This window comes from Devosia sp. (assembly GCF_035944845.1).
In the GTDB taxonomy this organism is placed as follows: Bacteria; Pseudomonadota; Alphaproteobacteria; order Rhizobiales; family Devosiaceae; genus Devosia_A.
On the sequence record NZ_DASZAW010000045.1, the window covers coordinates 56664 to 112452 of the forward strand.

Below are 55789 nucleotides of genomic sequence, written 5' to 3' on the forward strand. Positions count from 1 at the left end.
GATGAAGCCGGTGCCGATGCGGCCATGCGCGCGCGCCACCGTCTCCTTGAAGTAGCCCTTGGCCGCCTCGTAGTGCTCGGGCGGGATCAGGTCCCACAAAAAGCCCAGCGCATATGAGGTCTGGTCGTTGTAGCCGATCCGGCCGGCAGCGGTCATGAACTCGCGCTGGAAGGCCTTTTTCACTTCGGCGGCGCGGTCGTTGAGGCGCTTCGCCTGTGCCTGGTCGCCGACCACCTCGGCAGCTTTGGCGGCGAGGTGCGACGAGATGTAGAGATAGATCGTCGCCGCGGCGTCGTCGCCGATGGTCGGGTAGGGCTTGGCAAAATCGCCCTGCGGCTGCAGCCAATCGCCGAAGGTGAAGCCGCGCCCGCCCCAACCGGCCGGCGGGCGAACGATCGGGCCATCGCTGATCGACCACACGAAGTCGTTCCACTTGACCATCGCCGGCAGCGCTTCCTCGAGGATCGCGCGGTCGCCATAATGGGTGTAGAGCGTCCACGGGATGACAGCGATCGCATCGCCCCAGCCGGTCGAGCCGTAAAAGCCCGGCACCACGTCCTCATGGTTGCGCGTCGGATCGGGCACCACATGCGGGATCGCGCCATCCGGCCGCTGGTCGGCGATCAGGTCGCGGACATACTTCACCAGCATGCCGTGGCTCTCGTGCAGGTAGCAGGCGGTGGGCGCAAAGACCTGCGCGTCGCCGGTCCAGCCCAGCCGCTCGTCGCGCTGCGGGCAGTCGGTCGGCACCTCGATGAAGTTGGAGCGCTGCGACCAGACGGTGTTCTCGACCAGCCGGTTGACCAGCGGGTTGGCCGAGCTGAAGTTCGCGGTCCGGGTGGTGGCCGAGCTGATCGGGATCATTTCGATTTTGGTGATCGTCGCTTTGCCTTCGATGGCGACGCGGGCGAAGCGGAAGCCGAAGAAGCTGAAGGTCGGCCGGTAACTTTCCGGGGCGCCGCCCTTCAGCACATATTCGACACGGGCTTCGGCCGAGCGCATGCTCTCGCGATCGAACTCGCCGAGGTGGTTGGTGAGTTCGGCATGCTCGATGGTAACCTTCGCGCCGGCCTCGCCCTCGACCGTGAAGGCGACGTAGCCACCGGCGTTCTGGCCGAAATCGTAGACTGTGCGTCCCTGAGCATCGGCGAAGGAGTTGACCACCGGCAGGGCGGGGAGTTCGTGCACGCCAGCGGTCTCCGCCGGCAGCAGCGTCGATTTGTCGAAGCCGCCGAGCACTGTAGCGCCGCCGCTCGCCGGGGCGTTCTCGGCCCGGGCGTCATAGTTCTCGCCATAATAGATACCCGACTTCATCACCGGCGCGAGGCCGCTCTGCCAGGTGCCGTCGGTACCGATGATCAGCTCGCCATTGGCGCCGCGCAGCTCGGCGATGGCGCCGATCTTGTCGCCCCAGGTGTTGAACAGCTGGTTGCGCGGCCACATCATCCGCGAGCGGTACCAGCCGTCACCGAGCCAGATGTCGATGGTGTTGTCGCCATCCTTGAGCAGCGCGCTGACGTCATAGGTCTGGAAGCTCAGCCGGTCCCAGTAGCTGGTCCAGCCGGGCGTCAGCAGATCCTTGCCGACGCGCTCGCCGTTGATGAAGGCACGGTAGAGACCGAGAGCGCTGATCCTGAGCGTCCCGGCCCCACCGCGGGAGGAGAGGTTGAAGGTCTTGCGCAGGAACGACGACTGCGTGCCGACGCCCTGATCGACACTGGGGTGAATCATCTCGGCGACCCAGGCACCATGGCTGGATACGGCTTCACCTGCCCGGATGAGCATCGTCTCGTTCACTTTTGCATCCTCCCAGGGACCTGTTGCGGTCCATTCGGCGCCTGCGGCGACCGTCGTCGTGTGACGTTCTACGTATACCGTTCTACAAAACGATTTCAAGCAGGATTCGCGCAAGAACAACCAAATCGGCGCACGGTCAGCCAAATGCCCTCAAGAACCGCCAAAATCGCTCACGTTGTGTTGTGGAAAGCGGGTTGCTAGAAGGAGGGCGGTTCGAGGGGAACTGTGGCGCCAGCAACTAAAATCAGCCGGGTGACGATCAAGACGGTAGCGGCCGACGCGGGAGTGTCGGTGGCGGCGGTCTCGAAGGTGCTGCGCGACGCCTATGGCGTCAGCGATGCGCTGCGCGCCCGGGTGCAGGCCTCGATGGAAAGGCTGAACTACCGGCCACATGCAGGGGCGCGGGCCATGCGCGGCCGCACCTATACGCTCGGCATCCTGTTGCCCGACATGCGCAATCCGTTCTTCGCCGACATCCTCGCTGGGGTGAACGAAGCGCTCGAGCGGACCCAGTACCAGACGATGATTGGGGTGAGCCGCTCGGCCGAGACCATCGAGATGTCGCTGATCGACTCGATGATCGACCGGCAAATGGATGGCCTGTTGATGATCGGTCCGCGCATGCCGCCGGAAACGGCGGAGTCGGTTTCGATCCGCATCCCGACGGCGATTGTCGGCTATCACGTCCCCGAACTGGCGACGCTGGATACTGCCAACAACGACGACGTCGCTGGCGCCGCCCAGGTGGTGCGCCACCTTGCGGCCAACGGCTATCGCCGCATCACCATGGTCACGCTGGCCGTCCCCACCAAGAACGTCGTGGTCACGGTACAGCGCGAGCGCGGCTATCGCGAAGCCATGAAAGAGCGGGGGTTGGGGCAGCACGTCAACATCGTGCCGGCCGATCAGACGGCGCGCGAGGTGCAGACCGTGGTCCGGCATCTGCTCGAATCTCGTCATCGCCCCGAGGCACTGTTCTGCTGGACCGATATGGTGGCGCTGCATGCGCTGAGCGTCGCCAAGGATCTCGGGCTGTCGGTGCCCGGCGACCTCGCCATCGTCGGCTACGACAACACCATCTATTGCGACCTGGCGCAGAACAGCCTCACCAGCGTCGATCAGTCCGGCCAGGTCCTGGGGCTGCAGGCGGCGCGCCTGTTGATCGAGCGGATCGACGGCCGCCAGCTGGGCGACCACTTCGTCGTGTCGCCGCGGCTGGTGGTGCGTGGCAGTTCGCGTCCACGCCCTTCGTAGTGCTTTTCATCGGCTACCATTCCAGTCAAACATTGCGCGCCAACCGGATCAGATAGAGATCATGCCCTTTTTCGACCTACCGCAGTCCCAGCTCGACAGCTACCGCTCGAGCGCCGTCGCTCCCGCCGACTTCGACAGCTTCTGGGCCGAGACGCTCGAGCAATCCCGCGCCAAGCCGCTGGAGGCGGAGTTTGAGCCGGTCGATACCGGCCTGAAACTGTTCGATGTGGCCGACGTCACCTTCTCCGGCTTCGGCGGCGACAAGGTGCGTGGCTGGTACATCAAGCCGGCAGGCGTGGCGCCGCGCGGCACCGTGGTGAAGTTTATCGGCTATGGTGGCGGTCGCGGACTGCCGCAGGAGCATCTGCTCTGGCCGGCGACCGGCCGTGCCGTGCTGGTGATGGATACGCGCGGGCAGGGCAGCTCGTGGTCGCGTGGCGATACCCCGGATCCGGCCGGCTCATTCCCGGCGCATCCCGGCTTCATGACCCGAGGGATCAACGACCCGCACGATTACTACTATCGCCGCGTCTACACCGATGGCGTGCGCGCCGTTGAGGCAGCTCTCGGCCGCGCCGAAACAGATCCGGTAAAGCTCGCGGTGGTTGGCGGCAGCCAGGGCGGTGGTATCTCGATCGCCGTTGCCGGGCTCGAGCCAAGGGTGAAGGCGGCGATGCCTGATGTGCCGTTCCTCTGCGATTTCCCGCGCGCCGTCGGCCTCACCACGCGAGACCCGTACGGCGAAATCGTCCGCTTCCTCGCCACGCATCGCGAAAAGGCGGCGGCCGCCTACAAGACCATCAACTACTTCGACGGCGTACATTTCTCGGCGCGCTCGAAGGCCGCGGCGCTGTTCTCGGTGGCGCTGATGGACGACGTCTGTCCGCCCTCGACCGTCTACGGCGCCTACAACGCCTGGGCCGGTCCCAAGAGCATCGAAAGCTATACCTTCAACAACCATGAAGGCGGCGGTACCTGGCAGGAGCGGCGGCAGGTCGCCTGGCTCGACGAGACCCTGCCGTGACCGCCCTGACGCTCGACTACGCCGACCGGGACGGGGCCATCGCCCGTCGCCGGTGGGCGCTGTCGCGCATCCTCATCTACGCGGTGCTCGCCCTGTTCGCGCTGGTTTATGCCGTGCCGGCGCTGCTGGTCCTCTCCAATTCGTTCCGCGACGGCGAGGAGGTGTTCCGCAATGGCATCATCGCCATTCCGGAGAGTTTCTCGTTCGACAATTACCTGCGCGCCTGGAACGACGCCTGCGTCAGCGGCATGTGCCGGGGGCTCGGGCCGAACTTCCTCAACTCGCTGATCATCACCGTGCCGGCGACCATTGCCACCGCCATCATCGGGGCGCTGAATGGCTATGTGCTGAGCAAGTGGAAGTTCCCCGGCTCCGAGTTCATTTTCGTGATGATCTTTCTCGGCATCTTCCTGCCCAGCCAGATTGCGCTCCTGCCCTGGGCCTGGATCATCGGACAGCTCGGCCTGCAGAACAATGTGCTGGGCCTGCTGCTGATCCACACGGTAATGGGCATCTCGTTCTCGACCCTGTTTTTCCGCAATTTCTATGCCGGCGTGCCCACAGAGATCATCAAGGCGGCCCAGGTCGATGGGGCCGGATTCTGGCGGATCTTCATCCGCGTCATGCTGCCGCTATCCGGCCCGATCATTGCGGTAACGGTGATCTGGCAGTTCACCCAGATCTGGAACGAATATCTCTACGGCATGGTGTTCACTTCGGGCGCGCAGCAGCCGATCACCGTGGCGATCATGGGCGTCAGGGCCGGCGGTTCGGCGGCGACAGTGATGATGGCGATCGTGCCGCCGCTGCTGGTGTATCTGATCGGCGGCAAGTATTTTGTGCGCGGACTCACCCAGGGGGCACTGAAGTAGGCATGACGCAGAGGAACTACGTGATCGACGAGATGATCTCGGCCAAGGCGATCGCGGCCAGGGTGGAGGCGCTCGCCAAGGAAATCTCGACGCACTATGCCGGCACCGACAAGCTGGTGGTCGTCGGGTTGCTGCGCGGCTCGTTCATCTTCATTGCCGACCTGGTGCGCGAGCTCGACCTGCCGGTGGAAGTCGATTTCCTCGAGGTCTCGAGCTACGGCAACTCCACCGAGTCGAGCCGCGAAGTGCGCATCCTCAAGGATCTGCGCGGCGAGATCGAAGGTCGCGACGTGCTGGTGGTCGAGGATATCGTCGACACCGGCTACACGCTGAAGCATGTGCTCGAAATCCTCGCGACACGTCATCCCAAGCGCATCGAAGTCTGTGCGTTGCTCGACAAGCCGTCGCGCCGCGAAACCAATGTGAAGGCCCGCTGGATCGGCTTCGAGATCCCCGACAAGTTCGTCGTCGGTTACGGGATCGACTATGCCCAGCGCAACCGCAACCTCGATCATATCGGCGCGGTACGGTTCACCGACTGAGGGGTCGGGCGGAGGAGGGGATATGGATCGTGCACTGCTCACGGCGGTGGTCGACTGCATCATGCCGGCCGACCGGGATGGCGGGGCCATCGCCTTTGGCGCGATGGACTACCTCGATGGGATCCTTGCAACGCATCCCAAGCTGGGCGCCGCGATCGCTGCCGGCCTCAATGCGCTGCCAGCTGACTTCGCCAGCGGCACCGACGCAGAGCGAGACGCCACCCTCGTCGGCCTTGGCGATGCCGGTTGGTTCCGCGAGCTTTGCGAACTGGTGGCCGAGGGCGTCTATGCCGATCCCGGCAACGGCGGTAACCCGAACGCTGGATCGTGGCGGATGGTTGGCTATGAGCACGGATTGCCCGAGGGTCCGACCGGACCGGCGGCTCGTCAGGGACAGCCACCGCGGCCTTTCTCAGGCACGCTCGACTATGACCTGATCATAGTCGGTGCCGGCGCCGGTGGCGGCGTTGCCGCCGGTGTGCTCGCCGAAGCCGGCAAGCATGTGCTGTTGCTTGAGCGCGGATTGCAGCGCGACTATTCCGATAGCGGCCACCGTGATCACCTGCGCAACCATCGTCTGTCGCTCTACGGCCACAACACCGGCCCTGATCTCGACGGAAACCCGCGCGTGCTGGTCGGTGCCGATGGTGTCGAGCGCGTGCTCCGCCCGAACGAGAACGGCTACCACAACCTCGCGGCAGGCGTCGGCAGCGGTACGCTGGTCTATGGCGCGCAGGCCTGGCGCTTTCATCGCGCAGATTTCAAGATGGCGAGCCTCTATGGGGTTCCGGAAGGCTCGTCGCTGGTCGATTGGCCGATCGGTTATGACGACCTTGCACCGTGGTACGAACGCGCCGAGTGGCAAATTGGTGTTTCCGGCGATGGCGCCGCCCATAGCCACGAAGGCACGCGGGCCCGCGACTACCCGATGCCGCCACTGCCGGACAGCCCGGCGCGCTCGGTCCTGAAGCGCGGCGCCGATGCGCTCGGCATCACCACGACGCGCCCGCCACTCGCCATCAACAGCCAGCCGCGGCACGGCCGCGATGGCTGCATCGGCTGCGGCAGCTGCGTCGGCTTCCCGTGTCCGAGCGATGCCAAGAACGGCACGCAGAACACCATGATTGCTCGGGCGCTTGCCACTGGCCGATGCCACCTGGTCACTGGCGCGATGGTGTTGCGGGTTGAGACCGATGGCGCCGGAACTGTGACCGGGGTTCGCTTTGCCGATAGCAACGGTGCCGAGCATTCGGTGCGTGGCAAGGCTGTGGTGCTGGCTGGCGGCGCCATCGAGACGGCGCGCCTCCTGTTGAACTCACCTTCGGCACGTGAACCGGAGGGGCTCGGTAACAGCCGCGATCTCGTCGGCCGCAACCTTCAGGGCCACGTCTACGCTACGGCCTATGGCCTGTTCGACGAACCGGTGCACGGCTCGCGCGGTCCGGGCGTCAGTATCGCCACCACGGCGTACAACCACGGCAACGCCGGCTTCATCGGCGGCGGCATGCTGGCCGACGATTTCGTGCAACCGCCGATTATTTTTTGGAGGAACGTGCTGCCGCCAGGGCGGCGGCGCTGGGGGCAGGGCGCCAAGGATTTCATGCGCGACAACTTCCACCACGCGCTGCGCGTCGCCGGCCCCATCCATGAAATCCCCGACGCAACCGCGCGCGTGCGGGTGGCCGGACATGTCCGCGACAAGTGGGGGCTGCCGGTGGCGATGCTGTCCGGGAGGGTCCACCCCGAGACAATCCGAACCGCCGCACATATGCATGGCAGGGCGGTCGAGTGGCTGGCGGCATCCGGCGCACGTCACACCTGGGGAACTGCCCCAAATCCCGGGCTATCGGCTGGCCAGCATCAGGCCGGCACCTGCCGCATGGGGATCGATCCGGCGAACTCGGTGACGGACCCCTTCGGCCGCATCTGGGGCCACGACAACCTGTTCGTTTCCGATGGTGGGCTGCACCCGACCAATGGCGGGTTCAATCCGGTGCTGACCATCATGGCGCTGGCGTTCCGCAACGCCGACCATCTGGCGCAGTCGCTGTAACCGGTCCGGATCGCTCCGGACCGGCCGGACGCCGCTCACCGGCAGACGTAGCGACGCCCGTTGCTGGCCCGATAAGTACCGGTTTCCGGGTCGAAGCTGCGGTACTTGCGACTGCAGTAGTCGAGCCAGCGTTCATACTCGGCATCATAGCGATCGCGCTTGCCGCGTTCCTTTTCGGCCGAACCGGCGATGATGGCGCCGATGGTGAGGCCGATAATGCCCGCGCCGATCGCTGCGCCGATATCATCGTCGTTATTCTTCTTGCCGGGGCGGCCCCAGCGATCCTTCTCGCACCGCTCGCGCTCGCGGCGGTCGAGGAACCGGCTGCAGTCGGCCCAGCGCTGGTCTTCGCTCTGGGCGACAAGGATGCGGCCGTCGGTCGGTGATTGCGCCACGGCGGGGGTAAGCGCGGGCAGGGCAATGGTGGCCGCCATGATGACGGCAGTCAGGGTTCTGGTCAGAGCCATTTTGTGATCCTCGGGGTAAGGGGATGGGCGGCCCGGGTGGCCGCGAGCCGCCCTCGGGACTGGCGGAACGACTGACAGGTCCTCCGATCCCGATGCGCATCGCCGTCTGAGCGTCAGGGGCGTCAGAAGCGGAAGTTGAGGCCCGCCTTGACCGCATGGTTGGTCAGGTCGTCGGTGCGATGGATGTTGCCGATGAGTGTCGAGTCGACATCATTGAAGCGGGTCTGGGTGTATTCGAGCCGCGCCGACAGGCCGTTGCCAAAGCTCTGCTCGAGGCCGGCACCCCACAACATGCCGCCAACCCACTGGTCGTCGGAGACGACATTGTTGCCGGCGTCGAGCCGTGCCACGGCGTAACCGCCGGTGGCATAGACCAGCGTGCCGCCGAGCGCGAGACCGCCACGGACCTTGGCCGCGCCGCTCCAGTTCTGCTCGAGCTGGCCCGCCCCGACGCTGTGCACGATGCCGCGGGCATAGGTGCCCTCGAGTTCGGCGCCGATCACCGCCGGGCCAAGCTGCATGGTGTAGCCGGCCTGGACGCCGCCGAGCAGGCTCGAATCCTTGAAGATGTTGAAGTCGGATGCCTTGGGGGCGAGGCCGCCATGGATACCGGCGTAGAAGCCGGTCCATTCCGAGGCCGGCGCCGGCTCGTAGGGGCCGCCCCAACGTTCAGCCGCGGTGGCCGGCAACACGCCGATCAGCAGGGCGGCCACGAGGGCACAGGAGGAAGATTTCGAGATCATGAGAACTCCGCGAGTACGAGGCCGGCAGCCAGGGAGCCGGCTGCCGGATGGTGAAAGGTGCGCCGGAGTGCATGGGCACCCGCAGCGGTCACTCGGTGCCCCCCGGTCACTCAAGCAACCCCACGGTCACTCAGTGACCGCCTTGTCCATTTTCACTGTTGGGATTGCGCGAGCATTGCGCGGCGCAGAAATCAGTTCGGCGCTGTGGCGATTGGCAGCTGCACTCGGAAACACACGCCGCCCAGGTGGCTCGGCAGCACCGCTATGCTGCCGCCATGCTGGCGCAAAACTTCACGCACCAGATTGAGTCCGAGCCCGGCGCCGCGGTCGAGCGGGCGGATACGGTAGAACGGTTCGAAGATCTTCTCGCGGTGCTCTGGGGCGATGCCTGGCCCGCTGTCATGCACCTCGAAGGCGCCGTGACCGGCCATCTCGATTTCGATGGCTCCCTGGTTGCCGCCATGCACCACGGCGTTCTGCACCAGATTGGTGAGCAGGCGCTCGATCGCCCCCCTGTCGCCCAGCACCCATTGCGAGGGTTCGGGTGCGCGCAACGAAATATCGTAGCCGGCCGAAATGGCGAGCGGGGCGTGATCGGCCACGACTCGCTCGGCTACCGGCACCAGGTCCAGCGGCTGAAAGTCGACGCGCGATTGGGCCAGTCGCTGCAGGTCGAGCAGTTGTTCGGCCATAGCGGCGAGCCGCGCCGTGTCGGTCAGCAGCCGGGTGCGCTCCGGCCCCGGGTCGAGATTTTCCACCCGCGTTTGCAGAATGGCGATCGGGGTCTTCAACTCGTGTGCCGCGTCGGCAAGGAACCGGCGATGGCGGTCGTAGCCCTCGTCGAGCCGGCTCAACGCCTCGTTCATCGCCGACACCAGGCCGCGCACTTCCTTGGGGACGGTGTCGAGCGGCAGCCGTGTGCCGTGCTGGTCGAAATTGATACTGCGCGCCTGCGCCTCGGCGCTGTCGAGTCCGCGCATTACCTTGCGTACGATGAGCGGGATGGCGATCACCGTGGCGATGATCAGCACCACCAGCAGCGGCAGAATGAAGATGTTGCCGAGCAGGATGCCCGCGAACACGATGCTTACGAATGCGCCACCGCCGGCCAGCACGTGCAGTTTTCCGATCGGCGTTTCGCCGGTGTAGAACGCCGCCGACAGCGAATGCGGCTCCCCATGGTCGCGAATGTCGACGAACCACAGCCTGTTGAGAATGGGCTGCAGCAACTCGTATTGTTCCGGCACCGGACCCTCGCGATAGGTGTTGCCGGCCTCGTCGACCACCAGCATCCAGACATCAGGGCTTTCCGCGCGATAGGCATCGAGCTGCTTGTTTGGGCTGAGCACCAGACTGCCATCCGGCGCCCGTTGCATCGACTGGGCGATCGTCTCGGAGAGTGTCGCATCGATCAGCCGCTGCGTGGGGTCGAGCTGCAGCAGCGCCATGGTGAGCAGTGTCGCCGCCACCGACAGGGTGATCGTCTGCAATAGCACCAGCCGCCAGGTCAGACGCCGTCGCAGGGACTGAGAGCGCAAAAACTTCATGGCCCCTGGCAGCTTCATGCTGCCGCCCGGATCAGGTAGCCCACACCGCGAATGCCATGGATTTCGACGCCCGCCTTGGCGTCGGCGAGCTTGCGCCGAAGCCGCGAGATATGTGCATCGAGCGAGTTGGATTGGATCTCGTCGCCATAACCATAGACGGCGTCCTCGAGCGAGGTGCGGAGCACGGTGCGTCCGGCCCGGCGCAGCAGGCATTCGAGCACCAGCAGTTCGCGTCGCGGTAGTTCGATCCCGGCCTCGCCCACCCTAGCCTGCCGACTGTCGAGATCGAACGTGAGCGCGCCCAGTTGTACCGAGTCCGGCGCCACCTGCACCGGGCGCCGCAGCACCGCCCGCAATCGTGCCAGCAACTCCTCCACGGCGAAGGGTTTTGGCAGGTAATCGTCCGCGCCGGTATCGAGCCCCTCGATCTTGTCGGCGATCGAACCGCGCGCCGAGATGATGATCACCGGCACGCCGGCATGGCGCTTGCGCAGCAACGGCACCAGGTCGATGCCGTCGCCATCGGGCAGTTTGCGGTCGAGCAGCACCGCGTCGTGGCTGTGGCTGAGGATCGCCTCCTCGGCAATGAGCTTGGTGCGGGCATGATCGACGATCATGTCATAGCGCAGCAGCACGGCGCTCAGCGCCGCAGCCATCTCCGGCTCATCTTCGACAAGTAGCAATCGCATAGAGGAATCCCCGCGCCACGATGTGCCATATGCGGCATGCATTGCGCCAGGATTGCGCCGCCGCCACACGGGACCGGGAGCGGCGAAGCGGCCCCGGTAGCCTAACTAACCCGCTAGATATACGAGCCATTTCGCCCCGAGTTTGGCTTTCTCCGCACCCAGAGACTCTGTTACTGTCGCTGCGGGAGCTCTCGGTGGTTCCGGAGCTTTCCCGCGCAACAGTGGAGAAGCATGATGGCCGAGACAGAGACTTCTGCGCCTTCCGATTTTCCGGCGGGGCTCCGCGCCATGCTTGGCGACAACTGGTGGTTGCTCCTGCTGCGTGGCATCGCCGCCATCGCCTTCGGCGTACTGGCCATCTTCTGGCCTGCCATCACGCTCATCTCGCTGACCCTGTTATGGGGCGCCTACACCCTCGTCGATGGCGTCTTCGCACTGTGGGCGGCGATCTCCGGTCGTGCCAATTCGCCGGCCATGGGGCCCCGCTGGTGGATGGCAATCAGCGGCGTGGTCAGCATTCTCGCCGGCCTTGCGGCCTTCTTCTGGCCGGGGATGACCGCGTTTATCCTCGTCATCTTCATCGGCATCTGGGCCGTCATCATTGGCGTCCTGACCATCTGGGGCGCCATCCAGGCCCGCAAGGAGATCGAGGGCGAGTGGGTGCTCGGCCTGTTCGGCGCGCTCAGCATCCTGTTCGGCCTGCTGCTGCTGTTCCAGCCCGGGGCAGGGGCGCTGTCGCTGATCTGGACCATCGCCGGCTACTCGATCTTCGCCGGAGTGCTGCTGATCATGCTGGCCTTCCGGGTGCGGAAGTTCAAGCGGACGTAGCGGAACCAACTTGCTGAAGCCACGTTGCATGAGCACGGTGAAAGCGCCCTCAAGAACGCGAAGCCATTGATCAGTGCCCCGGATCGCTGCGGTGACCGGGGCATTTTCTTGCTTCGCCGCCGAATAGATGACGGGCGTTCGGTCCGCGCCGAAAGGTCGGCCAACCCCGTCCTTGTGGACGCAAGATCGGAGGGCGGCCTGCAATCGGTCGAAGGCCGGCATTTGGCATGCCATGCCATCCAGCCGGCGGTGTGCAGGCTACTCAGCCGGCCCAACCCCACTCATCGGTGCCTCGACCTGCAGGTCCTCGCGATAAGGCTTTGCCGTCGGCGGCAGCTCCTTGCGCAGGAAGACATCTTCGCCCCGAAGCTGGCGCAGCCAGATCGGGATCATCTCGCGATAGCCGGCAACGATCGAGGGAGTGGGCGTCGGCAGATCGTGCTTGATGGTTTCGTGCAGCTTTTCCAGCTGATGGTACGGCACCACCGGGAACATGTGGTGCTCGACGTGATAATTCATGTCCGAATAGAGGAAGCGGCTGATCGGGTTCATCAACACCGTGCGGGTGTTCAGCCTATGGTCGGTGACGTCCTCGGCTAGCCCGCCATGCTGCAACAGCCCCACCATCACCATGTGCCAGCAGCCGTAGAGGCGAGGTAGCCCGATCAGCATGAACGGCAGGATAGACTGCATGGCAAAGGCAACCACCGCCGTCGCCGCATAGATCGCGACCCAGATGCGCGCTACCCGCACCACTTTGGGCCACTCGCCCTTGGGGATGAAGCTCTTTTCCGCATCGCTGACATTTCCCGCAGCGTTGCGCACCATGTCGCCCAGTGCGTACCAGACATCGACTATGCCGATGAAGCTCAGGATCACCCGCGCCAGCACTGGCGGCCGCATCACCGCGATCTCGACGTCGCGCCCGACGATGATGGTGTCGGCATGGTGCCGCGCGTGGCTCCACTTCCACGTTGTCGGGTTGCGGATCAGCATGAAGCAGGCGATCTGGTAGATCACCTTGTTCATCCACGCTGTCTTGAACGCCGTGCCGTGCCCACATTCGTGCCAGCGGCTATCGCTGGCCGAACCATAGAGCACGCCATAAACGACGAAGAACGGGACACACCACCAGGTGCCCCAGAACACGATCCCGCCAATCCCGGTGACCAGCAACAGGCTGAGCCAGATCAGGTTGTCGCGGATTGCCGGCCCGTCAGAGCGTTGCATCAGCTCCCTCATCACCGTACGAGGCACCTCGGTGTGATACCACTCGGCGGCCGCCAGCCCGCGCTCGATGGCGCGCTGCGCTTCCGGCCCGGTAATGCTGTAGTCGCGCTTCGTGATCATCGGTCCCCCTCCGATGCGAACGTTACGGTTTGAAGGGGCCTTGGCCGGCACCGGTGGCGTTTATGGTCTGGGCGATGCTGTCGAGATCACCTGCATCGAGCTCGATTGTTGCGGCGTCGATCCAACCGTCGACCTGGGCAGGGGAGCGCGCGCCGACGATAGCAGCAGTCAAGCCGGGCCAGGCCAGCACCCAGGTCAGGGCGATCGTCGAGACGGAGGTACCGTGCTTGTCGGCAACCGGCCGCAGTGCCGCCGCGAGAGCCAGGTTGCGCTCTAGCCGTTCGCCGGTGAACTCGGGATTGGTCTTCCGCCAGTCATTGTCGGCGAGGGTGGCGGCCCGCTCTTTGGTGAAGCTGCCGGTCAACAGGCCAGCCTGCATTGGGCTGTAGCAGATGACGCCGGTGCCGTGCGCCGCGCACCAGGGCAGGATTTCCTCGGCCGTCTCGCGCTTGATCATCGAGAATGGCGGCTGCAGCGTTTCCACATGACCCATCGCCTCGGCGCGCGCCAACTGCTCGGCGTTGTGGTTGGAGAGCCCGATATGCCGGACCTTGCCCTCGGTTTTGAGCTGCAGCATCGTCGCCCAATAGTCCTCGAGCGGCACGTCGTCGGCCGGCCAATGCACCTGGTAGAGATCGATTGCTTCGACCTGCAGCCGGCGCAGCGAATTCTCCAGTTCGTTGCGGAGGCTTTCGCGGTTAGCGAGACGACGCGGGTTCTGCCCGTTGGCATCGCGGATCACCCCACCCTTGGTGAAGACATAGGGCCGCCGATCGGCCGGCAGCGCCTTCAGCGTCTTGCCGATCACCTCCTCGGAGTGGCCGACGCCGTAGGCCGCGGCAGTATCGATCCAGTTGATGCCGAGCTCGATGGCGTGTCGGATGGCGGCATCGGAATCGGCGTCATCCTGCGGGCCCCACATGTTGCCGCCCATGGCCCAGGCGCCGACGCCGAGACGGGTGATATCCATGCCGGTTGTGCCGAAGGCGCGGGTGGGCAGCGACGTTTTCATCTTCTTCCTCCATCTGCTTGTGACTGCCATACCAGCATCTCCACCCGGATCGGACAACCCAGCCTTACGGCCGATACATTGTCGGAGGTCCACGTCGGTAGTCCACTTGCGCAATGGCCGGGGCATTGCCTCCATACATCCCACTTGCGCCGAACCGTAACGTACGGTACGGTTAAAGTCATTGATGTCGGGCGTTGGGTTCGCGGGGTGCGGATCGTCGCTCGCGGGGCTCAGGTGTTATCGTGGCGTCTGCCATTGCCAACAGCGAAGAGGTGTTCACGCCGCGCCAGCAGCAGGTGCTGACGGCGGCGCTGGATCTGCTCGTCGAACAGGGCGACCGGCTGACCATGACCTCGGTGGCGCGCCGCGCTTCATGCTCCAAGGAAACGCTCTACAAGTGGTTCGGCGACCGCGATGGGCTGCTCACCGCCACCGTGCAATGGCAGGCCGCCAAGGTGAAGGCGCCGCAGGTCGATCGCTGGCGGCTCGATGCGGCATCGCTGCGTCACAGCATCGAGCAGTTCGCCCGCGACCTCCTCGGCACCATCGTCGGTGATGTCTCGGTGACGCTGAACCGCCTCGCCATCGGCCATGCCGGGGCAGAAAAGCACGGGCTAGGGGCGATCGTGCTCGAGAACGGTCCGCTCGCCATTCGCAAGCGCCTGAAGCCGGTGCTCGAAGCGGGCAGGGAGGCGCGGCTGCTGCGCTTCGACAGTTCGGAAGAGGCCTATCGCAGCTTCTTTGGGCTCGTGGTGCGCGACGCGCAGATCCGCCTGCTGCTTGGCGAAACCTTCACCCCTGCCGAAGCCGAGATTGCGCGCGACGCGGCCCGGGCGACGGAACAGTTCTTGGCGATCTATGGGGTGAGCCATCACGCGACCTAGCCGTCAACCACCGGGTCGTTCCCGCGAAAGCGGAAACCGCTGTTTGCCGGTGGTTGTGGCGGAAATCGAAAACGGAGGTCCCCGCTTCGCGGGGATAACCCGGTGAATACAGCGGCCCCTGGGGGTCGGATCGAACTCAAATCGGCCGCACCGGCCCAACGCTCAAAAGGGAGACTTCCATGCGCGTCTATTACGATCGGGATGCCGATCTCAACATCATCAAATCCAAGAAGGTCGCAATCGTCGGCTACGGCTCGCAGGGCCATGCGCACACGCTTAACCTGCGCGACTCGGGCGTCAAGGACATCGTCGTGGCGCTGCGTCCGGGCTCGCCGTCGGCCAAGAAGGCCGAAGGCGAAGGCCTCAAGGTCATGTCCGTCGCCGATGCCGCCAAGTGGGCCGACGTCATCATGATGCTGACCCCGGACGAGCTCCAGGCCGATATCTACAAGAAGGACATCGAGCCCAATATCCGTGACGGCGCCGCGATCGCGTTTGCGCACGGCCTCAACGTGCACTTCAACCTGATCGAGCCCAAGGCGTCGGTCGACGTGATCATGATCGCGCCCAAGGGGCCGGGCCATACGGTGCGCGGCGAGTACCAGAAGGGCGGCGGCGTGCCGTGCCTGATCGCCGTCCATCAGGATGCTTCGGGCAACGCCCACGATATCGCACTGGCTTACGCCTCGGGCGTCGGTGGCGGCCGTTCGGGCGTCATCGAGACCAACTTCCGCGAAGAATGCGAGACGGATCTGTTCGGTGAGCAGGTCGTGCTCTGCGGCGGCCTGGTCGAACTGATCCGCGCCGGTTTCGAGACGCTGGTGGAAGCCGGTTACGCTCCGGAAATGGCCTACTTCGAGTGCCTGCACGAAGTGAAGCTGATCGTCGACCTGATCTACCAGGGCGGCATCGCCAACATGAACTACTCGATCTCGAACACCGCCGAGTGGGGCGAGTACGTGTCCGGTCCGCGCATCATCACCTCGGAGACCAAGGCCGAGATGAAGCGCGTGCTGCACGACATCCAGTCGGGCAAGTTCACCTCCGAGTGGATGCAGGAATACAAGGGCGGCGCGTCGCGCTTTAAGGCGACCCGTCGCCTCGCCGACGAGCACCAGATCGAGGAAGTCGGCGAGAAGCTGCGCGCCATGATGCCGTGGATCAAGGCCGGCGCCCTCGTGGACAAGGCCAAGAACTAAGCAGGGCCTTGCTCCACGGTTTGGTTTGATGCGCGCTGGCGCGCCGCCGGAATCAAGGCCGGCGCGCTCGTCGACAAAGCCAAGAACTAATTTCGAGATCCTTCGCAGGATGTCTGCGCAGAGGGGCCCCCAGGGGCCCCTTTGTCGTTTTTGGGAGCCAAGATTTCTCGACAGTAGCCTCCCTACCCCTTGAGGGGAGGGATTGAGGGAGGTGGTGGTGCAGTCAGCACCGAGCGTCCCTCACCACCCCCACCCCCAAGCCCTCCCCTCTAGGGGGAGAGGAGCTACCGGCTGGTGTCGGTGGCCATGCGGATGGCGAGGAAGCCCAGGACCGTGCCCATCAGCCAGCGCTGCAGCCGGGCCCAGAACGGCCGGCCGGTGAGGAACAGCGCCACCGTTCCGGCTGTGACGATGAAGGTGGCGTTGACCGTCATGCTCACGGCGATCTGCGTTGCGCCCAGCACCAGGGTCTGTCCAAGCACATTGCCGGCAGACTTGTCGATGAACTGCGGCAGCAGTGACAGGTAAAGCGCCGCGACCTTGGGGTTGAGCAGGCTGGTGAACAGCCCCATCGCGTAAAGCCGCTTGGGTGAGTCCGGCGCCAGGGCCCTGAGCTCGAACGGCGAGTGCCCGCCGGGGCGCAGCGCACTCCACGCCAGCCAACCCAGGTAGATCGCACCTGCGATACGGATGGCATCGTAGGCGAAGGGCACCGCGAACAGCAGGGCAGTGAGGCCGAAGGCGGCCGCCAGCATGTAGACGATGAAACCGGTGGCGACGCCCAGCAGCGAGATCAACCCCGCGACGCGACCCTGCGCGATCGATCGCGAGACGAGGTACGCCATGTTCGGGCCGGGTGCGATCACCATGGCGAAAGCGACACCAGCGAAGGCAAGGAGGGTGGTGAGCGAAGGCATGGCATTCCGGTTCTTCTAGGCGGCGCGCCTTCATGCCACGCCGACCGGCCGTGTGCCAGCCGTCGCCGCTATCGATCGGCTCCCAGCACGCTGCCGACCATGAGTTCGACTGCCGCTTCGAGCGGCAACTCGGCCTGCCGCATCAGTGTGCGCCAGGTGTAGTAGCTCATGGCGAGGGCGAGCGCCGCGCGCTGCCGTTCGGTCAGGCCATCGGCCAACGCGGCGAACATTGTGCCCAGTGGCACGCCGAAGCGCAGGTCGGATACCTCCCGCAGGGTGGAATTGTGCTCGGCGTCGCGCAGCACGTGCCCCGTCACCTCCGCATTGCGGTCGAACCAGGCATAGAGCCCCAGCAGCGCCGTGCGCAATCGTGCTTCCGGGTCGTTCAGGCCGGTCCAGCGCTCCGCTGACGGCATCGGCTCTCGCTCGTCGAACAGCCCGGAGCAGGCCATGAACACGGCGCGCTCGTCCGGCAGGTGCGCATAAACGGTGTGCCGCTGCACACCGGCGCGTTCGGCGATCATGCTGATCGTCGTCCGGTTCGGCCCGACCTCGCCATGCAGCGCCAACGCCGCCTCGACGATGCGCTGCCGCGTCTCGGCTTCGCGCTCCGCCCGCTTGCCCTTGGTGTAGCTTCTGTTCATTCAGTGCACACCTGTGTGCAGCAATTCAGCTGCGGTTCATATTCAATTGCACATATGTGTACCGTGAAATGCAACGGAGTTCCAGAGGAGCTGAAAATGGACATTCCGACCTTTGTCGGTGCGCGCAAGGCGGCACCAGATGTGACGACTTTCTCGGGGTTCTTCCCCATCGGACCGCTCGGCATCCTGCCGGCTAACGCCCACCTTATCCATGCCCGCGAGCCGATCCTGGTGGATACCAGCGGCGTGGTCTTCCAGGATGCCTTCATCGACGCGCTGACCGATCTCGTCGACGCCGCCGACCTCAAGTGGATCTATATCAGCCATACCGACCTCGACCATGTCGGCAACCTTGAAGCGGTGATGCGGCTCGCGCCCAACGCCAAGGTGGTGGTGCCCAGCCTTGGAGCGGCCAAGTTCGGTCTACGCGAAGGCTTCGACATGAGCCGACTGCAACCGATGGATCACGGACAGCGCCTCGACCTCGGGGATCGCGAACTGGTGCTGTTGAAGCCCCCAACTTACGACGCGCCGGAAACCACTGGCTTCTTCGACACCAGGACGCGCGTGCTGTTCAGCGTCGATTCCTTCGGCGCGCTGCTGGATGCTCCCTACGAGGAGCTTGCAGCCATCCCCGAGGAAACTCTGCGCGACGGCATGGCCATGTGGTCGGGCATCGACGCGCCCTGGCTGGGCCTGGTCGACAAGTCGAAATTCGGCGAGTTGCTCAGCGATATCCAGCGGCTCGACCCCGCCGCCATCATCTCGGGCCACCTGCCAGTCGCCGATCGCAGTGTCACCGACCGGCTGCTGCGCAACATGCTGGGAGGCGTCGCCACCCGGATCGCGGGGCCCGACCGCGACACCATCGAAGCATTGTTTGCCCAGCCGGCGGGAGCATTCTGATGGGTATCGTTTTCGAGCGTTCTGCCCGGCGTGACAATGCCGGCCTCGTCAGCCTGCCGGTCGATTCGCTTCCACCTGGCTGCAAGGGGACCACCTGTCCGGCCTTTGCCATCTGCCAGGGGCGGTGCGCAAGCCGGCGCCTCGAGCGGGAAACTGCCCGCGACGGATACCCCGGGGGTCTCGACCGTTCCAACTGACGAATGAACGCGTCAGAATCAACAGGGCCCCGGTCATCTCGGGGCCCTTCAGTTTGTGATAGCTCCTAACCGCGGGGTCAGTCATGGCCGCGGAAGACCGGGCGGGCGGCGTCCGGACCGAGCAAGTTCCGCTACCTCTGCATCACCTTGGCGAGGATAGCACACCAATCGCCGTCCTCGTCCTGCGTCCGCCGTTCCCATGCCGGCTCCAGACCGGCACTCCGAAGCGCTGCCCTGAACGCCTCGGGTGACCGCAGCGTAATGTGGTAGTCGCCGGAGACCTCGCCGTGTTCGGTGAGAGTGCCTTCGCCCTCGCGATAGGTGAGCAGGACGCGGCCTGCTGGGCTTAAGCACCTCGCCAGTTTCGCCAGCACGCCAGCGAGCAGTGATGCATCGATGTGTTGCAGTACATAGAGCACCAGTGCCCCGTCATACGGGCCCTCGAGTTCACCCGAAATCAGGTCGAGAGTCTCTGCCGCTTTGCCCCGCTCGCGCTGCATCGCAACGAAGCTGGGGGCCGCATCGGTCCGCCGGACGCTGAAACCGATGGCTTCGAGGTAGTCAGCGTCCCAGCCGGGGCCAGAGCCGATTTCCAGAATGTTCCCTCCTGCGGGCAGGGCCCGCGCCAGCACCTGCAGCATTTCCTGGCCGGTGGTGGACATTGTCCTGGTCGCTTCGGCATACCCGGCAGCGTAGCGACCGTAGGAGGCGACGGTGATGCGATTGCGGAGGCTGGCCTCCCGATCGGGCTTGGCGCTATTGTCCGTCATGGCCCACCGACAGGGGGATCCACAGGGTCAGGCCACCGTCTCCGGTCGCGGGGTCGAACCCGGCATTGTGCCGTTCGATGACCGCGGCGTCTGCAACGGTGCACCCTGCCTCGGGAAGGGCCTCGTTCCAGATTGTGGCGTAGGTTTCGTAGAGGCTGGAGACATGTCCGTTGTGCTCGAATACCGCGTACCGTCCGGGAGCGACGACGGCAGCTTCCAGGCCGGGTGGTATGTCTTCAAGGCTCGCCACTTCGACACCGCATAGGTAGCGGAACAGTCCTTCGGCGTCGGGTGCCTGTGAGAGGCCAACGGGAATGTCCCGGCTTTGATGCTGAACTTCCTCGCAGCGCAGCATGAACCGCTGCCATTGCGCGGGTATGCTGGTAGTGTCCTCAAAGCTGATCGTCGCTGACAGGCCAACAACCTGAATTCGGCCTTGCTGCTCGAAGCGTGGGTGAAGTGTCGGCATAGCCGCGCCGGCGCTGATTTCGATCGGGTTCGTGAGCGGCAGGCCGGCGACGCTACCGCGTTCCCGCAGGCTCTCAGGCGTCATCTCGAACTGGTCGCGGAAAGCGCGCGTAAACGCTTCGTGCGAGTTGTAACCGGCATCTAGAGCGATCGACAGGATATCGGGCGCGCCCTTGGCGAGAGCCTGGGCGGCGCTGCTCAGTCGCCGGCCGCGCAGGTACTTCATCGCCGGCACGCCGGTTGCGCTGCCGAAGGCATGGGCAAGGTGCGATCTCGACACGCCGCAGGCGCGTGCCAGGTCAATGAGACTGATGGGCTGATCCGAGTTGCGCTCGATGATCCAGAGCGCTTTGGCGGCTAGCGACATGACCCCTCCAAAGGCGTGTGCTGACCTGCTGCTTACCCAAACACGTTGAGGCCCGCTTGATCGATCGTCCAGTCGATGCAGCCCCGCAAACAAAAAGGGCCCCGATCATCTCGGGGCCCTTCAGGTTGGACTATCGCCTACCGCAGGGTCATTCATGGCCGCGGGAAGGCGACGCATGGTGGCGGCCGGCGCGCATCGCGGCGAGGTCGCCACGGGTAAGGCCGATGTCGCGCAGCAGGTGGTCATCGAACTTCAGCAGATCGGTGAGGACCCGCTTGCGTTCTGCGCGACGGAACATGGACGTCAGGCTGAAAGCCATTTCGTTATCTCGTCAGTTGGGTGGTGCCGGGAGCGGCGGAGCGGGCTTATGCCCTCGTCGTGATGAATGCCTGATGAACCGTTTGGGCCTGGAGCGCTTTCAGGAAAAGGTGCAGACTTTTCCGGTTCGAAAGCGCGGCACACCAACACTAGCGGGGCTTGCGGCCGAACCAGGTCTTCTGCTTCCTGAGATCTGCACGCGTGAGCGCGATATCGGCCAGCAGGCGGTCTTCGATCTGCTGGTTGGGCGTACGGGCACGCAGGTGGTCGGACAGCAGCAGCAATTCGGGGATCATGTTCTCGATTTCCTTGTATCTTGAGCCGGCGCCCGCCGGCGTTGCGGCGCCCAATGACCGAGGCCGGTTGAACCGGTTCTGAACGATGACTTCAGGAGAGACCAATGAGTGAGATCGACTTGCCGACATTTCCGGTTGAAGGCGGCTGCGTCTGTGGCGCCGTGCGTTACCGCATCACCGGTGCGCCGCTCACCGTCTACAACTGCCATTGCCGGGATTGCCAGCGGCTCAGCGGCGCCACGCACTCGATGTCGATGCCGATCGCGCGCGAGCGGCTCGAACACCTGCGCGGTGAACTCTCCGCTTACGACAAACCCGCCGACAGCGGGCGCACGGTTCGGATGCTCGCCTGTGCCCGCTGCGGCACCAAGCTGTGGAACGAGCCGCTCGCCTCGCCTGTGATGTTTGTGCTCAAGCCCGGTACGCTCGACGACCCCAGCTGGGCCGTCCCGATCGGCAACATCTGGACGGGGAGCCGGCTGCCCTGGGCAACAGTCGATGAAACCCAGGTCAATTTCCCCGGCCAGCCGCCGGACCGCCAGCTGCTCTACGACGCCTGGAGTGCGGCTACCGCCTGATGCCGGCCAGCGGAGTTTGCCGGAAGAAATCGCGGCGCGGCCGGAGGAACCGACGGGCGACGGCGTGCTAGCAGATCTGTCAGGGTCTGGAGGGGATGATGAGTTTCGACACTGACATCGCGCTGGTGGCCGAGCAGGAGCGGCAACTGGTATTCAGCCGCTTCGACGAGACCACGGCGCTGAAACTGGGTGAGGATATTCGCCAGCTCGCGGTGGCGGCGAAATCGGCCCTGGTGATCGACATCCGGTTCTGGAACCGGCCGCTGTACTATTTTGCGATGCCGGGTACCGGCCCCGACAACTTCGAGTGGGTTCGGCGCAAGAGCAACTGTGTGCGGCGCTTCAATCGAGCATCCTATGCGCTGACACTGCGCCAACAGCGCGATAAGCGCGGCTTTGCGCCGGACGACAATGTCGACCCCACCGAGATTGCGGCGCATGGCGGCTCGTTTCCGATCCGCATCGAGGGGGTGAGCGTCGTTGGAACGATCACCGTCTCGGGCGTCCCCGGACGGCACGATCATGGCTTCGTGGTCACCGCCATCGCGCGGCATCTCGGCATCGATACGGCGCCGCTCATGCTGCCGCACGAGGAACCGGCCGCCGACTGACGGCCAGCTTGCCGCGACTCCGTACCACTGGCTATACCGCCCGCAACAACAGGAGCGGACAGCATGGCCACGGCAGACGACATTGCCAAAATCATCGAGCAGGAGCGCGGGCTCGAGTTCAGCGAGTTCAGCGAGAACGTTGCGTTCTCGCTCGGCGTGCGGGTGCGCGAGCGTGCAATGCGCGAAAGGCTCGGCCTTGTGGTCGATGTCCGCACCTGGGACCGGCAGATGTTCTATGCGGCGATGCCGGGAACAACAGCCGATAACCCCAACTGGGTGCGCCGCAAGATCAACACGACGCAGCGCCTGCTCAAGTCGAGCTATCGCGCGGCGTTGGAACAGAACCGCGAGGATCGGCTGTTCCCCGCGAATCGGGCGCTCGATGGCGCCGATTATGTCCTCGCCGGAGGGGCATTCCCGATCCGCATGAAAGGGTTCGGGCCGATCGGCTGCATCACCATTTCGGGTCTGCACGAGCGAGACGATCATCAGGTCGCCGTGGATGCCGTGGCCGAAGAACTCGGGCTCGATAAGGCGGCCTTTGCGTTGGCCAAGATTTAGTTCGAAGCGCCCCGCGGACACGGCTTGACACCTTGAACCGGTCTGCCGCAACTGCTGCCCGGTTGCGGAGCCCGGCTATGAAACTCAACTACATGCTGCTTGATGTCTTCACTACGCAGCGGCTGAAGGGAAATCCCCTTGCTGTCGTGCTGAAGGCTGACGGCCTACTCGACGATCAGATGCAGGCCATCGCTGCCGAGTTCAATCTGTCCGAAACGGTGTTCATCCAGAAGGCGCAGTCGGAGCGTCACGCCGCAGCCGTGCGCATCTTCACTCCTACGGTCGAGTTGCCCTTTGCCGGACACCCGACCGTTGGCGCTGCCGTCGTGCTCGGATTGCAGAATCGCAGCTCCGCCGTGCGGCTCGAGGAAAAGGTCGGCGTCATCACCTGTGTGATCGAGCGCGTAGACAAGGACGTCGGGCTTGCTCGGTTTGCGCTGCCGCGGCTGCCGGAAGAGGTCGGCAAGGTCCCCGCCGTCGGGGCGATTGCGGCGACACTCGGGCTCGAGCCCGAGGAAATCGGTTGTGGTCCATACCAGCCGGCGTTGTTCTCTGCCGGCGTGCCGTATTACTTGCTGCCGGTACGTGACGCAGCGGCGCTGAAGCGGATCCGGCTCGAGCGCCGCGGCTGGGATGAGACTTTTTCGGAAGGTCGCGGCTCGATCTATGTCTTCACCCAGACACCGGAAGAGCCGGAGAACGACCTCGCCGCGCGCATGTTTTCACCCCGCATGGAAGACCCGGCGACGGGGTCGGCCGCGGCGGCGCTTATCGGGCTGATCGCTCGCCACACCGGTAATGGTCAGCACGAGCTCCGGCTGCGACAGGGCCACGAGATGGGTCGGCCGAGTCTCATCACTCTGCAGTTGCGCAAGGACGACGACAAGCTCACCCACGGCGGCATCGGCGGTCACGCCGTCATCGTCGGTGAAGGTACCCTCAACCTCGGGGACTAGCCTCGGCGTCCGGGCTGTGACTGGGCCTTCACAAATGCCCCTGCACCTGCCGGTGCCGCTAGTGCGGCGTAGCCAACTGGGCTAGCTTTCGCGCGGGCATTTGGAGGGCTAGGCCGTGTACGTTGTCGCACTTCTCATCTTCTTCATCCACATCGTCGCCTTTGTCGCCGGCGGCGCCAATCTGGTGCTGATGCCGATCGTCGGCGCCAAGTTGCCGACCGCCACTCCGGAGCAGCGCGGTCTGTTGTTCGCGGTCATCGAGGGCTTTGCCAAGGTGGGCAAGTATGCGTTCGCGACCCTGCTGGTCACCGGCATCCTGACCCTGTGGCTCAAATGGAACTGGGTCGTTCCCAACGCCTGGTTCTGGGTCAAGATGCTGGGCATCCTTGGGATGATCGTGTTCATCAGCCTCAACGAGATGAACCGCAACAAGGCGATGCAGGGCGATGCGGAAGCGGCTAAGCGTTCCAGAATGTTCGGTCAGTTGACCGGCGTTGCCTTCCTCGTCGTCGTGTTCTCTGCCGTATTCGCCTTCAACTGAGGTTACCTTGGACCCCGCCTTTACGCTTCTGCTCGTCGCCCATCTCGTTGGTCTCATGCTGGTGGCTGCGGCGTTCCTGCCGCTGCTGGGGATGATGGGGCAGGGTGGCGCAGCACCCCAGACAAACCGGTTGCTCACGCGCTTCGGGCACTACGGCATCATCGTGTTGCTGCTCAGCGGCCCACTTCTGATCTGGGTCCGCTATGGCGGCTTCGACGGCATCAGTCACTGGTTCTGGGCCAAACTGGCCTTCGTGGCGCTGCTCGCGGCCGGCGTCGTGTTGTCGGCGGTCTCGGCGCGCAGGATGCGCGCCGGCGATGCCGCGGCAACGGCGCGGGTTCGGCTGGGCCGCATCATCGCGGTGACGTCGCTGGTGGCGATCGTGGTGTTTGCCGTGCTGGCGTTCAACTGATGCCGCGGCTCGACCACATCAACATCGACGTGTCGGACGGCGCCCGGATGGTGCGATTCTTCGCCGACGTGCTGGGCGCCGAGGACGGATTTCGCCCGCCCTTCGATTTTCCCGGCCATTGGATCTATGTCGATGGTCATCCGGCGATCCACCTGAACGTTGCCGCCAGGCAAGGCGATTTCCCGCGCGGCATGATCAACCACGTGGCCTTCGGGGTCTACGAGTTCGAGCCGCTGCGAGCGCGGCTCGAGGCGGCCGGCTGGCCGTACCGGATCACCGGCATCCCCGACTCGGAGATCGGACAATTCTTCGTCGATGGTCCGGAAGGGCTGCTGCTCGAGGTGCAGTTTCGCCGCGAGCGGCAGACTGGTTCGTGAGGCGGTCTTCACGTTCGGTTACCCTGTGCTTCGCAAAGGCTTGCGCCGGCGCCGGAATTCGCGCAATATTTGCGACGTAGCTAGTTTTGGTCCGACGAATGCAGCGCAACCGCGCCATTGCCATAGCCGCCGCCCAGCAGAAGGCTCGTCAGAGCCGGCTGATGATTGCGGCCGCTCTGCTGCTGCTCCCGGCCGCTCTGCTTCTCCTTCTTATCAGCCCCTGATAACCGACAGCTCGGCTAGCGAGCGGGTGGTCAGGGGAGCGCGCAGGTTAACCGAACAACGATTTGTCCGGTCGCGACGGTTTTCGAACCCCGGCCGTTTGATAGGAAAACAGCAATGAGCACCCAGGCGGCGGCGAGCAACAAAGACCGCGTCTTCATCTTCGATACGACCTTGCGCGACGGCGAGCAGAGCCCTGGCGCGACGATGACCCTGGAGGAGAAACTCCAGGTCGCCGAGGCGCTGGACGAGATGGGCGTCGACATCATCGAGGCCGGCTTTCCCATTGCCTCGAACGGCGATTTCGAAGCCGTCGTCGCAGTGGCCAAACAGGTCAAGAACGCGGTGGTCGCCGGTCTTGCCCGGGCTATCCCTGGCGACATTGCCCGCGCCGGCGAAGCGGTCCGGCACGCCAAGCAGGGCCGCATCCACACCTTCGTGTCCACCTCGCCCATCCATCTGGCCCACCAGATGAAGAAGACCGAGGAGCAGGTGCTGGAGATCATCACTGCCACAGTCACCCAGGCGCGCAACTTGATCGACAATGTCGAGTGGAGCGCCATGGATGCCACCCGCACGCCGATCGACTACCTGGCCCGTTGTGTCGAACTCGCCATCAAGGCCGGCGCCACCACCATTAACCTGCCCGATACGGTCGGCTACGCCATCCCCGCCGAGCATGAGGCAATGTTCCGCTCGATCATCGAGCGCGTCCCGGGCGCCGACAAGGTGGTTTTCTCGGCCCACTGCCATAACGACCTGGGCCTTGCTGTCGCCAACTCGCTGGCAGCGGTGCGCGGCGGTGCCCGGCAGATCGAATGCACCATCAATGGTTTGGGCGAACGCGCCGGCAACGCGGCGCTCGAGGAAGTGGTGATGGCGCTGCGCACCCGCGGTGACGCCATGCCCTATGATACCGAAATCGACGCCACTCATCTGAGCCGCGCCAGCAAGGTTGTTTCGGCAGCCGCCAATTTCCCGGTGCAGTACAACAAGGCGATCGTCGGCAAAAACGCTTTCGCCCATGAGAGCGGCATCCACCAGGATGGCATGCTGAAGAACGCCCAGACCTACGAGATCATGACGCCTGCTTCGGTCGGCATCAAGGAAACCACCTTGGTCATGGGCAAGCACTCGGGCCGCGCCGCCTTCAAGGACAAGTTGAAGGAACTGGGCTACGACTTGGGCGACAATGCCTTTCAGGAGGCCTTCGTCCGCTTCAAGGATCTGGCCGACCGCAAGAAGCATGTCTATGACGCCGATATCGTCGCCCTGGTTGATGATGAGGCCGGCTCGGTCGACGATCGCATCAAGCTGGTCGATATGGAGGTCGTCTCAAAGACCGGCGGCATCCACCATTGCGACCTCACCATCACCATCGACGGGGTCGAGGTGAAGGCGTCGTTCGACGGCACCGGGTCGGTCGATGCGATCTTCAACGCCATCAAGCAGGCAGTGGGCAAGGATCCGCATCTGGTGCTCTATGCCATCGACGGCGTCACCGGCGGCACGGACGCGCAGGCGAGCGCCCATGTGCGGCTCGAAATGAACGGCCGCATCGTCTCCGGCAATGCCGCCGAGCCCGATACCCTCGTCGCCTCGGCCCGTGCCTATATCAACGCCTATAACCGCCTGCTGCTCGAACGCGGCGCTGCGGCGCAGGGGGCCACGGAAGCAGCGGCCGCCAGCTGATCTCCAGCAGGGCCGCTTCGGCGGCCCTTCTTGTATGCTCGAGGCGATACTGCGGGGGCAGGCGTGGGCTATGAACTGCGACAGGCGACAACGCTCGATGATCTGGCTGAAATGCACCGGCTTCGCCGGGATGTGTTGTTCGCACGGCGTGGGCGTGCCGCCATCTACAATGATGACCATCCCGATGACGCTGTGGCCAATCACCTGAAATTTCTGCTGGTGCTGGATGGCGAGCGGATCGGCACCGCGCGGCTCGATCTCGTGCAAGGCGTGGCGAAGCTGCGCCTCGTCGTCATCGCCGAGGAGCGGCAGCGGCAGGGCCACGGCGCAGTCATGGAGCAACTGATCACCGGGCACGCCAACCGGCTCGGTATCACCACCTTGCTCGTCAATTCGGCGCCCGATGCCGTCGGCTTCTACGAGAAATGCGGCTGGCAGCGCGAAATCTGGGATGCCTCCGAGCTGGTCGGCGCCGCCAGCGACTGTGTGCAGATGGCAAAGTACCTCTAGACGTCAACCTCCGGATCGCGGGCGCAACGCTTGCCAAGCCCGGGCGTTCGGTGCATTGCCATGGCGCAGGCTGATGGGGGCTCCATGCGTTGGCGGGACTTGGTCCGTGGTGCGACCAGCAGGTTTCGGCAGGCCGGTCGACTGGCTCGCTGGCAGCTGTTCGGGCTCACAAACTTTGCGCGGCCCGAGCATCTGCGCCTGAGGCCACCACCCTGGCGCTCCGCCCCCGCCACGGCAGCGGCGCCTGCGACCGTCAGGGTGCCGATCGTCCGGCCGGTCCTCTACGGAGAAGTGGAGCCGGAGAGCTTCAAGCGGATACCCGATGAAGTCGTCGTGCGGGATCCGAGCGTGGCGATTGCCGACGACGTCGTGCTCGTGCCCGGCCATGTCTTCGTCGACCGCCGAAACGGGCAGGTGCTGCCGCAGAGCTATGACATCGCCACCTCAGGGGGCGCCTTGACCGGGATCGAAACTCGGCCGCCGAAGCCGTTCTCGCTTCCGCAGCAGGCCGAACAGCTCTTCGTGGTCGATAGCCACTTTCCCGGCTATGGGCACTTCCTGCTCGAAGCCATTCCAAAGCTGATGCTGCTCGATCGCGCGCCGGCGGACATCGGGATTGCGACGTCCGTTCCCCGGTCGGCGACGTTCGATGCAATGGTCGGTGCGCTTGGCGTTGAGCCCTCACGCATCCGCCATTTCAATGAGCCGGTGTTTTGCCGCCGTGCCTTCCTGCCCGAGCGCCTGGTTCACCTCGACCAATGCATCCATCCCCTGGCGCGCCAGGCCTTCAGCCGCATCAGGGCACTCGGCGAGACGTCTGCCGCAGAGGTGGCCGACCGCATCTTCATTTCGCGCTCCCGGTTCCGTCGTCGGCGACTGACCAATGAAACTCAGATTGAGGCGTTGTTCGAGCGGCACGGCTTCCGCATTGTCCATCCCGAGTTGCTGCCGATCGAAGCGCAGATTGCCCTGTTCAGTAATGCGAAAATGATTGCCGGGCTGGGCGGATCGGCGATGCACAACACGGTATTCACCAATCCCGGTGCCAAGGTTCTGATCGTCAGCGCCAGGCAATGGTTCGTGCGGACCGACGTGTTGATCAGTCAGCATGACGGGCAGCTCGCCTACGTGTTCGGTGAGCCCGACGGCGACTCGCCCGATGTCGGCGACGCCGATTGGAGCGTCGATCCGGCGGCAGTCGAAGCCGCGATCGTCGGACACTTCGGGCTCTAGCTCAGATGGGCGGAGCGAGCACCAAGGAGGCCGGTATGCGAGCCCAAGCTGCGGCGCCAGAGGGCTTGCTGCGAGAGCTGAGGGGCGCGTTCACCGCACTGGCGCTGGCGGTGTGCGGCGTCCTGATCGCCGTCAGCTACGATTTCGGCATCCCTGGGCAAGCCCTGCTGCAATCGTTGCGCTTCCACATTGCGGCGGCGTTGCTCGGGCTGGCGGTGCTGCTGTTCGTCGGCGGCGCCTGGCGCAGCGCCTGGCTCTTTGTCTTCGCCTTTGCCATCAGCACCGGGCAGGGCGCGGCGATCGTCTATCACCAGCAGGAGGTGCGCCTCTCGCTTGCAGGACGACCGAGCCAGCCTTTGCTTAAGCTGCTGAGCTTCAATCTGCTGTCGACAAATCCGAACGGCGAAGAGCTTGCCCGCTTCATCGCCGGATCCGGCGTGGACGTGGCCGTGCTGATGGAGGCGGCGCCGATCGCCGATCATAACGCCATCCTGCAGGCGAGCTATCCGTATTATGCCGGCTGCGACGATGGTTCGCGCTGCGGTGGTGTGGTGATCCTGTCGCGCACCCCGCTCGCCGACATCACTGTTCGGTCGATGAGTGGCGTCTGGCAGAACCGCTTGGTGACCGCCAGCACCACGATCGCCGGACAGCGGGTCAATATCGTCGCCGCCCACCTGGTGAAGCCGTATTTCGATGACTTCGCCGCCGAGGAGCTTTCGAGACTCGGCGCAGTCGTCGACGGGCTCGAAGGTCCGCTGGTGCTGGCTGGCGATTTCAACGCTGCGGCCTGGTCCGACAGTATCGACGCACTTGTCCGCCGGCGCCATCTCGCGCCCGGCCCGTTCTACCCGGCCACCTGGCCGGTCCGGCTCGGGCCGCTGGGTGTTCCGATCGATAACATCTTTGCTCGGGGCCCGTTGGTGATCGACACCGTCTCGGCAATTGCGGACCCGATGGGCTCCAACCACCGGGGGCTGATGGCCGAGATTCGGGTGACCGAGGAGTAAGCCAGGCCCGCCGCCGCTTGTACCACGGCCGCCGGGATGCCCGTTGCCGAACTCCATGGCGTTTCACTCGCCATCAGAGGTCGGCCCAGGCTGGCCATGCGAGAGGCCTTCTCGAAGCGCTCCCAGCGGCGGGAATCGGTCTCAAAGTAGTCGGCGAGACCCACAAGGAAGGGTTCTGTGCCGATGCGCTCGAGCAGCGGCGCGGATGTCGCTGGTGCCGATGAACTGGGTCGTTTGAGCCTTTTGCTTTGGGAAGCAGTCAGGCCTCGGTTGGGAATCAGGTCGTGGCGAGCTCTCGGGCCGCTGCCGGCTGCAATTGCATCGCGCCGGACTCGCCGAACAGGCGGGCAGTGAGGTCAACCATCAGGTCGGCGCTTCTTCCATGACGGTCCAGCACGGGGTTGAGTTCGACCAGATCGAGCGAGCCGACGCGTCCGCTCCGGTGCAGCATGTCCATCACCAACTGTCCCTCCGCGAGCGTCAGCCCGCCGGGGACAGTGGTGCCGACGCCGGGGGCGAGGCTCGGGTCCATGGCGTCGACATCGAGCGACAGGTGCAGGTGACCGTTGGCGGCCTCCACCCGATCCAGGAAGCGGCGGAGCGGTGCGGCTATGCCGGCGATGCGGACGGCATCCATGTCCACCACTTCTACGCCGCGATCGTCGATCAACCGTGCTTCCTCATAATCGAGTGCGCGGGCGCCGAGGATTATCACGTTGGCCGCATCGACCGGCGCGAACCAGGTGTCGTCATTGGCAAAGCCCGGCTCGCCGCAGAGGCGCGCCAGCGACATGCCATGAATGTTGCCGGTCTCGGTGGTAGTCCAGGTGTTGAAATCGCCATGCGCATCGAACCACAAGACGAACAGCGCCCGGCCGGCATCGCGGCAGTGGCGGGCAACTCCCGCGACCGAACCCATCGAGATCGAGTGATCGCCGCCGAGGAATACCGGGCGTGCCCCATTGTCGAGGCTGCGATAGCCGGCTTGGCTGGCGCCGATGGCCAGCGCCTCGATCTCGGCCGCCGGCGCGAGCCGGCCGTCCACGGCGATATCGCCGAGGTCGGCGACCGCATAGCCGAGGCCGGCGAGCCGCTCGGCGAGCCCGGCGGTGCGCAGATCATCCGGACCAAGCGCGGCGCCCCTGCACGAGGCGCCCGCATCGGTCGGCACCCCGATCAGATCGATGCGGTTGCCAGCGGAGGGCCGGCGGGCCCGGGCGTCGTGGAGCATCTCGGTGTCCTCGATTGCGTTGTTTGCACTATGTGAGGTCGATCCGATGCTGACGAAAAGCCGAAGAAGTGATAAGAATGCGCAGTGCACTATGCAAAATGATGGCAGTAGGTGACGATTAGCACATCCAGCCTCGATGATCTCGACTACCGGCTGATTGCGCTGCTGCGCACCGACGGGCGAATGCCCGTCGCCAAGCTCGCGGCGCTGCTGGGGGTCTCACGCGCCACGGTGACGGCGCGCATGGAGCGGCTGGAGCGCTCAGGCGCTATCGCCGGCTACACCGTCGTGGTGCAAGCGCAAGGACGGGCCGATGCGGTGCGCGCCGTCACCATGGTCGAGGTGGATGGCAAGAACGCCGAGCAGATCATCCGCCGCCTCGCCGGCTTTCCCGAGATTCGCGGGCTCTACACCACCAATGGCCGTTGGGACGTGGTGGCCGAGATCGAGACGGCGACGCTGCGCGAGTTCGACGAGCTGTTGCGCAAGGTGCGCCAGATCGATGGTATCGCCAACACCGAGACGAGCATCCTGCTGGGAACGCGCAAGAAGCTTGGGTGAGGCGGCATCACTACGCCTCTCGCAACGCCCTCGGCAGCTCTGTCGCCACGACATCGAGCTCTTCCGGCCGCCCAACGCTGATGCGGATGTGGCGGTCGAGCCCCGGCGCCATTGGCTTGCGGACAAACACGCCGCGCCCCTCCAGCGCTTTCAGCACCCGCATGGCGTAATCGCCGTCGCGGCCACAATCGACGGCGACGAAGTTGGTGGCGGAGGGGACGGCGGCGAGGCCGTTCCCGGCCGCTATGACATGGATCCGTTCCCGTCCGGCGGCGACTTTCGCCACGACCTGCGCCAGCCAGTCCTGGTCGGCCAGGGCCGCCATCGCCGCGACCTGGCTCAGCCGGGTGACCCCGAAATGGTTGCGCACCTTGTCGAACGCCTTGATGAAACTGGCCTCGCCGACGGCGTAGCCGACCCGCATGCCTGCCAGCCCATAGGCCTTGGAGAAGGTGCGGGTCCGGATCAGGTTGGGGCGGGCAATGTTGAGCGCGGGCAGGGCGCCCGCCGGCGCCGTCTCGCAATACGCTTCGTCGAGGAGGATCAGTGTTTCCTCCGGCACTGCCGCGATGAAGCGCTCGATCTCCGTGGCGCTCCACCAGCTGCCCATCGGATTGTCCGGATTGGAGAGATAGATCACCTTGGCCCGCTCGCGCCGCGCCGCTTCGGCGAGGGCGCCGAGGTCCTCATGGTGACCTGCATAGGGCACCGCGACGATCCGGCCGCCGAAGCCGGCCACGTGATAGTTGAACGTCGGATAGGCCCCGAGCGAGGTCACTGCGACATCGCCGGGCTCGGTGATCAGCCTGGCGATGAGCCCGTGCAACCCATCGATGCCCTCGCCAACTGCCAAATTGGCCAGGGGTATGCCGAGATGCGCAGCAAGCGCCGCCTTGAGGTCGTGTACCTCGGGGTCGCCATACATCCAGACCCCAGCTGCGACTGACCCGATCGCGGCGATCACCTTCTGCGAGGGGCCGAAGCCGCTCTCGTTGGCGCCGACCCGTGCTCGGAACGGCACACCGGTCCGCCGCTCCAGCGCTTCGGGACCGGTGAACGGCACGGTGGAGGGCAGGGACTGGGCAAGCGGGGTAAGGATGGGGCGCATGGTGCGGCGAACTTATCCTGCCCGGAGCGCGCTGCAACTCCATCCATTCGCACCACGTATCTCAATGGTTACATCGCCAGGCCGCACGTTAGTTTGTGTTGTGCGTGACGCGGGCGCAGGACAATCATCGACCCAATCAAAACCTTCGGGGTGAACTTTCATGATCAAGAACAAACTGACGCTGGCGGTGGCAATCGTAGGCGCGCTCGGGATGACCGGGGCGCAGGGCGCCGAGACGGCGACCGCCATCTTCGCCGGCGGTTGCTTCTGGTCGATCGAAAGCGATTTCGACCATGCGCCGGGCGTCATCTCCACCACCTCCGGCTATATCGGCGGGCACGTCGACAACCCGACCTACGAGCAGGTGGTCACCGAAACCACCGGGCACCGCGAGGCGGTCAAGATCGTCTACGACCCCAGCGTCACCAGCTACGACAAGCTGGTCGACACCTTCTTCCACCTGATCGATCCGATCGAGACACGTGGCCAGTTCTGCGACTACGGCGAGAGCTACACCACGGCGATCTACGCCGGCACCGATGCCGAGCTGAAGGTCGCCGAGGCCGGCAAGGAAGCGACTGCCGCAGCGCTCGGCAAGCCCGTGGCCACCATCGTCGCCATGGCCCCGACCTTCTGGCCGGCCGAGGCCTATCACCAGGATTTCTGGAAGGGCAGCGAGGTGCTTCAGAACGGCCTGACCCGCGCCCAGCACTACGCCCGCTATCGCGTCGGCTGCGGCAAGAACGGCCAGGTCGAAGCCATCTGGGGCAAGGACGCCTTCAAGGGGCTCGACGGGCACGCTTGAACATAGCGAATAGTGAGTAGCGAATGGCGCGGCCCCCACTCGTTACTCGCTACCTCGCAATTCGTTCGCCTTCAGGTCAGATCCGGCGTCCGCTCGCCGGCGCCCTGGGTGTGCGGGTCGGCTGCCAGTTCCACCTTAACGTGCTCGTCCTCGGACGAGAGCATCTTGTTGATGGCGAACTTTGCCTTTTCGGTCAGGTCGCGCAACGTTGGCAGGTATTCCGGCGTCGGCACCCAGGCGCGCAGCTGCAGCATGATCTTGTCGCCCACGAAGCTCTCGACATGCACCGTCGGTGGCGGATCGACCTGCACGCGCTTGTCGGACGTGGCGATCTTCAGCATTGTCCGGCGCGCCGCCGCGACGTTGATCGAATCGGCCACCGTGATGTTCACATCGATGCGCCGGCGCGGTTCGCGGCTGTGGTTGGTGATCGCCGAGGACCAGAGCTTCTGATTCGGCGTGAAGATATAGAGCCCGCTGGTCGAGCGCAGCCGCGTGCCGAACAGGCCGATCTCCACCACGACGCCGGCGACGCCGTCGCCGACGATGTACTCGCCGATGGCGATGGGCCTGAGCCACACCAGCATGATTCCGGCCGCTATGTTGGCGAGCGTGCCTTGCAGCGCCAGCGCAATGGCAAGACCGGCGGCGCCGATCACCGCATAGATCGAGGTGCTCGATACGCCGACGAAGCTCAGCGCCGTCACCACCGAGAAAATGATGATGCCGTATCGCGTTACCTGCGCCAGCAGCGGCGCGAAGTTCTTGTCGACGCCATAGGCCCGCGGCAGCAGGTTCTTCACCGCGCGTGACAGGACGCGCGCCAGATACCAGCCGGCGATCAGCACGATGAGCGCGCTGAGGATGGCAACGGAGTTGTCGGTCAGCCACCTGAGCGGAAGGGAGATGGCGTCGGTCGCTTCAGTGGGCAGGTCGTTCATTGGCTTCCACGGGCCTCAGCGGTGCGGGCGCTAACTTACCAATCTGGCAAAAGCAGGAAAGTCCATGGCAAAGCGAATAGGTGCTGGACAAGGTCGGGAACCCCTGTTAGTCAGCCGCTCGGACCGGGTGCGTAGCTCAGATGGTAGAGCAGCTGACTCTTAATCAGCGGGTCCACGGTTCGAGTCCGTGCGCACCCACCAAATCCTCCTAATGCTTTGATATCGTATCCGGAACGGGAACCATCCCCGTTTGGGCCAGTGCCATCGCAGCGCGATGGCGAGGTGCCGCAGCGAGCGGCCGAATCAGTTTCGCGCCATGTGCGGCCGTGGCCGTAGAGTTGGGGAGTTCGGGCGGGTAAGGCACCCCAGGCCGTGAATTGATCGAATGGCGCTCTTCACAAGGCGCGCCGCGCCGCTTACATAGCCCCACCACCCTTGCTCACGGAGATATCCCGGAATGCCCTTCGGCCTTGATGCTTCGGCTTTTGCGGCATTCTTTCAGGTTATCATGATCGATCTGGTGCTTGCTGGCGACAACGCTGTCGTCATCGGGCTCGCCGCTGCCGGGCTGCCGGCCGATCTCCGCCGCAAGGCCATTCTCATCGGCATCATCGCAGCGACGATACTGCGCATCTGCTTCGCCTTGATCACGACGCAGCTACTGGCGCTCGGTGGCGGCCTGCTCATCGCAGGCGGCTTGCTGCTGCTCTGGGTCTGCTGGAAGATGTATCGCGAGCTGTCGGTCTCGCATGAAGACGAGCACGAGGCGACCGAAGCGCTCGCAGATGCCGATCTCAACGCCGACGGCACGATTGCCGGCAAGGGCAAGAAGAAGACGCTGAAGTCGGCGGTCTGGCAGATCATCATTGCCGACGTGTCGATGTCGCTCGACAACGTGCTGGCGGTGGCTGGCGCGGCGCAGCACCACGAAGTGGCGCTGATCTTCGGCCTCGGCCTCTCGGTGCTGCTGATGGGCGTCGCGGCGACGCTGGTGGCCGGGCTGCTGCATAAGTATCGCTGGATCGCCTGGCTGGGCCTGGTGATTATCCTCTATGTCGCGGTGAAGATGCTCTACGAGGGCGCTGACCAGTTGCTCGGGCATACCCTGCCGATGATCCCGCTGATCAAGGGCGCGCCGCCGGTTCCCGGGGTGCACTAGCATCACGAGTGCACTAGGGTCACGAGTGCACTAGCGTCACGGATACACTAACCCCGCCGTAACCACGGTCCGAGTTTCCTCGCATTGCGAACCGGGCCGTAGCAATTTGCTCATGGCAGCGACGATAGCGTCCGGCAGGTTCTCTGCCGGATTTCGTCCATGTCGCTTGCCGCCCTCTCGCTCAGCCCTGTCGCACAGTTCGCTGTGCCGTCGCATCCGATCGCCACCGGTTTCGCCATGCGGCTGGTCGAGCCGGTAGCCTGGGATGATGCGATTGCCGACTTCGAGGGCGTCTGCCAGGAACAACTGGCGACCTTTGCGCGGGCCCGCTGGCCCGGCGTGGAACTCGAGCCGCAACTGTTCACGCTGGCCGGCGAAGTGGTGGGTGGGTGCCTGATCATGGTGCAACCGCTGCCGCTCGGGCTTGGCGCGATCGCGGTAGCCAAGTGGGCGCCGATGCTGCGCTGCACCGAAACGGCCGACGCCAACGCCATCTACGCGCGCATGGTCGAGGCGCTGTCGGCGGAGTACGCGGTGCGCCGGCGCATGATGCTGTCGGTGCTGCCGCGTGCGGCGCTGGGTACGACCAATGCGGAGTATGAACACCTGCTGAGAGCTGGCTTTCGGCAGGGCGCCAAGCTGCTGTTTCCGGATCGCTACATCGTTAACCTCAAGCTGAGCGACGCCGAACAGCGTTCGAGCTTCCACCAGAAATGGCGCTACCATCTCAACAAGGCCGACAAGGCCGGGCTGCGCTTCGAGCACGCCAGGCCCGATCAGCGGCCCGAGTTCGACGCGCTCTACGAGCAGATGGTCGATCGCAAGAAGTTTCCTGACCATTCGGCCTACGGCACGGTCCCGGCGCTGCTGGCGATGGAAAACCCGACACTCAGGCCGGAGCTGTTCTTCGTGCGCCGGGCCTCGGGCGACATCGTCGCGGGCGCCGTCATCTTCAAGGCCGGAGATCGCGCCGTCTATCTCTACGGCGCGACGAGTGCCGCGGCGCTCGAGCTGCGCGCCGGCTATTTCCTCCACTGGCACATCATCCGCTGGTTGCGCGACAACACTGCGGCCCGCTGGTACGACCTCGGCGGTACCGATGGTTTCCAGGGGCTGCATCAGTTCAAGAAGGGTATGGTCGGAGAACGCGGCGTGATCGTCCCGGTGCCGCCGGTGGCGAACTACGCCGCGCATTGGTGGCCGCGCCTTTTGGGCGAGGGCGCCTTCGCCGGCCGTGAGTTGGCCCACAGCCTCGGTCGCTACGTCGACCGGTTGCGGCCGGATCGGGCCAAGCCCAACCAGTTGCGGAACGCCGAATGAGCCTCCGGCAGCGTCTCGTCTCGCAATCGAGCGTGATCTTCGGCGCCCGGCTGTTCGGCGCCGGCGTGATCTTCCTCGCCCAGGCGGCGATCGCGCGGCTTTGGGGCCCCGACATCCTCGGCGAGTACCTGCTGATCATCGCGACGGTGAATATCGTCGCGGTGGTGATGCCGCTCGGCTTCGAGACCATCGGCACCTATTTCGCCGCCGAGTATCGTTCCACGGGGTACGGGCAACTATTGCGCGGCTTCATGCGGCGCGCTTACGGCCATATCGCGCTCACCGCGTTGGTGCTGCTGGTTGCTGGCTACCCGTTCGCCGGATTGCTCGGCGAACCGGGCAGGGTGCTCCTCGCCCATTGGTTGCCGGCTTGCCTCATGGCTGTCGCCACGGCCGTCGTCTACTGCAACAGCGCGCTGCTGGTCGGGTTGAAGCGCCCGTTCGCCGGATTCTTCGCCGACACCATCTTCCGTCCACTGCTGATCGTCCTTTGCTTCGCGCTCGCCGCCATGGCCAGCGATGCCGAGGCGAAGTTCGCCGAGTTGATCTGGCTCCTCGCCATTGGCTTTGCAGCGATCGCGGCGGCCCAGTTCGCCTGGGTGCTGCGCGCGGCTCGGCAGGTGCCCGATACACCTGCTGTTGCGGCAACCGAGACGAAGCGCTGGTGGCGCTTCGCGCTGCCCTGGGTGGTAATCGCGCTCGCCACCGATTTCTTCTTCGATATCGACCTGCTGATCCTGTCGCACTTCTTGGATCGCGAAAGCCTCGCAGTGTTCGGCGTCTGCACCCGGGTGTTCTCGCTGGTTGCGTTCGGCGTCTCGGCTGTCTACGCGGTGACCCTGCCCGAAATGTTCGAGCGCAACGCCGCGGCCGACCGGCCCGGCTTCCTCAAGCAGATCGGCGAGGCCAATCTCGTTGCCTGCGCCATATCGGTGGCGCTGTTCGCCATCGTGATGGCCACCGGGCCGCTGCTGTTGATGCTGTTCGGCCCGGCATTCCAGGCCGGGGTCGCGCCGCTGGCCGTCCTCTGCCTCGCCCTCTGCATCCGCTCGGTGTTCGGTCCGGCGGCGCTGGTGCTGTCGATCCACGATCGGCCCTATGCGACGCTCCCCGCCATCGGGCTCGGCATGGGCGTGCTGGTGGGCGCCAACATCCTGCTGGTCCCCACGCATGGGCTGATGGGCGCCGCGGTGGCGGCGCTGGCAGCACAGACCTTCTGGTCGGCGGCGATGTGGCTGACGGCGAAACGGCTGGCGGGGATCGATGTATCGGTCGGACCGCGGCTCAGGGAGTTGCTGGCGGGGCGCCGGGTGAAGCGACTTTAGCGGCCAGCCTCACCGTCCCAGCAGCATATCCACCCGGGCTTTGAACTTCGCGATGCGGCCCATGCTCATGCCGGAGTCATAGTCCTCGGTGAGCTTGGTGTAGAACTTTTCCATCACCACGTAGTCCTGCCCGAAAATCTGCTGGCGCAGCAGCGCTGCCTGCTCGTAGCCGTAGCGGCGGAGCAGGGCGAGGGCGACTTCGTTCTCCGGCCGCACCCAGGTGAAGGCCTTGTGGAACTTGCCGTTGTCCCAGTGCTCGTCGAACACCCTCATGCCGTAGAGGCCGAGCCGGGTCTGCCGGTGCGAGGGGAAGATCCAGCTCCAGTAGCGAAAGATCGAGCCGGTTTCCGGCCCCGAGATCAGGCCGCCGCCTGGCACGCCATCCTGCGTGAGGATGATGACGTGGAACGGGTCGACACGCTGCAGCGCCCGAAGGAAGCCCTTGGTCAGCCGCGCCTTCTCGTGCTCCTTGAAGCGTTCTGAATAGTGCGGCGACTCGTCGATGACCGCCATCAGTTCGGCGTGGATCATGTCGAGTTCGTCCGCTCGCGCGGCGTGATAGCCGAGTTCGGGCATCGGGAGCCTCCAAATGGTATTGTCGCCATTGTGGCGGCAAACCGCCGAGAAAGCGTTTACCGCGAGGGTTTCCGAAGGGTTGTCAGCGCCCATCACTAGGCCGAAAGGCGGCAAGTGGTCTGCTTGCCCGACCCTCGGGGCTTGGTTAGAACGGTTCGCAAAATCGGAGGACTATCGATGAGCGAGAGTTTGGTGTTCGCCCCCAGCGCGGCGGCGGTTGCCCGGACACGGACCACGGCAGCGCAGTACGAGGAGATGTACGCTCGCTCACTGAGCGACCCCGAGGGGTTCTGGAAGGAACAATCGCAGCGCATCGACTGGATCAAGGCCCCGACCAAGATCAAGAATACCAGCTACGTCTACCCCGACATCTCGATCAAATGGTTCGAGGATGGGGTGCTGAACATCTCGGCCAACTGCGTCGACCGCCACCTCGCGACCCGGGCCGACGAGACCGCGATCATCTGGGAAGGCGATATCCCGGGCACTGACGGCAAGGTCACCTACCGGCAGTTGCATGAACGGCTCGGCCGCTTCGCCAACGTGCTGAAAGCCAACGGCGTCAAGAAGGGCGACCGCGTCACCATCTACATGCCGATGATCATCGACACTGCCGTCGCGATGCTGGCCTGCGCCCGTATCGGCGCCGTCCATTCGGTGATCTTTGGTGGCTTCTCGCCCGACTCCATCGCCGGCCGCATCAACGACTGCGATTCGAAGATCGTGCTGACGGCCGATGAAGGCCGGCGCGGCGGCAAGACCATTCCGCTCAAGAAGAACGTCGACGAAGCATTGCTGAAGACCCCCGGGGTCGAGCGCGTCATCGTGGTCAAGAACACCGGCAACGCGGTGGAGATGAAAGCCGGCCGCGACGTCTGGTACGCTGACGAAGCCGCCAAGGTTTCGGCCGAATGCGCCCCCGAGCCGATGAATGCCGAGGATCCGCTGTTCATCCTCTATACCTCGGGCTCGACCGGCAAGCCGAAGGGCGTGCTGCACACCACTGGCGGCTACATCGTCTGGGCGTCGCTCACCCATGAGCGCGTCTTCGACTACCGTCCGGGCGAAATCTACTGGTGCACCGCCGACGTCGGCTGGGTCACCGGCCACAGCTACATCGTCTATGGACCGCTCGCCAACGGCGCGACCACGCTGATGTTCGAAGGCATCCCGAGCTATCCCGACGCCGGCCGCTGCTGGCAGGTGGTGGAAAAGCACAAGGTCAACATCTTCTATACCGCGCCCACCGCCATCCGCGCACTGATGGGGGCCGGCGCGGAGATCCCCGACCAGTACGCCATGCCGTCGCTGCGGCTGCTGGGCTCGGTGGGCGAGCCGATCAACCCTGAGGCCTGGCTCTGGTACCATAAGCATGTGGGCAAGGAGCGCTGCGAGATCGTCGATACCTGGTGGCAGACCGAAACCGGCGGCATCCTAATCTCGGCGCTACCCGGCGCCATTGCCGCCAAGCCCGGCTCGGCCACAAAGCCGTTCTTCGGCATTAAGCCGATCGTCTTGTCGCCCGAGGGCAAGCTGCAGGAGCAGACCAAGGCCGAAGGCGTGCTCTGCATTGCCGACAGCTGGCCGGGCCAGATGCGCACCGTCTACGGCGACCATGCACGGTTCGTCTCGACCTATTTCGAGACCTACAAGGGCTACTACTTCACCGGCGATGGCTGCCGCCGCGACGAGGATGGCTACTACTGGATCACCGGCCGTGTCGACGACGTGCTCAACGTCTCCGGCCACCGCATCGGCACCGCCGAAGTCGAGAGTGCCCTGGTTGCGCATCCCAAGGTCGCCGAAGCGGCGGTGGTCGGCTACCCGCACGACATCAAGGGGCAGGGCATCTACTGCTATGTCACCCTGATGGCCGGTGAAAAGGGCGACGACACGCTGAAGGCCGAGCTCAGGAACTGGGTGCGCAAGGAAATCGGCGCCATCGCCTCGCCCGACCTGATGCAGTTTGCGCCCGGCCTGCCCAAGACCCGTTCCGGCAAGATCATGCGCCGCATCCTGCGCAAGATCGCCGAGAACGATTATGGCGCGCTCGGGGATACGACGACCCTGGCCGACCCGGGCGTGGTGACGGACCTGATCGAGAACCGGCAGAACCGCTAGGCTTTACCGAAGCAGACGGCCCCCTCCCATCCTCCCCCTTTAAGGGGGAGGTGCCTCATCGAGTGAATGGCACGATCGAGCGACCGCTCCGACCCTTCACCTCCCCCTTTATGGGGGACGCCGGGAGGGGGCCGTCTCTATCGGTCGACACCGACCAGCTTTCGCCGCACTCCTCGGTCACAAGCCGGGCTGTATTCCCGAGAGACCCTCTTTCATGCGCCTGGCCACGATGCTCCTCGCGACGCTCCTTCCCCTTGCCGCTTCGCCCGCTTGTGCCCAAACGCTCGAGCAAATGGCCGGGCAGATGATCGTCGTCGGCTTCGTCGGCAACGGCGTCGACGACAAGGGCGTCGCGGCGCTGCGCGCCGAGGTTGCGGCGGGTGACATCGGTGGGGTGATGTACCTCAAGACCAATGTCGCGAGCCGCAAGGCGGTCGAGGCGATGAACGCGGCGTTCCGCGAGGCGGCGCCGGCGGGGCTGCCGCCGTTCATCACCCTCGATCAGGAAGGCGGGCTGGTCGAGAGGCTCGACAAGTCCGTCGGCTTCAAGGAAATCCCCGACGCGGCGGCAGTTGCGGCGAGGAACACTCCTGCAGAGGCTCGCGGTATTTACGACGCGCAGGCCGAGGGCATTGCCGCCTGGGGCTTCAACGTCAATTTTGCACCGGTGGTCGATCTCTCCATCAACCCGAACAACCAGGTGATCGCCAAGTATGGCCGGGCCTTCGGCAAGGACGGCAAACTGGTGGCCGAGTACGCCGGCGAGGTGATTGCAGCCCACCATGCGGCGGGCCTCCTGACCTCGCTGAAGCACTTCCCCGGGCACGGCTCGTCGACCGCCGACAGCCACGAGGGTTACGTCGATATCACCAAGACCTGGCGGGACAGCGAACTCGAGCCCTATCGCGAGCTGATCGCAGGCGGCTACGACGACATGGTGATGATCGGCCACCTGATCGACACCAAGGTCGACCCCTCCGGCATGCCATCGAGCCTCTCCAGGCCATGGATTGAGGACAAGCTGCGCGGCGAACTCGGCTTCAAGGGCGTGGTGATCACCGACGATCTCGAGATGGGCGCCATCCGCGATCATTTCACCCTCAAGCAGACCGTGGTCAACGCAGTGCGAGCCGGCGTCGATGTACTGCTGTTCTCCAATACCGCCTACCAGCGCGCCACGCTGGGCGACGAGGTCCGCGCCATCCTCCTCGCCGAGGCCGAGGCGGACCCGGCGTTCAAGGCGCGGATCGAAGAAAGCTACAAGCGCGTCGTGGCGCTGAAAGCGCGCATTGGAGGCGACAATGCCCAAGCCCAGTAAAGCCGAGGTCATTGCGTCACTCGGTCTTGGCGGCCACTTCGAGGGCGGCTATTTCCGCGAGACCTTCCGACCGACGCATCGCGAGAAGCTGGAAACGGCGCGCGGCCCGCGCGGCACCATGACCAGTATTTACTACATGCTGACCGACGATTCCCCGGTGGATCACTTCCACACCAAGCACTCGGACGGCATCCAGTTCCACCATTTCGGGGCGCCGCTTACCTACCATATGATCCACCCCGACGGCCGCTACGAGGCGGTGGTGCTGGGGCCGGACCTGACGGCAGGGCAGGTGCCGAGCCTCGCCGTCGCCGGCGGCGTCTGGAAAGCTGCCGAACTGCCGGCAGGCGAATACGGGCTGGTGAGCGAAGTCGTTTCGCCGGGCTGGGAAATGGAGGACATGATCCTCGTCACCCGCGCTGAACTGCTGGCGCAATTCCCGCAGCATGCCGATGTGATCACCCGGCTGACCCCGGCGCCCTAGCGCCATCCGGGGTGTCGCGGCGATGCTGCTTCATCTATGAGGGCCGGAGTTTTCCCCACCTGAGCCGGGGTGGACGTCGAAAGCGCTCCCGTCCCATAGGTCAAATGGGCTAAACTTCCGACCCCGACAGTGAGAGGCAAGAGCATGAACGAAGAGGGCAGGGAGGTTCGGCGGGTCCGCGCGCTGTTCATCTCCGATGTGCATCTCGGCATGCGTCCCACCCGCATCACCCAGCTGATCGACTTCCTGCGCTGGCATGAAGCCGAAACGATCTACCTCGTCGGCGACATCGTCGATGGCTGGCGGCTGGCCAAGGCCTGGCACTGGCCAGCCGAGTATCACCAACTGGTGGAGATCTTCCTCGACAAGGCGCTGAGCGGCACCCGTATCGTGGTGCTACCCGGCAATCACGACGAGTTCCTGCGCGAGTATCTCGGCACCTACTTCGGCGAGGTCGAGTTCGTCGATCGCACCGTCCACACCACGGCGCAAGGCAAGACCTATGTCGTCATCCATGGCGACCAGTTCGACGTTGTGGTGGCCCACGCCAAATGGCTGGCGCATGTGGGCGACTGGGCCTATCGCGCCGCGCTGCGGCTCAATATCGCGGTCAACTGGGTGCGACGGCGCATGGGCCTCACCTATTGGTCGCTCTCGGCCTGGGCCAAGCACAAGGTGAAGAACGCCGTCAGCGTCATCGGCCGCTTCGAGGAAGCTCTGACGCTCGAGGCCCGCGACAGCGGCGCCGATGGCGTCATCTGCGGCCACATCCACTATGCCGATATGCACGAGCGGCTGGGCATCCACTACGTCAACACCGGCGACTGGGTGGAAAGCTGCACCGCCGTGTGCGAGACGAACGAAGGCGTGCTGGAGCTGGTCCGCTGGACCGAGACGCCATTGCCGCGGAAGCCTAGGAGATTGCGGCTGCGGCGCGCTCCGGCAGTGCCGGGGCAGTAAGAAACCCGATAGAGACGGCCCCCTCCCGGCCTCCCCCATAAAGGGGGAGGTGAAGAGTTGAGGCTCTGTCTTCGATCGTGCCAAAAGCACCGGCAGGGCACCTCCCCCTTAAAGGGGGATGACGGGAGGGGGGCGTCTGTCTCAGTCGACGGTTTCGTGACAGCCTGCCCCCGCCCGTCATCCGTCCGTCACATCCCATTCGCAGCCCTGTCACCCGACTCCCGTAAACCCACGCCATCGCTTGCCGATGGATGGGTCCGATGCGCAAGGTCTTGATCGTCACCGATGCCTGGTTGCCGCAGACCAATGGGGTGGTCCGCTGCCTCGAAGCGGTTGGCCGGGAGTTGATGGGCCGCGGCCATGAGGTGAGTTACCTCACTCCCGAGGGTTTCTGGACTTTCCCGATGCCGACCTATCCGGAGATCCGGCTGTCGCTGGTCACCCCGATGACCATCGGGCAAGTCATTGCCCGTGAGGCGCCCGAGCACATCCACATCGCCACCGAAGGTCCGCTCGGACTGCTCGCCCGCTTCGTCTGCCTCGAGCAGGGGCTCGCCTTCACCACCAGCTACCACACCCGGTTCCCGGAATATGTGGCGGCGCGGATGCCGATCCCCACCGAGTGGACTTATGGTTTCCTGCGTTGGTTCCACGGTCCGGCCGCCGCAACGCTGGTGCCCACCGCCTCGATGCAGCAAGAGCTCGCCTCGCGCCAGTTCGGCCATACACGGCTGTGGACCCGCGGCGTCGATCACTCGCGCTTCTCGCCGGGGCCGAAGACGGAGTTCATCGAGCTGCCCGGCCCGCATCTGCTCTATGTCGGCCGCGTCGCGGTGGAAAAGAACGTCGAAGCGTTCCTAAAGCTCGAGGTGCCCGGCACCAAGATCATCGTCGGCGACGGTCCGGCGCGCGCCGAACTTGCGGCGCGCTACCCTGATGCGGTGTTCCTGGGGCTCAGGACGGGCGAGGAACTGTCCCGTCTCTACCGCTCGGCCGATGTCTTCGTCTTCCCCAGCCGCACCGACACCTTCGGCAACGTCATGATCGAGGCGCTCGCTTCTGGCGTGCCGGTGGCCGCCTATCCGGTCACCGGTCCGCGCGACATTCTCACCGATCCCGCATGCGGTGCGCTCGACGAGGATCTCGGCTTCGCGGTGATCCGCGCCCTGACGCTCAGCCGCGAAGCTGCCCGCACACATGCGCTCGGCTTCACCTGGGCTCGCTGTGCGGACCTGTTCCTCGATGCCCTGGTGCCGGTGCGCGAGGCGACAGCCAAGGCGGCATAATCGCACCACGTTACGCGCATTAACGCGCGGGCCCGTTGATCTTTCTTCTGGCGCTCTGCAGTGTCCGGCCGTGCGGCGGATTCTCCCGCCCGGAGCACCCGGATGTCGTCGACCACTGTCGCCCCGCGCCTCTCGCCAGAGCTGCGCGCCGCGATCTATCATTTCACCGTCTTCGGCAGCACCGGCGTGGCGTCGGTTTATCTGGGCATCTGGCTGATCAACCACGGCATCAGCGCCGAAGAGATCGGCATCATCAATGCCGCGCCGCTCGTCGCCATGCTGCTGGTCAACCAACTGGTCGGCCGCATCGCCGATCGCATGCCGGATTGGCGCGGCGTCATCATCGTGCTGTCGCTGATATCAGGTCTGGTGCCGATCGGGCTGTTCTTCGTCTCCGGCTTCTGGGGCATCCTCGGCATCTGGATCTTCTCGGTCATGCCGGCCTTCGCTCTCGTCCCCATCGTTGACGCTGCGACGCTCAGGATGACGCAGCGGCGCGGCACCGATTTCAGCGCCGTGCGCGCCTGGGGCACCGTCGGCTTCATGGTGGCAACGCTCTGCAGCGGTCCGCTGATCGCCTGGCTCGGCGACGGCGCGTTCGTGCCGGTGTTCGTCGCCTTCGCGCTGCTGCGCGCGGTGCTGGCGTTCCAGCTGCCGCAGTTCCGCTCCGGGGAGGACCGTGCCGCCGCGAGGAAGGGCGCCAGCCACCTGCGTGAGGTGTTGAAGCCGTGGTTCCTGATGGGACTTCTCGGTGTCGCCATCCTCTATTCGACCCATGGCGTGCTGACCGCCTTTGCCGCGATCCTGTGGACGGAACAGGGGATTTCGCCCGGACTGATCGGTCCGCTGACCGCGACGATGGCAGCCGCCGAAGCGGTGATGATGTTCATCTGGAGCCGCTTGAAGCTGAAGGTCTCCGCCCGTCACATCATCATCTTCGCCTGTCTTGTTGCGGCGCTGCGCTGGACCGCCATGGCCTTCTCACCGCCGATCTGGGTGCTGTTCGGGCTGCAGCTCCTGCACTCCATCACCTTCGCCATGGGCTATCTCGGCGGTATCTACTTCCTCGCCAACTGGACCAGCGACGATATCGCTGCCGAGGCGCAGGGCTTCTCCTACGTGCTGCAGCAGGCGATGTCGGTGGTGGTGATCCTCGCGATGGGCTGGTTCGTGGCCGCCTTTGGTCCAATGGCGTGGTTGTTCGTGGCGGCCTATGCCGTCTTCGGAGCGCTTTGCGTGGTGCTCTCGCTGAAGCTGCAACCGCCATCCGCGCACCCGATCACGTCGGATCAGCTGACCGTAGCCGATCCGGCCCCCTGAGGTTTGACATGCCTGCCAAATCGGCCACAGAGCCGTTCATCACGCCCGAGCTGCGCGCCACGGCGTTCTACTTTTCCATCTACATGGCGGGGGCGGCGTTCAACGTCTATGGCGGCATCTGGTTCGCCGACAAGGGGCTGAGCTCAGAGCAGATCGGCATCATCAACGCCGTGCCCGTGCTGGTGACGCTGCTGCTCAACATCGTCGTCGGCCGCGTTGCGGACAAGGCTTCGGACTGGCGGCAGGTGATCGTCCTGGGCTGCGGGCTCGCGGCGCTTGTCCCCATCGCGCTGTTCTTCGTCCACGACTTCTGGGGCATCCTGATCATCTGGACCCTGGCGCTGTTGCCCATCAACGTCGTTGGCCCGGTGGTCGATGCCGCCACCATGAGGATGACGCGGCGGCGCGGCACCCAGTACGGCCCGATCCGCGCCTGGGGCACCGTCGGCTACATGGTGACGCTGTTCGTGGTCGGCTGGATCATCAGCACCTATGGCGGCGGCATCTTCCTGCCGATGTTCGTCGGCCTGTCGATCCTGCGCGGTCTCGTCGCCTTGGGTCTGCCGCGGTTCCGCGCCGGCGAAGGCGAAGTGAGGCCGCCCACCTCTGGCGCGACGCACCTTGGCGCAGTGATGAAGCCGTTCTTCCTCCTGCCGCTGGTCGGCTTCTCGATGGTCTATGCCACGCACATCGTGCTCAACGCCTTCCAGGCCTTGCTGTGGATGGAGCAGGGGCTCTCGGCAGATCTCATCGCCCCGCTGCTCGCTCTGGCGGCTTTTGCCGAGGCAGCGATCATGTTCGTGTTCGGGCGCATCGCGCGCCGCTTCTCTGCCCGCAGCTTGATCCTGCTTTCAGCGGCTACGGCCGTGTTCCGCTGGATCTGCATGGGTTTCCAGCCTGGGCTCGAGTTTCTTGTTCCCCTGCAGCTGATGCATGCGTTCACCTTTGCACTCGGCTTCATGGGCTGCGTCAACTTCATTGCCAACTGGACCAGCGACGAGATCGCCGCCGAGGCGCAGGGCTTCTTCCAGATGCTGCAGCAGGCAATGAGCGTCATCGCGCTGATCGGCTTTGGCTGGCTCACCGGCCTGATGGGCGCCAAGGCCTACTTCATCGCGGCGGGCTTCGCCTTTGTCGGGGCGTTGCTGATCTGGTTGTCGATCACCATGCAAGGCCCGAAACGCCCGGCCGAGGCACGGCTGGGCTAGCAAAGCCGGCGCCACGCTCTATCTCTTCGAGGCAACCTCAGGAGAGATCGATGAACGATGCGCCCAGATCCTACCAGCCGATCAATTTCGCCCAGAAGTACGGGCTGTTCACCGAGCAGTGGCAGCCCAAGGTGGTAGCTGAGCTCAACGACTATCAGTTCAAGCTGGTGCGGATCGAAGGCGATTTCGTCTGGCACGAGCATCCGGATACCGACGAGGCTTTCATCGTCCTCGAAGGCGAACTGCGCATCGATTTTCGCGATGGCGCGGTGACGGTGAAGCCGGGCGAAATGTTCGTGGTCAAGCAGGGCGTCGAGCACAAACCCTACGCTGCGGGCGAGGTGAAGATGATGCTGATTGAGCCACGCGGTGTGGCCAACACGGGCTCGGCGCCCGGCGAGCGAACGGCACAGAACGACGTCTGGATCTGACGGCAAAGAAAAAGGCCCGCGGTTTCCCGCGGGCCTGGAGTCGAGGTCAATCTCGTTCAGGTCAGCCCAGACGCCCGCTGGCATGGGCCAGCATGGTGTAGACCCGGCCGCGATCGCTGAGCAGGTACTCGCGGGTTTCGCCGGCCGGGTTCGTTCCGGTGGCGGCGCGCTTCAGCAACTGCTCGAACTCGGCCATGTACGTCGCCGCGGTCTTGGCGAAGTCGCTGTCGCGCTGGATGCGCTTGCGCACTTCGTCATAGGTCGCCTGGCCGCCCAGCGTGTAGATGCGGCGCGAGAAGACGTTCTGCTCGCCGGCTTGGTAGCGCTGCCAGGCGTCGGCCAGCGCCGAAGGCTCCATCGCCTTGGCGATCTCCTCGGTGAGGGTTGAGAGGTTCTGCGGCGCGGCCGGGGCCGGAGCTGCTGGAGCAGGGGTCGGCGCCGGCGTCGGGGCCGCAGCCGACGGACCAGAAGCGTTACGCAGCACGTCGCGCAGCCAACCGCCGCCTTCTTCCGTCTTGGGCGCCGCTGCGGCGGGCTTGGCCTCTGCCACCGGCTGCGGGCGCGGTGCGGTGACCACCGGGGCCGAAACCTCGGGCATGGCAGCGTAGCGGGCACGTGCCGGCTCGGCCTTCGGCGGCTCGGCGGCGCGCACCGGTTCCGGACGGACCGGTTCGGGCCGAGGCTCGGGACGCGACGGGGCTTCATCGCGAGCCGGACGGCTCGGTGACGGCCGACGCTCGTTGAGGTCGTGCGTCGCCGGCTGGGCGCGGACGATGGCGTTGAGCTCGGCGAGGGCCTCGATCTGCTCGGCCACGACGCGACGCATTGCAGCGGCGCTCGACTTGGTCTCTTCGGGCAGCTCCATCACGCCGCGTGCCAGTTCGGAGCGGGTGTTTTCGAGTTCCGAGCCCACTTCCTTGGCGGTGGCGCGCATGGCGGTCGCCGTCTCGTTGAAGCGCTGCGTCGCGGCCTCGAGCGCCTGCTGCATCTCGAGGATCATCGTCGCTTGCGTCTGGCGCAGGGCATCGGCGGCGCGCTGGCTCTCGTTCGACGCGGTGTCGGTGAACGAGCCCAACTGGGTGGCGACGCGGTGCGAGGTGCCTTCCAGTGCTTCCTCGAGCAGGTTGGTGCTCTTGCCGAGCACCGACTGCATCTCTGCCGTGGCACTGGCGAGGGCGCTCTGAACCTTGTCGGTGGTGCCGGTGAGGGCCTGCTCCAGCTGACCGGTGGTCTCGCCAAGCGCGGTCTGCACGCGTTCTGCCGTGCTGCTCATTACCGACTCGAGCTGGCCGGTGGTTTCGCCCAGCGCGGTCTGCACGCGCTCGGCAGTGCTGTTCATGACCGTCTCAAGCTGGTTGGTGGTCTCGCCCAGCGCGTTCTGCACCTTCTCGGCGGTGCTGGTGAGCACCGATTCGAGCTGGCCGGTGGTCTCGCCCAGCGCAGTCTGCACCATCTCGGCCGTGTTGGTCAGCACGCTGTGGAGCTGGCCGGTTGTGTCGGCAAGCGCCGCATTGATGGTGCCCGAAGTCGTCTCCAGCGTCTCGGCGACGCCCGACGTGGTCGAGGCCAGCAACTGCTCCATCGACTCGCGGGCGGCGACCAGGCGCTGCTCGGTTTCTTCGACAGTTTCGGAGATCGAGTGCGCAAAACCGCGCATCCGGCCGTCGATCTCGTCGGCGCGGGCGGTGAAGGCCTGGGCCAGCTCATCCATCGCCGAGCGGCGCTCGTCGAGGTTGGCCAGCGTCATGGTGCCCGAAGCCGAGAGGTTCTGCGCCGCGCTGTCGAGGCTCTTGGCCTCGGCGTCGAGGTTGCCGAGCATCGAGCCGAACTCGTTGACCATGGAGGCGATCGAGGCCTGCAGGGCGCCGACATGCTCGGTGACGAGACGGCCGGCTTCCTCGGTCGAGCCGATCGCTTCGCGAACCGTGGTCGAGTAGGTCGCGGTCTGCTGGGCTACCGAGTTCTCGAGGTTGGCGAGATTCGCCGTCGAGGCGTCGAGCACCTTCTGCAGCAGCATGTTGGAGTCGTTGAGCTTGCCCAAGGCAGTCGTCACATCGGTGAGGATGCGCGAGGTCGACTGGTTCATCAGGTCTTCGGCCTGCGAGGCGTTGGTGATCAGCGCCTGCGCCAGGACGTTGCCATGGTTCTGCAGGCTCATTTCGAGCTGCGCGGAGCTGTCGGAAACCAGTGCCGAGAAGGCATTGGTCTGCTCGGAGACCACACGGTTGATCTCGGCCACCTTGCCGCCGATAGCGTCGGCAGCGGCCACCGCCTTGATCGAGATCAGCTCGTCGATATTGCTCGACGCCTGGTGGATCTGGGCAAGGGCGCGGCCCACCGCCACGTCCATGCGGTCGGCGGTCGAAGTAACGTCGTCGGCAATCCCCTGGGTCGCCGAAACGATGCGGCGAGAGATGGTCTCTTCAATGCGGTCCGCACCGGCCTCGAGGTCGGTCATCGATTGCACCAGCGCGGTATTGATCGCGGTGTTGAGCGACGCGAGCCGCTCGGCCGTGATGTCGGCACGGGCGGTGATCGCCTCGGGCAGGGTGCCCAGGCGCTGGTCGACCATATCGGTGATGGCCTTGCGGGCCGAGTTGACGCCGGTCTCGATGATGTCGGCGGCTTTGCGGGCGCTCTCGCCAACGGTGCCGGCGGCGTTCTCGATGCGGGCGTTCACGCCGGCTTCGGCATCGGCCATGCGCAGGATGGCCGTGTCGATGCCGCGGCCGAGGCCTTCGCTGACTTCGGACACTTTGGACTCGATCAGCGTCGAGACGGCGCCTGCACGTTCCGACATCACTTCGGTGACGTTGCGGAGGCTGGCGTCGATCCGGTCGCGGGCCGTAGTGCCCTGGGCATCGATGGTGCGGGCCAGCTCGCTGGTGCGCTCGCCGATGGCCGCGGCAATGCCGACGGTGTGGCTGCCGAGCGTTTCTGCCAGCTGCTGAGTGCGGGTATTGAGTGCGTCGGCGAGCTCGGCCGAGCGGGTCGAGACCGTCGTTGCCAACGCCTGGGTGCGCTGGTCGAGGCTGTCGCCGATCTGCCGGGCATGCTGTTGCAGGGTCGCGTCGATCGCGGTGCTGCGGCGATCGAGGCTGTCGCCGATCTGTTGCACGTGCTGCAGCAGCGAGGTGTCGAGCGCCTGGGTGCGCTGGTCGAGGCTGTCGCCGATCTGCTGGGCGTGCTGTTGCAGGGTCGCGTCGATAGCAGTGCTGCGGCGATCGAGGGTGTCGCCGATCCGCTGCACGTGCTGCAGCAGCGAGGTGTCGAGCGCCTGGGTGCGCTGGTCGAGGCTGTCGCCGATCTGCTGGGCATGCTGCTGCAGGGCGGAGTCGAGCGTCGCGGTGCGCTGGTCGAGGCTGTCGCCAATCTGCTGGGCATGCTGCTGCAGCGCCAGGTCGATGGCCTGGGTACGGGTCGCGACCGACTGGTCGAGCGCCTGGGTGCGGTTCGCCACCGCCTGGTCGAGTTCCTTGGCGCGGCCGGTCAGGACGTTGTCGAACTGCTCGACCCGCGAACCGAGCGCCAGGTCGATCGCCTGGGCGTGGGTGAGGATGTTGGTGTCCATGGCGCGGGCGTGGCCGGCGATAGTCACGTCGAATGCCTTGACGTGTTCGTCGAGCGCGGCGCTCAGTTCGCCATGCCGGTTGCTCAGGGTGTCGCCGAGCAGCTGGGTGCGGCTGTCGAGGGCGTCGGCGATGATCTGCGTGTGGCCTTCCAGCGAGTCCGAGATTTCCTGCGAACGGTTGGCGATCGCTTCGGTAATCTGCTTGGTGCGCTGGCCCAGCGTCTCTGTCATCTCACGGGTACGCTGCGAGACGATTTCATTGAAGTGCTCGGACTTCTCGTCGAGGGCCATTTCCAGCACGTTGGCGCGGGCGGCAAAGCTCGCGTTGTTCTTGTCGAGCGCGGCGATCAGCTTGTCGCCCTTGTCGCCGATCACGCCGTCGAGGCTGGCGAGGCGGTTGTCGATCACCACCGCGATCTCGTCGAGGCGGGCGTCGAACTGCGCGAGGTTTTGCGAACCGGCGCCGGTAAGGGTGACGCGGGCGCGCTCCGTGGTGTCGTCGAGCGCACCGCTCAGCTCGATCATCGCCGACTGCAGGCGCGATTCCATCGAGTTGACCTGGATCTGCACCTGCTCGTCGAGCTGGTGGCTGAGGCCACTGAGCAGTTGCTCGGCTTCGCGGGCGCGGCCGGTTATGTCCGACGCAATGCGGGTGCCGATCATGTCGAGGGCGCTCGAGACTTCGTGGCCGCGGTCGCGCAACTGGTCCAGCAGGGTGATGCCGCCCTGGCTGAGAAGCTTGGCCAGCGACGAAGTGCGGTTGTCGATGGCGTCGGAGAGGGTCACGGCGCGGCTGTCGAGTGCCTCGGTGAGCGACTGCATGCGGCCATCGATCACCGCGCTCAGTTCCTGCGTGCGGTTCTCGAAGGCGCCCGAAATGGTGCCGGCGCGGTCCTCGAGCGTGATGTTGAGGCGCGACGCGCTGTCGTCGAGCGCCACCAGCAGGTGGCTGGTGCGCTGGTCGATCAGCGACACGAAGCTCTCGGTGCGCTCGCCGAACGCGCCGTTCAGCGAGTTGCCGGCGGTTTCCAGCGCCTTGGTCAGGTTGCCGCCCGACTCGACGATGGTGCCCGCAATGCGCTGCGAGATCATGTCGAGGTCGAACACCAGGCCGGTGTGGCTTTCGGTAATCGCTTCGCGCACGCGCTCGGTATTGGTGATCACCGCTTCGCGCTGGCTGGCCAGTTCCTGGATCAGCGCGCGCATGCGCGATTCATTGTCGGAATACGTGCGTTCGAGCGCGGTGACCTCGTTGTGGATCATCACTTCGAGTTCGCCGGCGCGAGACAGGGCGCGCTCGAGGCCATCGCCCAGCGCGTTCACTTCGCGACGCACCGCCTGGCCCACCGAGGCAACCTTTTCGGATGCAGTGGTTTCCGGCTCGGCAAGGCGGATCGCTGCTTGCGTCACGGCGGCCGCGGCATTGCGCAGGTCCTGCGCGCGGCGGATCAGCGTGGCGATGGCGAAGATGCCGATCACCGGCACGATGGCGAGCGCGAGCAGGCCGATGAAATCGTTCGAGCCCCAGAACGCGGCGGTGCCCATGTCGGCGCCGTTGCGGATCATGGCCACGAGCGCGATCGCCACCACCCAGCCGAGCGCCACCAGCCCGGCCACCATGGTCGGCGCGCCGCTCGATTTCGACTGCAGGCCGTAGAGAATCTTGGAGGACGGGAAGCGGTCGTCATTGGCGACCGACCCGGTCTGCGCCGCGAACTTGTCGGCGGTCCGCTGACGCTCGGAGCGCGGCGAGTTATCGCGCGGCGGGAGTTTGGGGGCAGCCTTTTCGGCCGGCGGTTCCTCCGCCGCAGCAGGCTGGTCAAGGTTCGCGAAAACCGAGTCCTTCAGCGCGTCCTCGACGGCCGAGAATGCGAGCGTAGCAGGATCGTTCTGGGGTGTTGCGGTCTTCTTGGCCATAACTCTTTACAACTCTCGCATCGGCACATGGCAGGCGATCAGAGCTTGCATTGGACCACCGCCGGAGTTCCGGTTAGCCGTCCAAATTGGGTAAAATGCGATTCAAATGCCCCGCAGTCTGCCCTATGCCCCACGCCGCCGCACGCTAGGTGGACCTCAAACATACATACAATTTGAGGCAAACCGAACGCATTCTTAATGGAAGGTTAATTTCGGGTCGGAATGCGGCCGGTTAAGGGCATAGATAAGATTGTACCCATTGGTTTTGGCTGCCCTTCATCCGCCCCCGCTAGCTTCCTGCCATAGCCCAGGTCCGGGCGATAGGAAGGGTTGCGGGGATGGTTAGGAATACAGCAGTCGAGTCCGGGGCCGATGCCGCTCCCCGGGATGCTTCCCGCGCGCCCATCGACATGGACCACCTCGACCAGCAGTCGCTCGGCGATCCGGGCCTGCGCGACGAAGTCCTCCGGCTCTACGCCCAGATGTCGAGTGTCTATCTCGGCCGCATCGAGGAGAGCACCTCGATCCCAGTGCTGCTCGAGCACCTTCATACCCTCAAGAGCGCCGCCGCCGGCATCGGCGCCTGGGGTGTTCGCGACCTTGCCAAGCGTGCGGAAGACGCCTTGCGTTCGGGCGCCCCGGTCAATCCGGAGCATATCCAGGACATCGCCACCGCCGTCGCCGACTGCCAGCAGTTCATCGCCGAGTTGGTCAGCGCCGAAGAGGCCTGAACGAGGCGCATGCGCGTGCGCCGTTTGGCGCGCTTGCGACTGGGGGCCGGCACCGTTATATGCGGCTAACCCCTCCTGAGCGAAGTTACATGCCCCACATCACCTATATCGAATCCGACGGCACGCGGCACGAAACCGAGGGCGAAGTCGGTTCGACCGTGATGGAAACCGCCATCATGAACGGCGTTCCCGGCATCGTCGCCGAATGCGGTGGTGCGTGTACCTGCGCCACCTGCCATGTCTATGTTGACGACGCCTGGACCGAAACGGTCGGCGGTCCCTCGATGATGGAAGAGGACATGCTGGATTTTGCCTATGCGGTGAAGCCCACCAGCCGCCTCAGCTGCCAGATCAAGGTCAAGGACGCGCTCGACGGGCTGGTCGTCCACGTGCCGGAGCGGCAGGGCTGATCCTTGATTTGGACCATTCAATGGTCTAAATTAATGGTCCAAATTATGGACCAGAGCGATGAACATTCCAATTACCGAGGCCAAGGCTCAGTTGACGGAACTGGTTCGTCGCGCCGAGAGCGGTGAAACGGTCGTGCTGACGCGACATGGCAAGCCGGCGGTTCGCCTTGTGCCGGCCGATGCTCCGGCTCCAAGAAAGCTGGATCGGGCTCTGATCGATGAGATTACCAGGCAGGCGGTGGCCAAGCTGGGTCCAAGTGACGGACCGCCCGGCGATCACAGCTTTCTCTACGGTGACGACGGGTTGCCGATTTGATCGTCGTCGATACCTCAGCGCTTATGGCCATCCTCCGAGAGGAGGAAACCAAGGACGCCTGCCTTGCAGTCCTGGCTTCCAATGTCGAGGTGAGAGTTTCCGCTGGAACTCTTGTAGAGGCCTACGTCGCCAGCGAGTATCGGGGCATTGGAGGGCTGATGGTCAGCCTGGTCCGGTCCCTCAAGCTGGAGGTGGTCCCAGTAACCTCGGAAACTGCGGAGTTCGCCCGGTTAGCCTTTCAACGATGGGGGAAAAGGCGCCATCCGGCAACGTTGAACTTCGGCGACTGTTTCAGTTACGCGCTCGCCAGGCAGTTGGATTGTCCGCTGCTCTTCGTAGGTGACGACTTCTCTCAGACAGACATCCAGAGCGTCCTCTAGCACTGCCATTCCATCGGCCCGCGTGAGCATGGATTCATTTCGCGGCTGACATCGTTCGGCCTCAACGCAATTCTAATCCATAGCTGCAACGGGAAACATTAAAGCTATTGAATATCAATAGCTTGTTCCAAAGTCCCGAAGTCAGTATGTATCCGGCTCCGGAAAGGCCGTGAATGGGTGAGCTCAACACATTCCCCGTCAGCTACAAAGTCCAGGGTCAGCGCATCGTCATTGTCGGCGGTGGAGAAGAAGCCCTCAACAAAGCCCGGTTGGTCACTAAGACGACTGCTTTAGTCGTCATTGTCTCTCAAAACGTCGAAGCCGATTTCTCCGAACTGCCGGTCAAGGTGCTGGCGCGCCCGTTCGCCGATGCCGATCTCGTTGACGCGGCTCTGGTTTTCGTCGCCGACCACGGTCCCGACGGTGAGGCGGCCAAGCGCGCCGCGCGAGCCCGGCGGATCCC

The 55789-nt window shown here is 64.9% G+C and carries 56 protein-coding genes and 1 tRNA gene (2 of these 57 only partly in view); 39 read left to right on the forward strand and 18 right to left on the reverse strand.

Annotated elements, in window-relative coordinates:
• On the reverse strand, positions 1–1785 hold the 5' portion of the coding sequence (locus tag VGV07_RS07440; RefSeq protein WP_326868137.1) for a family 78 glycoside hydrolase catalytic domain. 558 nt of this gene lie to the left of the window's left edge; the window shows 1785 of its 2343 coding nt (coding positions 1–1785); its start codon is at positions 1783–1785; its stop codon lies off the left edge, out of view.
• A 237-nt stretch (positions 1786–2022) separates the two neighbouring features.
• On the opposite strand from VGV07_RS07440, the gene VGV07_RS07445 reads away from it, so the two are divergent.
• The 5 genes from VGV07_RS07445 (at position 2023) to VGV07_RS07465 (ending at position 7542) form a co-directional block, all read left to right on the forward strand.
• On the forward strand, positions 2023–3051 hold the full coding sequence (locus tag VGV07_RS07445) for a LacI family DNA-binding transcriptional regulator (RefSeq protein ID WP_326868059.1): 1029 nt from the start codon (positions 2023–2025) through the stop codon (positions 3049–3051).
• 61 nt (positions 3052–3112) lie between these two features.
• Positions 3113–4075 (forward strand): acetylxylan esterase, encoded by a 963-nt coding sequence (locus VGV07_RS07450; protein WP_326868060.1) that lies wholly within the window; start codon positions 3113–3115, stop codon positions 4073–4075.
• Positions 4072–4947, forward strand: coding sequence for a carbohydrate ABC transporter permease (locus tag VGV07_RS07455; RefSeq protein ID WP_326868061.1), 876 nt, complete (start codon positions 4072–4074; stop codon positions 4945–4947). The genes VGV07_RS07450 and VGV07_RS07455 overlap by 4 nt, the downstream gene beginning before the upstream one ends.
• Before the next feature lie 2 nt (positions 4948–4949).
• Positions 4950–5489, forward strand: a complete 540-nt coding sequence (gene hpt, locus VGV07_RS07460; protein WP_326868062.1) for a hypoxanthine phosphoribosyltransferase — start codon at positions 4950–4952, stop codon at positions 5487–5489.
• A 22-nt stretch (positions 5490–5511) separates the two neighbouring features.
• Complete coding sequence (locus VGV07_RS07465) at positions 5512–7542, forward strand: GMC family oxidoreductase (RefSeq protein ID WP_326868063.1); 2031 nt, start codon at positions 5512–5514, stop codon at positions 7540–7542.
• A 35-nt stretch (positions 7543–7577) separates the two neighbouring features.
• Here VGV07_RS07465 and VGV07_RS07470 read toward each other — a convergent pair whose 3' ends face one another.
• The 4 genes from VGV07_RS07470 to VGV07_RS07485 form a co-directional block, all read right to left on the reverse strand.
• A complete protein-coding gene (locus VGV07_RS07470) occupies positions 7578–8009 on the reverse strand; it encodes a BA14K family protein (RefSeq protein ID WP_326868064.1) in 432 nt (143 codons plus the stop codon).
• Between the two features lie 122 nt (positions 8010–8131).
• Positions 8132–8752, reverse strand: coding sequence for an outer membrane protein (locus VGV07_RS07475; RefSeq protein WP_326868065.1), 621 nt, complete (start codon positions 8750–8752; stop codon positions 8132–8134).
• Positions 8753–8943: 191 nt separating this feature from the next.
• Positions 8944–10242, reverse strand: a complete 1299-nt coding sequence (locus VGV07_RS07480; protein WP_326868066.1) for a HAMP domain-containing sensor histidine kinase — start codon at positions 10240–10242, stop codon at positions 8944–8946.
• Between the two features lie 71 nt (positions 10243–10313).
• Positions 10314–10988 carry a response regulator transcription factor gene (locus VGV07_RS07485; RefSeq protein WP_326868067.1) on the reverse strand — a complete coding sequence of 225 codons (675 nt, stop codon included), beginning with the start codon at positions 10986–10988 and terminating at the stop codon, positions 10314–10316.
• 234 nt (positions 10989–11222) lie between these two features.
• Here VGV07_RS07485 and VGV07_RS07490 point away from each other — a divergent pair, with 234 nt between their 5' ends.
• Positions 11223–11816: an HdeD family acid-resistance protein gene (locus tag VGV07_RS07490; RefSeq protein WP_326868068.1), complete on the forward strand. Its 594-nt coding sequence runs from the start codon at positions 11223–11225 to the stop codon at positions 11814–11816.
• Positions 11817–12074: 258 nt separating this feature from the next.
• Here the strand turns inward: VGV07_RS07490 and VGV07_RS07495 are convergent, their stop codons facing one another.
• Entirely contained in the window at positions 12075–13166 is a 1092-nt protein-coding gene (locus VGV07_RS07495) for a fatty acid desaturase family protein (RefSeq protein ID WP_326868069.1), read from the reverse strand.
• A gap of 22 nt (positions 13167–13188) precedes the next feature.
• Positions 13189–14178: an aldo/keto reductase gene (locus VGV07_RS07500; protein ID WP_326868070.1), complete on the reverse strand. Its 990-nt coding sequence runs from the start codon at positions 14176–14178 to the stop codon at positions 13189–13191.
• Between the two features lie 239 nt (positions 14179–14417).
• Here VGV07_RS07500 and VGV07_RS07505 point away from each other — a divergent pair, with 239 nt between their 5' ends.
• Together VGV07_RS07505 and ilvC are read left to right on the forward strand one after the other, a co-directional pair.
• A complete protein-coding gene (locus tag VGV07_RS07505) occupies positions 14418–15062 on the forward strand; it encodes a TetR/AcrR family transcriptional regulator (protein WP_326868138.1) in 645 nt (214 codons plus the stop codon).
• Between the two features lie 179 nt (positions 15063–15241).
• Complete coding sequence (gene ilvC / locus VGV07_RS07510; protein WP_326868071.1) at positions 15242–16261, forward strand: ketol-acid reductoisomerase; 1020 nt, start codon at positions 15242–15244, stop codon at positions 16259–16261.
• Positions 16262–16545: 284 nt separating this feature from the next.
• Here the strand turns inward: ilvC and VGV07_RS07515 are convergent, their stop codons facing one another.
• The gene (locus tag VGV07_RS07515; protein WP_326868072.1) at positions 16546–17178 is read right to left on the reverse strand and encodes a LysE family translocator; all 633 of its coding nucleotides are present in this window, start codon (positions 17176–17178) and stop codon (positions 16546–16548) included.
• A 68-nt stretch (positions 17179–17246) separates the two neighbouring features.
• A complete protein-coding gene (locus VGV07_RS07520) occupies positions 17247–17822 on the reverse strand; it encodes a helix-turn-helix domain-containing protein (RefSeq protein WP_326868073.1) in 576 nt (191 codons plus the stop codon).
• A 96-nt stretch (positions 17823–17918) separates the two neighbouring features.
• Here VGV07_RS07520 and VGV07_RS07525 point away from each other — a divergent pair, with 96 nt between their 5' ends.
• Complete coding sequence (locus VGV07_RS07525) at positions 17919–18728, forward strand: MBL fold metallo-hydrolase (protein WP_326868074.1); 810 nt, start codon at positions 17919–17921, stop codon at positions 18726–18728.
• Positions 18729–19056: 328 nt separating this feature from the next.
• On the opposite strand, the gene VGV07_RS07530 is transcribed toward VGV07_RS07525, so the two are convergent.
• The 4 genes from VGV07_RS07530 to VGV07_RS07545 all read right to left on the reverse strand — a co-directional run bounded on the left by VGV07_RS07530 (position 19057) and on the right by VGV07_RS07545 (position 21144).
• A complete protein-coding gene (locus VGV07_RS07530; RefSeq protein ID WP_326868075.1) occupies positions 19057–19695 on the reverse strand; it encodes a class I SAM-dependent methyltransferase in 639 nt (212 codons plus the stop codon).
• A complete protein-coding gene (locus VGV07_RS07535) occupies positions 19682–20530 on the reverse strand; it encodes an AraC family transcriptional regulator (RefSeq protein ID WP_326868076.1) in 849 nt (282 codons plus the stop codon). Before VGV07_RS07535 ends, VGV07_RS07530 begins: the two co-directional genes overlap by 14 nt.
• Positions 20531–20678: 148 nt before the next feature.
• Positions 20679–20849: a DUF1127 domain-containing protein gene (locus VGV07_RS07540; protein WP_326868077.1), complete on the reverse strand. Its 171-nt coding sequence runs from the start codon at positions 20847–20849 to the stop codon at positions 20679–20681.
• A 148-nt stretch (positions 20850–20997) separates the two neighbouring features.
• Complete coding sequence (locus VGV07_RS07545) at positions 20998–21144, reverse strand: hypothetical protein (protein WP_326868078.1); 147 nt, start codon at positions 21142–21144, stop codon at positions 20998–21000.
• 104 nt (positions 21145–21248) lie between these two features.
• On the opposite strand from VGV07_RS07545, the gene VGV07_RS07550 reads away from it, so the two are divergent.
• The 11 genes from VGV07_RS07550 (at position 21249) to VGV07_RS07600 (ending at position 29847) form a co-directional block, all read left to right on the forward strand.
• A complete protein-coding gene (locus tag VGV07_RS07550; RefSeq protein WP_326868079.1) occupies positions 21249–21722 on the forward strand; it encodes a GFA family protein in 474 nt (157 codons plus the stop codon).
• 98 nt (positions 21723–21820) lie between these two features.
• Positions 21821–22333, forward strand: coding sequence for a heme-degrading domain-containing protein (locus VGV07_RS07555; protein WP_326868080.1), 513 nt, complete (start codon positions 21821–21823; stop codon positions 22331–22333).
• 63 nt (positions 22334–22396) lie between these two features.
• A complete protein-coding gene (locus VGV07_RS07560; protein WP_326868081.1) occupies positions 22397–22894 on the forward strand; it encodes a heme-degrading domain-containing protein in 498 nt (165 codons plus the stop codon).
• A gap of 77 nt (positions 22895–22971) precedes the next feature.
• The gene (locus VGV07_RS07565; protein WP_326868082.1) at positions 22972–23850 is read left to right on the forward strand and encodes a PhzF family phenazine biosynthesis protein; all 879 of its coding nucleotides are present in this window, start codon (positions 22972–22974) and stop codon (positions 23848–23850) included.
• 115 nt (positions 23851–23965) lie between these two features.
• Positions 23966–24391, forward strand: a complete 426-nt coding sequence (locus VGV07_RS07570) for a hypothetical protein (protein ID WP_326868083.1) — start codon at positions 23966–23968, stop codon at positions 24389–24391.
• Positions 24392–24398: 7 nt separating this feature from the next.
• Positions 24399–24803 (forward strand): hypothetical protein, encoded by a 405-nt coding sequence (locus tag VGV07_RS07575; protein ID WP_326868084.1) that lies wholly within the window; start codon positions 24399–24401, stop codon positions 24801–24803.
• A complete protein-coding gene (locus tag VGV07_RS07580; protein WP_326868085.1) occupies positions 24803–25180 on the forward strand; it encodes a VOC family protein in 378 nt (125 codons plus the stop codon). Before VGV07_RS07575 ends, VGV07_RS07580 begins: the two co-directional genes overlap by 1 nt.
• Positions 25181–25519: 339 nt before the next feature.
• A complete protein-coding gene (locus VGV07_RS07585) occupies positions 25520–27094 on the forward strand; it encodes a 2-isopropylmalate synthase (protein ID WP_326868086.1) in 1575 nt (524 codons plus the stop codon).
• Between the two features lie 63 nt (positions 27095–27157).
• Complete coding sequence (locus tag VGV07_RS07590; RefSeq protein ID WP_326868087.1) at positions 27158–27604, forward strand: GNAT family N-acetyltransferase; 447 nt, start codon at positions 27158–27160, stop codon at positions 27602–27604.
• A gap of 258 nt (positions 27605–27862) precedes the next feature.
• On the forward strand, positions 27863–28837 hold the full coding sequence (locus VGV07_RS07595) for a glycosyltransferase family 61 protein (RefSeq protein ID WP_326868088.1): 975 nt from the start codon (positions 27863–27865) through the stop codon (positions 28835–28837).
• 35 nt (positions 28838–28872) lie between these two features.
• Positions 28873–29847: an endonuclease/exonuclease/phosphatase family protein gene (locus tag VGV07_RS07600; protein WP_326868089.1), complete on the forward strand. Its 975-nt coding sequence runs from the start codon at positions 28873–28875 to the stop codon at positions 29845–29847.
• Positions 29848–30124: 277 nt separating this feature from the next.
• On the opposite strand, the gene rocF is transcribed toward VGV07_RS07600, so the two are convergent.
• Positions 30125–31078 (reverse strand): arginase, encoded by a 954-nt coding sequence (rocF, locus tag VGV07_RS07605; protein WP_326868090.1) that lies wholly within the window; start codon positions 31076–31078, stop codon positions 30125–30127.
• Between the two features lie 111 nt (positions 31079–31189).
• Between rocF and VGV07_RS07610 the strand changes: the two genes are divergently transcribed.
• Complete coding sequence (locus VGV07_RS07610) at positions 31190–31639, forward strand: Lrp/AsnC family transcriptional regulator (RefSeq protein WP_326868091.1); 450 nt, start codon at positions 31190–31192, stop codon at positions 31637–31639.
• A 10-nt stretch (positions 31640–31649) separates the two neighbouring features.
• Here the strand turns inward: VGV07_RS07610 and VGV07_RS07615 are convergent, their stop codons facing one another.
• Positions 31650–32747 carry a pyridoxal phosphate-dependent aminotransferase gene (locus VGV07_RS07615; RefSeq protein ID WP_326868092.1) on the reverse strand — a complete coding sequence of 366 codons (1098 nt, stop codon included), beginning with the start codon at positions 32745–32747 and terminating at the stop codon, positions 31650–31652.
• Between the two features lie 160 nt (positions 32748–32907).
• Here VGV07_RS07615 and msrA point away from each other — a divergent pair, with 160 nt between their 5' ends.
• Positions 32908–33552 (forward strand): peptide-methionine (S)-S-oxide reductase MsrA, encoded by a 645-nt coding sequence (gene msrA, locus VGV07_RS07620; protein WP_326868093.1) that lies wholly within the window; start codon positions 32908–32910, stop codon positions 33550–33552.
• A 71-nt stretch (positions 33553–33623) separates the two neighbouring features.
• Here the strand turns inward: msrA and VGV07_RS07625 are convergent, their stop codons facing one another.
• On the reverse strand, positions 33624–34493 hold the full coding sequence (locus tag VGV07_RS07625; RefSeq protein WP_326868094.1) for a mechanosensitive ion channel family protein: 870 nt from the start codon (positions 34491–34493) through the stop codon (positions 33624–33626).
• A gap of 125 nt (positions 34494–34618) precedes the next feature.
• Here VGV07_RS07625 and VGV07_RS07630 point away from each other — a divergent pair.
• The 4 genes from VGV07_RS07630 (at position 34619) to VGV07_RS07645 (ending at position 38297) form a co-directional block, all read left to right on the forward strand.
• A tRNA-Lys gene (locus tag VGV07_RS07630) sits at positions 34619–34694 on the forward strand.
• 256 nt (positions 34695–34950) lie between these two features.
• Positions 34951–35652 (forward strand): TerC family protein, encoded by a 702-nt coding sequence (locus VGV07_RS07635; RefSeq protein WP_326868095.1) that lies wholly within the window; start codon positions 34951–34953, stop codon positions 35650–35652.
• Positions 35653–35811: 159 nt separating this feature from the next.
• Positions 35812–36972, forward strand: coding sequence for a lipid II:glycine glycyltransferase FemX (locus tag VGV07_RS07640; protein ID WP_326868096.1), 1161 nt, complete (start codon positions 35812–35814; stop codon positions 36970–36972).
• Positions 36969–38297 (forward strand): lipopolysaccharide biosynthesis protein, encoded by a 1329-nt coding sequence (locus VGV07_RS07645; protein WP_326868097.1) that lies wholly within the window; start codon positions 36969–36971, stop codon positions 38295–38297. Before VGV07_RS07640 ends, VGV07_RS07645 begins: the two co-directional genes overlap by 4 nt.
• 9 nt (positions 38298–38306) lie before the next feature.
• Here the strand turns inward: VGV07_RS07645 and VGV07_RS07650 are convergent, their stop codons facing one another.
• Positions 38307–38873, reverse strand: coding sequence for a hypothetical protein (locus VGV07_RS07650; RefSeq protein ID WP_326868098.1), 567 nt, complete (start codon positions 38871–38873; stop codon positions 38307–38309).
• Between the two features lie 177 nt (positions 38874–39050).
• On the opposite strand from VGV07_RS07650, the gene acs reads away from it, so the two are divergent.
• From acs to VGV07_RS07690, 8 genes are all read left to right on the forward strand, one after another.
• Complete coding sequence (gene acs / locus VGV07_RS07655; RefSeq protein WP_326868099.1) at positions 39051–40994, forward strand: acetate--CoA ligase; 1944 nt, start codon at positions 39051–39053, stop codon at positions 40992–40994.
• Between the two features lie 214 nt (positions 40995–41208).
• Complete coding sequence (locus VGV07_RS07660) at positions 41209–42312, forward strand: glycoside hydrolase family 3 protein (protein WP_326868100.1); 1104 nt, start codon at positions 41209–41211, stop codon at positions 42310–42312.
• Complete coding sequence (locus tag VGV07_RS07665) at positions 42296–42796, forward strand: cupin domain-containing protein (RefSeq protein ID WP_326868101.1); 501 nt, start codon at positions 42296–42298, stop codon at positions 42794–42796. Before VGV07_RS07660 ends, VGV07_RS07665 begins: the two co-directional genes overlap by 17 nt.
• A 144-nt stretch (positions 42797–42940) precedes the next feature.
• On the forward strand, positions 42941–43756 hold the full coding sequence (locus tag VGV07_RS07670) for a UDP-2,3-diacylglucosamine diphosphatase (RefSeq protein WP_326868102.1): 816 nt from the start codon (positions 42941–42943) through the stop codon (positions 43754–43756).
• Between the two features lie 260 nt (positions 43757–44016).
• Positions 44017–45042: a glycosyltransferase family 1 protein gene (locus VGV07_RS07675; protein ID WP_326868103.1), complete on the forward strand. Its 1026-nt coding sequence runs from the start codon at positions 44017–44019 to the stop codon at positions 45040–45042.
• Between the two features lie 102 nt (positions 45043–45144).
• Complete coding sequence (locus tag VGV07_RS07680; protein WP_326868104.1) at positions 45145–46362, forward strand: MFS transporter; 1218 nt, start codon at positions 45145–45147, stop codon at positions 46360–46362.
• 8 nt (positions 46363–46370) lie between these two features.
• The gene (locus tag VGV07_RS07685; RefSeq protein WP_326868105.1) at positions 46371–47570 is read left to right on the forward strand and encodes an MFS transporter; all 1200 of its coding nucleotides are present in this window, start codon (positions 46371–46373) and stop codon (positions 47568–47570) included.
• 50 nt (positions 47571–47620) lie between these two features.
• Entirely contained in the window at positions 47621–48001 is a 381-nt protein-coding gene (locus VGV07_RS07690; RefSeq protein ID WP_326868106.1) for a cupin domain-containing protein, read from the forward strand.
• Positions 48002–48062: 61 nt separating this feature from the next.
• On the opposite strand, the gene VGV07_RS07695 is transcribed toward VGV07_RS07690, so the two are convergent.
• On the reverse strand, positions 48063–53489 hold the full coding sequence (locus tag VGV07_RS07695) for a hypothetical protein (RefSeq protein ID WP_326868107.1): 5427 nt from the start codon (positions 53487–53489) through the stop codon (positions 48063–48065).
• Between the two features lie 410 nt (positions 53490–53899).
• On the opposite strand from VGV07_RS07695, the gene VGV07_RS07700 reads away from it, so the two are divergent.
• From VGV07_RS07700 to cysG, 5 genes are all read left to right on the forward strand, one after another.
• Positions 53900–54220, forward strand: a complete 321-nt coding sequence (locus VGV07_RS07700) for an Hpt domain-containing protein (RefSeq protein ID WP_326868108.1) — start codon at positions 53900–53902, stop codon at positions 54218–54220.
• Positions 54221–54309: 89 nt separating this feature from the next.
• Entirely contained in the window at positions 54310–54630 is a 321-nt protein-coding gene (locus VGV07_RS07705; RefSeq protein ID WP_055878326.1) for a 2Fe-2S iron-sulfur cluster-binding protein, read from the forward strand.
• A gap of 58 nt (positions 54631–54688) precedes the next feature.
• Entirely contained in the window at positions 54689–54946 is a 258-nt protein-coding gene (locus tag VGV07_RS07710) for a type II toxin-antitoxin system prevent-host-death family antitoxin (RefSeq protein WP_326868109.1), read from the forward strand.
• The gene (locus tag VGV07_RS07715) at positions 54943–55326 is read left to right on the forward strand and encodes a type II toxin-antitoxin system VapC family toxin (RefSeq protein ID WP_326868110.1); all 384 of its coding nucleotides are present in this window, start codon (positions 54943–54945) and stop codon (positions 55324–55326) included. The genes VGV07_RS07710 and VGV07_RS07715 overlap by 4 nt, the downstream gene beginning before the upstream one ends.
• Positions 55327–55499: 173 nt before the next feature.
• Positions 55500–55789 carry the beginning of a siroheme synthase CysG gene (cysG, locus tag VGV07_RS07720; protein ID WP_326868111.1) on the forward strand. It continues 1102 nt past the right edge of the window, so only the first 290 of its 1392 coding nucleotides appear in the window; its start codon is at positions 55500–55502; its stop codon lies beyond the right edge, outside the window.

Bases quoted from the DNA above. Each gene is read 5' to 3' on its own strand.
- VGV07_RS07520 (WP_326868073.1), bottom strand. From the start codon at position 17,822: ATGAACAGAAGCTACACCAAGGGCAAGCGGGCGGAGCGCGAAGCCGAG.
- VGV07_RS07660 (WP_326868100.1), top strand. From the start codon at position 41,209: ATGCGCCTGGCCACGATGCTCCTCGCGACGCTCCTTCCCCTTGCCGCT.
- VGV07_RS07565 (WP_326868082.1), top strand. From the start codon at position 22,972: ATGAAACTCAACTACATGCTGCTTGATGTCTTCACTACGCAGCGGCTG.
- msrA (WP_326868093.1), top strand. From the start codon at position 32,908: ATGATCAAGAACAAACTGACGCTGGCGGTGGCAATCGTAGGCGCGCTC.
- VGV07_RS07525 (WP_326868074.1), top strand. From the start codon at position 17,919: ATGGACATTCCGACCTTTGTCGGTGCGCGCAAGGCGGCACCAGATGTG.
- VGV07_RS07680 (WP_326868104.1), top strand. From the start codon at position 45,145: ATGTCGTCGACCACTGTCGCCCCGCGCCTCTCGCCAGAGCTGCGCGCC.
- VGV07_RS07645 (WP_326868097.1), top strand. From the start codon at position 36,969: ATGAGCCTCCGGCAGCGTCTCGTCTCGCAATCGAGCGTGATCTTCGGC.
- VGV07_RS07470 (WP_326868064.1), bottom strand. From the start codon at position 8,009: ATGGCTCTGACCAGAACCCTGACTGCCGTCATCATGGCGGCCACCATT.
- VGV07_RS07710 (WP_326868109.1), top strand. From the start codon at position 54,689: ATGAACATTCCAATTACCGAGGCCAAGGCTCAGTTGACGGAACTGGTT.
- rocF (WP_326868090.1), bottom strand. From the start codon at position 31,078: ATGCTCCACGACGCCCGGGCCCGCCGGCCCTCCGCTGGCAACCGCATC.
- VGV07_RS07585 (WP_326868086.1), top strand. From the start codon at position 25,520: ATGAGCACCCAGGCGGCGGCGAGCAACAAAGACCGCGTCTTCATCTTC.
- ilvC (WP_326868071.1), top strand. From the start codon at position 15,242: ATGCGCGTCTATTACGATCGGGATGCCGATCTCAACATCATCAAATCC.
- VGV07_RS07550 (WP_326868079.1), top strand. From the start codon at position 21,249: ATGAGTGAGATCGACTTGCCGACATTTCCGGTTGAAGGCGGCTGCGTC.
- VGV07_RS07650 (WP_326868098.1), bottom strand. From the start codon at position 38,873: ATGCCCGAACTCGGCTATCACGCCGCGCGAGCGGACGAACTCGACATG.
- VGV07_RS07555 (WP_326868080.1), top strand. From the start codon at position 21,821: ATGAGTTTCGACACTGACATCGCGCTGGTGGCCGAGCAGGAGCGGCAA.
- VGV07_RS07685 (WP_326868105.1), top strand. From the start codon at position 46,371: ATGCCTGCCAAATCGGCCACAGAGCCGTTCATCACGCCCGAGCTGCGC.
- VGV07_RS07690 (WP_326868106.1), top strand. From the start codon at position 47,621: ATGAACGATGCGCCCAGATCCTACCAGCCGATCAATTTCGCCCAGAAG.
- VGV07_RS07700 (WP_326868108.1), top strand. From the start codon at position 53,900: ATGGACCACCTCGACCAGCAGTCGCTCGGCGATCCGGGCCTGCGCGAC.
- VGV07_RS07580 (WP_326868085.1), top strand. From the start codon at position 24,803: ATGCCGCGGCTCGACCACATCAACATCGACGTGTCGGACGGCGCCCGG.
- VGV07_RS07535 (WP_326868076.1), bottom strand. From the start codon at position 20,530: ATGTCGCTAGCCGCCAAAGCGCTCTGGATCATCGAGCGCAACTCGGAT.
- hpt (WP_326868062.1), top strand. From the start codon at position 4,950: ATGACGCAGAGGAACTACGTGATCGACGAGATGATCTCGGCCAAGGCG.
- VGV07_RS07675 (WP_326868103.1), top strand. From the start codon at position 44,017: ATGCGCAAGGTCTTGATCGTCACCGATGCCTGGTTGCCGCAGACCAAT.
- VGV07_RS07515 (WP_326868072.1), bottom strand. From the start codon at position 17,178: ATGCCTTCGCTCACCACCCTCCTTGCCTTCGCTGGTGTCGCTTTCGCC.
- VGV07_RS07640 (WP_326868096.1), top strand. From the start codon at position 35,812: ATGTCGCTTGCCGCCCTCTCGCTCAGCCCTGTCGCACAGTTCGCTGTG.
- VGV07_RS07530 (WP_326868075.1), bottom strand. From the start codon at position 19,695: ATGACGGACAATAGCGCCAAGCCCGATCGGGAGGCCAGCCTCCGCAAT.
- VGV07_RS07545 (WP_326868078.1), bottom strand. From the start codon at position 21,144: ATGATCCCCGAATTGCTGCTGCTGTCCGACCACCTGCGTGCCCGTACG.
- VGV07_RS07635 (WP_326868095.1), top strand. From the start codon at position 34,951: ATGCCCTTCGGCCTTGATGCTTCGGCTTTTGCGGCATTCTTTCAGGTT.
- VGV07_RS07625 (WP_326868094.1), bottom strand. From the start codon at position 34,493: ATGAACGACCTGCCCACTGAAGCGACCGACGCCATCTCCCTTCCGCTC.
- VGV07_RS07695 (WP_326868107.1), bottom strand. From the start codon at position 53,489: ATGGCCAAGAAGACCGCAACACCCCAGAACGATCCTGCTACGCTCGCA.
- VGV07_RS07615 (WP_326868092.1), bottom strand. From the start codon at position 32,747: ATGCGCCCCATCCTTACCCCGCTTGCCCAGTCCCTGCCCTCCACCGTG.
- VGV07_RS07670 (WP_326868102.1), top strand. From the start codon at position 42,941: ATGAACGAAGAGGGCAGGGAGGTTCGGCGGGTCCGCGCGCTGTTCATC.
- VGV07_RS07600 (WP_326868089.1), top strand. From the start codon at position 28,873: ATGCGAGCCCAAGCTGCGGCGCCAGAGGGCTTGCTGCGAGAGCTGAGG.
- VGV07_RS07450 (WP_326868060.1), top strand. From the start codon at position 3,113: ATGCCCTTTTTCGACCTACCGCAGTCCCAGCTCGACAGCTACCGCTCG.
- VGV07_RS07495 (WP_326868069.1), bottom strand. From the start codon at position 13,166: ATGATCACGAAGCGCGACTACAGCATTACCGGGCCGGAAGCGCAGCGC.
- VGV07_RS07705 (WP_055878326.1), top strand. From the start codon at position 54,310: ATGCCCCACATCACCTATATCGAATCCGACGGCACGCGGCACGAAACC.
- VGV07_RS07465 (WP_326868063.1), top strand. From the start codon at position 5,512: ATGGATCGTGCACTGCTCACGGCGGTGGTCGACTGCATCATGCCGGCC.
- VGV07_RS07500 (WP_326868070.1), bottom strand. From the start codon at position 14,178: ATGAAAACGTCGCTGCCCACCCGCGCCTTCGGCACAACCGGCATGGAT.
- VGV07_RS07485 (WP_326868067.1), bottom strand. From the start codon at position 10,988: ATGCGATTGCTACTTGTCGAAGATGAGCCGGAGATGGCTGCGGCGCTG.
- VGV07_RS07560 (WP_326868081.1), top strand. From the start codon at position 22,397: ATGGCCACGGCAGACGACATTGCCAAAATCATCGAGCAGGAGCGCGGG.
- VGV07_RS07490 (WP_326868068.1), top strand. From the start codon at position 11,223: ATGGCCGAGACAGAGACTTCTGCGCCTTCCGATTTTCCGGCGGGGCTC.
- VGV07_RS07665 (WP_326868101.1), top strand. From the start codon at position 42,296: ATGCCCAAGCCCAGTAAAGCCGAGGTCATTGCGTCACTCGGTCTTGGC.
- acs (WP_326868099.1), top strand. From the start codon at position 39,051: ATGAGCGAGAGTTTGGTGTTCGCCCCCAGCGCGGCGGCGGTTGCCCGG.
- VGV07_RS07475 (WP_326868065.1), bottom strand. From the start codon at position 8,752: ATGATCTCGAAATCTTCCTCCTGTGCCCTCGTGGCCGCCCTGCTGATC.
- VGV07_RS07540 (WP_326868077.1), bottom strand. From the start codon at position 20,849: ATGGCTTTCAGCCTGACGTCCATGTTCCGTCGCGCAGAACGCAAGCGG.